Consider the following 56,887-nt stretch of genomic DNA (forward strand, 5'->3'; position numbering starts at 1 on the left):
CGCGTCGCCGGCGCCACTGCCCGCCGCGGCGCCGGCGACGGGCCTGCCCTCGCTGCCCGTCGATGGCTCCCCTGCCGTTGGAAGCGATGAGCCCTGGCGCCAGCCCTTCGTCATCCCGTCCTGGGCACGGCCGGCGGAGCTGCCCGCGCTGCAGGCGCCAGCGACGGCGCCCGTCAAGGAGGTGCTGCTTGAGCAGGCGCCCTCCCGCGTGGCACCGCCCCTTCCCTTCAAGGCTCTGGGGCGCTATGAGGACGAACGCGGCCCGGTGGCCCTGCTGCTCCATTTCGACCAGAGCCTGTTTGCCCGGCCCGGCGACAAGGTCGCCGAGGCCTACCTGCTCGAGGCGATCCAGGACCACATGGCCGTCTTCCTCCATGTGCCTACGCAGACGCGTCAATCTCTCGACATCTCCAGTTCTCCATGACCAAGTTCCCTGATGCAAGGCGCCTGCGTGCGCGCCCTGGGTGCCGATGGCTCGGCCTGACCCTGCTGCTGGCCCTGGCCGGTTGTGCGGGGGACGCGGCCTTCCGTGAAGGCCAGGCCCTCATGGCCCAGGGCCAGCAGGAGGCAGGCTTGGCCAAGCTCCAGCAGGCGGTGCAGGAAGCGCCCAGGAACGCCGAGTTCCGCATGGAACTGCTGACACGGCGCGAGGCCGTCGTGCGCCGTGCCCTGATGGATGCCTCGGGCGAGGCCAGGGCTGGACGACTCAGCGAGGCGGAGAAGCACTACCAGAAGGCCCTGGGCCTGGACCCCGAGAATGCCGTGGCACGCCAGGGCATGCAGGACATCCTCCGGGATCGCCGCCACCTCCAGGTGCTGGCCGTGGTCGAGCGCGAGCTCAAGGCGGGCGCCACCGAGTCTCTGCCCCTGACAGCGGCCAAGCTGCGCCAGGTGCTGCTGGAGAATCCCCGCAGCACTGCCGCCCAGTACTGGCAGGCCCGCGTGGAGGCGCTGGAGCAGCAGCAGCTCGGGCCGGACAAACGCCTGGCGGCAGCCTACCGCAAGCCCGTGTCCCTCGAGTTCCGCGATGCGCCGCTGAAGTCCGTCCTGGAGGTGCTGGCCAAGGTGGCCGGGCTGAACTTCTTCTACGACCGTGACGTGCGGCCCGACCTCCGCGCCACGGTGATCGCCAAGCAGACCACGGTGGAGGACGCCCTGCGCCTGCTGCTCACCACCAACCAGCTGGAGCAGCGCGTGCTGAACGCCAACTCCCTGCTGATCTATCCTTCGACGCCGCAGAAGCTCAAGGAGTACCAGGCCCTGTCGGTGCGGACCTTCTTTCTGGCCAATGGCGACGTCAAGGCGGTTTCCAACCTGCTCAAGACCATCGTTAAGGCCAAGGACATGGTGGTGGACGAGCGACTCGGGACCATCGTCATGCGAGACACGCCCGAAGCGCTGAGGCTGGCGGAGCGCATCGTGGCCCTGCACGATGTGGCCGACCCCGAGGTGATGCTTGACGTCGAAATCATGGAGGTCAAGCGCTCCAGGCTCATGGAGCTGGGTGTGCAGTGGCCGGGTCAGCTGAGCCTGGCACCGCTGACCACGGGCACCGATGCCCTGACCCTGAGCCAACTGGCCCACCTGCGCCCCTCTACCGTCAAGGCCACGGTGGGGCCGGTGGCCATCAACGCGCGCAAGGAAGACCAGGACGCCAACATCCTCGCCAATCCGCGCATCCGCGTCCGCAACAAGGAGAAGGCCAGGATCCAGATCGGCGACAAGGTGCCGGTGATCACCACGACTTCGACCTCGACGGGCTTTGTGTCCGAATCGGTGAGCTATGTGGACGTGGGGCTGAAGCTGGAGGTCGAGCCCCAGATCCGCCTGGACCAGGAGGTGGCCATCAAGGTGAACCTGGAAGTCTCCAACCTGGTCCGCGAGATCGTCAGCAAGACGGGCACGCTGTCCTACCAGATAGGGCAGCGCGCGGCCTCCACGACCCTGCAGCTGCGCGACGGCGAGACCCAGGTGCTGGCCGGGCTGATCAATTCCGAGGAGCGCGTCGGGGCCAACAAGGTGCCGGGGCTGGGCGAGCTGCCCATCGCGGGCCGCCTGTTCGGCAGCAGCAAGGACGACACGCAGCGCAGCGAGATCCTGCTGTCCATCACCCCGCGCATTCTGCGCTCCCTGCAGCGTCCGAGTGCGCAGCAGGCCGAGCTGCTGTCAGGCACGGAAGCGGCCATCGGCATGCCCGAGCTCAAGCTGGATGCCGTGCCCGAGGCCAAGGAGAAGCCGGAAGGCACCGCGGCGCCGGCCGCTGCTGTGACCCGACCGCCGGAAAGCGCAGGCGCCGAGCGCGCGGGCCCAGGCGTGGCTCTGAAGTGGCAGGGGCCGGCTGCCGTCCGCGTCGGCGAACAGTTCACGCTGACCTTGCACATCAGCTCGGAGCAGGCCCTGCTGGGGCTTCCGCTGGTGCTGGGCTTTGACCCCAAGATCGTGCAGCCGGTGTCGGTCCAGGAGGGCAGTTTCTTCAAGCAGGGCGGGGGCAGCACGGCCTTCAGCCACCGGCTGGACGTGGCGCAGGGCAAGGTGTTTGCGGCCATCACTCGCGACGGTGCCAACGGCGTCAATGGCCAGGGCGGCGTGGTGCAGGTCGCCTTCCGCGCCCTGGCCGCCGCGACGGGTACGGGTATCGCGCTCAGCGCGGCGACGCCCACGCCGGAGCAGGGGCTGGCGCGCCCGCTGCCGCTGGTCCACAGCCTCGTCGTCACGCCATGACGACCCGCCCCTGCGCCCGCCGCACCGCCCGTGGCTTCACCTTCGTCGAGCTGCTGGTGTGCCTGGCCATCCTGTCGGTGCTGGCCCTGGTCTCCGTACCCATGGCGCAGGTGGCCGCTCAGCGTCACAAGGAGCAGGAGCTGCGTCACGCGCTGATGGAGATCCGTTCAGCGCTGGACGCCTACAAGCGGGCCGCCGAGCAGGGGCGCATCGCACTGACGGTCGGTGACTCGGGCTATCCCAAGTCGCTGCAGGTGCTGGTCGATGGCGTCGAGGACCAGCGCAGTCCCGTCAAGAAAAAAATTCACTTCCTGCGGCGCTTGCCCAGGGATCCATTCGCTGCCGAAGGCGTGCCAGCCCCGGACAGCTGGGCCTTGCGCAGCTTCGCATCCCCGGCGGACGATCCCAGGCCGGGCGACGATGTCTACGACGTCCTGTCGAAATCCGAACGCAAGGGCCTCAACGGGGTCCCCTATCGCCTATGGTAGCCAGCCGCCGCCCCCTGACGCGCGCCTTCACCTTGATCGAGATGCTGCTGGTCATGGTGGTCCTGGCCATGCTGCTGACGCTCTCCGTGCCGCGCTACTTCAGCTCGCTGGACAAGAGCCGGGACGTCGTGCTGGCCGAGAACCTGCGGGTGACGCGCATCGGCATCGACCGCTTCTTCGCGGACAGGGGGCGCTATCCGGAGTCGCTGGAGGAACTGGTCGAGGCGAAATATCTCTCGGCCCTGCCCTGGGACCCTGTGCTGGAGAGTCAGACGAACTGGGTTCTGGTGGCGCCGCCCAGCGGCGAGTCCGGGCGCGTGGCGGATCTGCGCAGCGCAGCGCCCGGCAGCGGCAAGTCAGGCAAGCCCTATGCGGACTACTAGGCGACACTGTCGGCGCATGGCCGGCTTCGCGTATGTCTGGCTGCTGCTGGGCATCGCGGCCCTGGGCCTGGGCCTGGTGCAGGTGGTGGAGGTGGCGTCGCAGGCGACCCAGCGCGCCCGCGAGCGCGAACTCCTTTTCATCGGCCAGCAGTTCCGCCAGGCCTTCGAGAGCTACCAGCAGGCCTCGCCGGATCCCAAGGCCAGGGAGCTGCCGCAGTCCCTTGACGCGCTGCTGGCGGATCGCAGGACGGGCCAGCTGCGGCGGCATCTGCGCCGCATCTACGTGGATCCCATGACTGGCAAGGCCGAATGGGGGCTGGTGCGCGCGGGCGCCTTCGTGGCTGGGGTGCATTCCCTCTCCAACCAGCGTCCGATCAAGCAGGACAACTTCGAGCCCGACGATGCCGCGCTGGCCGGCAAGCAGCGCTATGCGCAATGGGTGTTTGGCGTGCCAGTGCTGGCTGCGGCGGCATCGGCGGTGGCGCCTGGTGCCTCGGCGGTGCAACTCTCTCGATAGCAGGGAAACTTCATATGCAGGGACGGTGGATGACTTCTCGTGGGGCAGGCCTTGCCACGGCCTTCCTGCTTCTGACCAGGGCGGCAGGCGCGATGGACATGACCGGGCTCGACGTGCTGGCCGGCATTCCCCAGGCCACGGGGGCCTGTCCCAAGCCGCCTGTAGAGGCTTCGTCCAAGGCTGAACGACCGCAGGTAAGGGCACGGCCGCTGAAGCAGGAGGATTGCCTGATCGACGTGGCCGAGCTGTCCCGGTTCGGCGGCGAACTCATGCTGGCGGATGTCCGCCTCCCTGCGGAGTTCGAGCGAGGGCATGCCGCCGGCGCGATAAGTGTCAGCCCGGAAGCCCTGCTGTCCAAGCCCTACTGGCGCGCGAAGTCCGTGCTCCTCCTGGGCCGTGGCAAGGGCGAACCGGAGCTGGTGGACCTGTGCTTCGCCCTGCGGGCGCAAGGCTACCGCAAGGTGGCTGTCGCTGACGGAGGCGTCATCGCCTGGGTGCAGCAGGGCATGGGCTGGTCCGGCCTGCCCCTGGACCTGCGCGAAGCGCAAGACCTGACCCCGGAGGAGTTCCTGCTGGAGATGCAGGATCCCCGGCAGCGTCTGTACTTCAGCCCAGAGATGGTTGGCCTGCGCCGCCGCTATCCCGATGCAGAGCCCCTGGCGACGGCAGGCGTTGTGGCTGGGGCTGCGTCCGGCCCAAGACGCCAGGGCGGCAGGGCGGCCGGGGCTCAGCCCGATCGCGTGCGCTCCCGATTCATCGTGGCCTCGGACCGCGATAGCGCTCAGGCGCAGCTCGATGTGCTGCAGGCGGGCCAGGGCGGGCGCCTGGGCTTGATCTACACCGGGGGCGAGGCCGCGTTGGCCGCGGCCGCCCGGCAGGCCGCTCGCCTGGACGGCCTGCAAAGACTGGGGCCCAAGCGCCTGGGCTGCGGCCTGTGAGGCGGCGCGCCGCCCTGCGGGGTCTGACGGCCGGCCTCGCTGCTGCGCTACCCACTCTGGCATCGGCCGGTGAAGTGCCGCTGCGGCGACTCCGCTTTGTCTGGGAGCTGTTCAATCCCGGTAGCCAGTGGCTCAGGAATGAAGAATTCGCCTGCGCCCTGCCGGCGTCGCTGCCAGGCGGGCAGCAGCTGGTTTCTGCGCAAGGTTCACATCCACTGCGCTGGAATCCGGACTGCCTGGGTCAGAACACCGCGCTGATCAGCTTGTCGGAAGTCGCCCCGAACCAGCGTGTCAGGGTCCATGTCGATATGCGCGTGGCACTGCTGCCGTCGATGAAGCCCGCCTCGGGCAGGGGCTGCGACAACTGGCAGGGGCCCGGGCCCTACCTGGACCTGGGCGAGGCTCCCATCACCGAGCTTGCGGCCGAACTGAAGCTGGGGTCAGGTCTTGATACTGCCCGATCCATCTTTGAATGGCTGCTCGCGCACATCCGCTACACGGCCTACAGCCCGAGCGACAAGGGCGCTCTTCAGGCCCTGCGCATGCGCCAGGGCGATTGCACCGAGTTCGCCCATCTGGCGACGGCGCTGGCCCGGGCCGCAGGTCTGCCGGCCCGGACGGTGGGGGGCTACGTGCTGGATCACGACGCCATCGTGAAGCCTGGCGACTACCACGACTGGGCAGAGCTGTGGGTGGACGGGCGCTGGCTCATCCTTGACGCGCAGCGCCGCGAGTTCGATGCGGATGCGCAGGCCTATATCCGCTTCCGCTACTACTCGAAGCACGGCGACGGCACGTTGGGCAGCCACCACCGCTGGCGGACGCTGGGACAGCTGCAGGTCGCCTGGCAGTGACGCCATGAAAAAGGCGCGAGCCCCGAAGGATCTCGCGCCTTGAAAGCTGCCGGCACCGGGCGGTGCCGCAGCGTGCGGCTTACCAACCGATATCGCGCAGCAGGTGGAAGGTCAGGTCCTTCGGCGACTGCAGGATGGTCGTCAGGTCGGCGCTGATGAAGGGCTCCATCAGCTGGTTAGGGAAAGCGCTGGTGTCGTAATGGGACACCGAGGAACCCGGGGCGAAGGGATTGGGCGTGTAGAGGTAGGGGCGACCCATCAGGTCGGCGCCGGCGTACTGGCTCATGTCCAGACTCAGGGTGATGTACAGGCCGGAGCGCGTGCGGGTGCGGGCCTTCATCGCGTCCTTCAGGGCCAGGCCGTCCACCTTGCTGATGCGGGCGGAGGGGATGGTGATGGTGTCGTCGGCACCGCCCAGGCCCGGGGGCGGGTTGTCGGCTGCGTTGTCCACCACCAGCACGGCCTTGGCGCCAGCCAGCTGGGCGTTCTTGACCTTCACGGTGAAGGAGCAGGTGCCGCGATCCACCAGGGCGATCTTGCCGGCCACTGCCAGCTTGTTGGCTGCGCTCAGCGGATTGCAGGCCAGACCGGTGACACCGTCGGCCTGATCGACCACGGGCATCACTTCGGCGCTCAGGCCGGTGGCCGTGATCTGCGGGCCGAAGGCGGCGGTGCCGATGGCCAGGGCGCGCGACAGGCTGGACGGCGCGGTGATCTTGGCGGAGGGCGTGCCCAGGGCCAGGACTTCAGGCACCTTGGACTTGACGTCGGTACCGTTCCACACCAGGCGGCGGCCGTTGGTGGCGGAGGTGACGCGCTCGGCGTTCGTCATCTGCGTCCACAGCTTGCCGGTCACGTTGTCCAGCAGGTAGTGGTCCCAGGCCGAGGGGTAACCCATCAGCTGGGAGCCGGTGTTGCCGCGGGTGAAGGTGGCGAAGCCCAGGCCGTGGCCCAGCTCGTGCAGCAGCGTGGCGACGAAGTTGATCTTGCCGCCGGTATTGCCGTCCAGGCCCAGGTAGAAGCCGGAACCGCTCAGGCAGTCGGGCTTGCCCAGGTTGATGTTGAACTGGGTCTTGATATCGACGTTGCCGTAGCCGCTGCCGTCATCGGGCTGGCCTTCGGACTGGTTGACGCCCGAGATCTTGTTGGCCAGGGCCTGCGGATACCAGGTGTTGGCCTTGGGGGCACCGGCGAAGTCGCGCCAGATGTTCCAGGCGCTGGCGCTGCCCAGCACGGCCGAGCCGGCCGAGCAGGTCAGGGGTTCCCAGCCAGCGCTGACGGTGATGACCACGTCGCTGCTCAGCTGCTTTTCCCAGATGTCGGCGACGTAGCGGTAGACGTTCCAGCGCTGCTCGCCCAGCGTGGTGCCGGGGTTGCCGCCCACGGGGGCGACGGGCGTGGGGTCGTTGAAGCCCACGCCGACGGGATCACGGTTCTGGATCTGGATGGTGGCGGCCTGGGCGGCACCGAAGGCCAGCAGCAGGGAAGCCGCCAGCGGCTTGATGAAGTGCTTGCTCATGACGGGATTCACTCCTTGTTGGCGGACTTGGCCACTTGGCCCTTGACGATGGCCTCGGCCTGGTCCTGGCCCTGCACGCAGGTGCTGGACAGGCTGCCGTCGGCATTGCGGGTCACGACGGAGTAGCTGACGTTCTCGGGGCCGGGACGGAAGCCGTAGGCGCCGCGCGAGTTCATGCGCTCGGCCTGGACGGGGGCCACGGACAGGGCACGCAGGCGCGAGGACTTGGCGGCCTGGGCCTTGGCCTGCAGCGCGGCCAGCTCGTCGGCGGTCGGGGCGCGCAGCTCGCCGGTCACGGCGTCGCGCACGGCGATCATGCCGTCGGCGCCTTCGGTGACGCTGGTGCTGGCGGCCGCCTTGGCTTCAGCCTTGGCGTGCTCGTCGCAGTTGGTGCAGGCCAGGGCGGCGCCGCTGAGCAGCAGGCCGCTGGCGAGAGCGATCAGGGATTGGCTCTTCATGGTGTGTTCTCCTCTTGTGGGGACTCAGGCCTTGCGACGACGCTGGGCCACGGCGGCACCCACCAGGCCCAGGGCGATCAGGGCGTAGCTGGCGGGTTCGGGGACGGTGCTGACGTCAAGCGTGTCGAGGGCGATGGCATCGGCCGTGTCGTAGCTACCCTTGTAGACAAAGGCCAGGCGGCCCGAGGCGCTGCCGCCCAGGCCGTCGAAGGTGGCGGTGTAGCGGGTCCAGCCAAAGGGGGCGCCATTGACGTCGCCAGCCGGGTTGATGGACACCAGCAGGTGCGTGAAGCCGCTGGTGGCGCTGGAACTGCCATTGGTGCTCAGCATCACGTCCAGTTGATCGATGAAACCATCGGCCATGGCATTGGCGTAGAAGCTCAGCTGGAAGGACTGGGACAGCGAGAAGGTCTTGGTGATCAGCCAGTTCTCGATGGCGCCGCCAGCCGGCTTGGCGCTGTTGTACGTGGCCGTCGCGTAGCTGGTCGGGCCACCTGCCTGCGGAGCGAAGACGCCGTCGGCTCCCTGCAGCCAGTTGCTGCCAGGGTTCGTGCTCTTGTTGGTGAACACCCAACCCTGGGCAGCCAGGCCGCCGACATTGTCAAAGCCCTCGGACAGCAGCGTGCTGGCCTGGGCGCTGGCCATGGCGGCCGACAGGGCCAGGACCGAAAGAAGTTGCTTGCGCATGTGAAAGACCCTCCAAATACGGACTCGAGATGGACTGGGGTGCGTGCGGCGCTCAAAACTGCTCGGCCGGGGCTGTCCAGACCGTGCGGATTCTCACGACCTGTCCTTCGAAGTGGGGATGCTGTAAGCCCTAGTGACACCAAGTTGCGGGGTGGTGAAAGCCCGTAAAGGAAAAACAGGATGGCAGCAGGCCGCTGTCCCAGGCGCAGCCTGGGCGTGACGCCGCTGGCCGCCCAGTCACCCCGCCGAGGAGGGCAGGGCGAGGTGCTGAGCCGGCGTCGCTACAGTGCAGCCTGATCCATCGCCACGGCCTCGTGCCTCCAGGGCTTACTGATGTCCCCGGCCTTCTCGATCCACCTGGACCTGCTGCGTCTGGCAGCGGCCCTGCTGGTCTTCGTCCACCACGCGTCGTATGCGCGTTTTCACGGTCGCTGGCTGCAGGGCCTGGCGGGCTACGGGCATGAGGCGGTGGTGGTGTTCTTCGTGCTGTCCGGCTACGTGATCGCCTACAACCACGAGCACAAGGACCTCGACTGGCGGCGCTACGCGGTCCAGCGCCTGAGTCGGCTGTGGTCAGTCGCTCTGCCGGCGATCGCCCTGACCCTGCTGCTGGATGCCTGGGGGCGCCCGCTGCAGCCCACGCTTCACGACACCCAGCCAGGCGGGTGGGGCCGGGTGCTGGCCTCGGTCCTCTTCGTCAACGAATTCTGGATCGAGGGGTGGGCGGCGGGCAGCAATATCCCCCTTTGGTCCCTGTCCTACGAGGCTGGCTACTACCTGCTCTTCGGCGTGCTCAGTTTTTCGCCGGCGCGCTGGCGCTGGCCGCTGACCCTGGCCTGCGCGCTGCTGATCGGTCCACGCCTGTTGCTGCTGCTGCCGGCCTGGTGGCTGGGCGTGTGGGTCCATCGCAGCCGGCGGGTGCAGGCGATGGGCGCCTCCGAGGGGGCGCTCCTGGCGGCCATCGGCCTCGCCTGGGCGCTGGCGCTGGCGGTGGGCAAGGTGGGCAACCGGTTCATCACCTGGCGCCTGATGGACCTGCTGTCGCAGCCGCTGTCGCAGCTGATAGGGAATTCGGACGCCTTCATCTCGGACAACCTCATCGCCCTGGGCGTGGCCGCGCATGTGGCCGGCATGTCGGCCTGGCTGCGCGGGCGCCAGGCACCCGCCGCACTGGCGCGCTGGGCGGCGCGGCTGTCCCGGGCCACCTTCCCCATCTACCTCTTTCACTACCCGCTGCTGCAGTTCTTCGCTGCGCTGACGACGGTCTGGCCCTTGCTGGCATGGGGTGGCGTGGCGGTCCTGAGCCTGATCCTGTCGGCCGCCTTCACCGGCCCCTGCGAGCAGCTGCGTCAGGTGCTGAGGCGCTGGCTGTCCCGGCGCCTGCAGACCGCAGGCCGGCCCTGGCCCTAAGATGGCGTGCCATGAGACGCACGACTTTCCTGCAGCTTCTGCGGGCCGGCCTGCTGGCCGGCCTGGCCACGGCCGCGACGGCACAGGAGGCGCCGCGGCAGCCCCCGGGCTGCGACCCCGATGTAGAGCAGGCCCTGGCCCTGGCCAATGCCTTGCGCCAGGAGGCACGCCACTGTGGCGCCCGGGCCTTCGAGGCCGCCCGCCCGCTGCGCTGGAGCGGGGCCCTGCAGACCTCGGCCCGGCGCTTCGCGGCCGAGCTGGCGGCCCGCGGCGAGCTGAGCCACCAGGGGCTGAGCAGCCCCACACTGAGGGAGCGCGTGCGTGACACCGGCTATGTGCTGCGCGCCGTCGGTGAGAACCTGGCCGCGGGCCCCCTGGGCCTGGACGAGGCCTTCAGCCTCTGGACCGCCAGCGAGGAGCACTGCGCCAACCTCATGCGCGCGGACTTCGAAGAGCTGGGCCTGGCCTGCGTCAGCGCCTCGGGGCGCTATGAACGGTTCTGGGTGCTGCACCTGGCGGCACCTGCCCGGCGCTTCTGAGCGGCAGGGCCGGGCGGCCCTGCCTCGCTGATCCTCAGATCCAGCCCAGGTCGATCGCCCGCAGCACGGCCTGAGTGCGGTCGCGCACGCCCATCTTGGAGAACACGGCCGAGCAGTGGTTCTTGATCACGCCCTCGCTATTGCCCAGCAGGGCGGCGATCTCGGTGTTGCTGCGGCCGCTGGCCACCAGGCGCAGCACCTGCAGCTCCTTGGGCGAGAGCGGATCCGGTTGGGGCGTGGCGCTGAAGGCGCGCTCGACACTGGGGCGCTCCATGCGCTCGGTGAGCGAGGGGCGCAGGGCCGTGCCGCCGGCGGCCACATCCTTGAGAGCCTGGACCAGGGTGTCGGGGCTGATGGCCTTGAGCAGGAAGCCCTTGGCGCCAGCGCGCACGGCCTCGTCGAAGGCCTCGGCGTCGTCGAAGGTGGTCAGCAGCACCACGGGGATCTTCCACGCGCGGGCCGCCAGGGCGCGGATCAGACCGGTGCCGTCCAGGCGCGGCATGCGCATGTCGGAGAGGATGACATCGGGCTGGTCCTCGGCCAACTTCTCCAGTGCCTCGGCACCGTCGGCGGCCTCGCCGATCAGCAGCACCTCCTCATGCAGGGCCAGCAGACCCTTGAGGCCCTCGCGCACCAGTTGCTGGTCTTCCACCAGCAGGACCTTGATCTTCTCGCTCATGGATTTCTCCTCTCGTCGTGATTCCCGGGGCTCAGCTCTTGCGTGGCACCCGCCATTCGATCATGAATCCGGGGCCGTTTTTCAGGATCTTGAAGCGCCCTCCCAGCTCGGCCATGCGTTCCTGCATGCCCTTGAGGCCATTGCCCTCGCGCAGCTTCGGCGCGCCGGGGCCGTCGTCCTCCACGGTGACGCAGACTTCGGCCGCGTCGCCTTCGCCCAGGCAGCTCAGGCGGATGCCGATGTGCTGGGCCCGGCCGTGGCGCACGCTGTTGGTGACGGCCTCCTGCACGCAACGCAGCAGGGCATGGGCGGTGCGCGGGCTCAGGTCTTGCGCGACCTCGTCCAGCTCCAGGCTGATGTCGGTGCTGGCAATGCCCTTGGCGAGCGCCTGCAGGGCCTCGCGCAGGTCGATGCGGTTGCTGGCGCGCTCGGCCGAGACGGCGGCGCGCACGTCGGCCAGCAGGTGGGCGGCGCCTTCTCGGGCGCGCGCCACGGCCTGCGAGGCGCCGTCGGGGTCCTGTCGCTTGAGCAGGGCCTCTGAGAGCTGCAGCTGCAGGTTCAGCGCGGTCAGGTGGTGGCCCATCACGTCGTGCAGCTCGCGGGCCATCATCATGCGTTCGGCGTAGCGCAGTTGCTCGGCCTGCAGGGCCTCGCCCGAGGTCTTCTCGGCCAGCATGACCTGCAGCCAGCGGCGCTTGTCGACCTCGTTGGCCAGCAGGCGGCCGATGCCGAAGGCCATGGCATAGAGGCCCACGAAGGCGCCCAACTGGGCCATCAGCAGGGCCCACATCGAGGCATTGGGCTGGCGCTGCTCCTGCCATTCGGTCTCGGAGGGCAGCAGCGCGTAGAGCAGCAGGCGGATCACGACCTGGCTTACCGCGAAGAAGAAGGCCGCGCGCAAGCGCAGCCGCACTGAGGCCAGCACCGTCACCAGAAAGGGGAGGGCCGGGGTGATGCACCAGGCCAGCAGATCCAGCGCGACGATGCGCTGCAGGGCGCGCGGGCGCGGCCGGTCCAGGCTGCTCTCCTGTGCCGCCTGCCAGAAGAGATAGATGAAGGCGCAGAAGAGCAGGAAGCACGCGATCACCAGCACTGGGTCCTGCGGATTGCCCAGGCTGCGGCGGTAGAGCTGGGCCAGCAGGCCGTCGTAGGGTTCGGAGTTGCCGCCACGCAGGGCCGTCACCAGGCTGCCGAACTCCATCAGGAAGTAGGCCAGGGTGGCGATGCGCAGCACCACCGAGGGGCGTGCGATGCGGGCGAGGAAGCGGTCGAAGTTCAAGATGGCGGCGTGAGGAGTCGCCAGCGTGCCACAGCGCCTGGCTTTGATCACGTGCCGGGCGTCATGGCCCGGGCATTCACCGATCAGGGATCAGGGGATGGCTTCGGCGATCACGCCGCCGCCCAGGCAGACCTCGCCATCGTAGAGCACCGCGCTCTGGCCCGGCGTCACCGCCCACTGCGCCTGCGGGAAGTCCAGGCGGAACTGGCCGGTGCCCGGATGCTCGGGTGTGAAGGCGCAGGGCGCATCGGCCTGGCGGTAGCGCGTCTTGGCGCCAAAGCCTCCGAAGGCTGGCGCGGGGCCGCACCAGGAGAGGTCGTCGGCGATGAGGCTGCGGTACTGCAGCAGCGGGTGGTCATGGCCCTGCACCACCACGAGGGTGTTGCTGTCCAGGTCCTTGCGGGCGACGAACCAGGGCGCATGCTCGCCGCCGCCGCGCGGCGCGCCCTTCTCCTTGATGCCGCCGATGCCCAGACCCTGGCGCTGGCCCAGCGTGTAGAAGGACAGGCCCACGTGCTCGCCCAGCTTGCGGCCGCGCTCGTCCTTGATGGGGCCGGGCTGGTGGGAGAGGTAGCGGTTGAGGAACTCGCGGAAGGGTCGTTCGCCGATGAAGCAGATGCCGGTGGAGTCCTTCTTCTTCGCATTGGGCAGGCCGATCTCCTCGGCGATGCGGCGCACCTCGGTCTTGGGCAGCTCGCCCACTGGGAACAGGGTCTTGGCCAGTTGGTGCTGTTGCAGCCGGTGCAGGAAGTAGCTCTGGTCCTTCAGCGGGTCCAGCCCCTTCAGGAGCTGCACGTGCTCGCCGACCTGGCGCACCCGCGCGTAGTGCCCCGTGGCGATCTTCTCGGCACCGCGCGCCATGGCGTGGTCCAGGAAGGCCTTGAACTTGATCTCGGCATTGCACAGCACGTCGGGATTGGGCGTGCGGCCGGCCTGGTACTCGCGCAGGAAGGCGGCGAAGACGCGGTCCTTGTAGTCGGCGGCGAAGTTGACGTGCTCGATCTCGATGCCGATGACATCGGCCACCGAGGCGGCGTCCAGGAAGTCCTGGCGCGAGGAGCAGTACTCGCTGTCGTCGTCGTCTTCCCAGTTCTTCATGAAGATGCCGATCACCTCGTGGCCGGCCTTCTTCAGCAGGTAGGCGGAGACGGCGGAATCGACGCCGCCGGACAGACCGATGACGATGCGCTGTCGGGCGGACGAGGGAGACGTGGGGGGCAGGGACGAACTCATGCCCCGATTGTCCCAAATGCCGGCGCGGCTGCATGGGGGCGGGGCAATGCTGGGCCTGCGGTCAGCCCGGGACGGCGGCCAGCGACTGCGGCAGGCGCTCGAAGCTGGCCTGGTCCACCGGGCGGCTGAAGAGGAAGCCCTGGAAGCGGTGGCAGCCCATCTTCAGCAGGGCGTCGCGCTGCTCGTGCGTCTCCACGCCTTCGGCGATCACCTGCAGGCCGAAGGTCTGGCCCAGGGCCACGATGGTGCGGGCGATCACGGCGCCGTTGGAGTCGAGCAGCATGTCGCTGACGAAGCTGCGGTCGATCTTGAGCTCGGCCAGCGGCAGCCGGCGCAGGTAGTTCAGCGAGGAGTAGCCGGTGCCGAAGTCGTCCAGCGAGAAGCCCACGCCGACCGCGCCCAGCGCGCTCATCTTGGCGATGGTGTCCTCGACGTTCTCGGCCAGCAGGGACTCGGTGAGCTCCAGCCGCAGTCGGCGCGGATCGGCCCCGTGGCGCCGCAGGGTGCCCAGCACGCCGTCCACGAAATGGGTGTCCCGCAGCTGCAGCGCGCTGACGTTGACGGACAGCTTCAGCGCGTTGCAGGCCGGGTGCTGCGCCCAGGAGGCCAGGGTGCGGCAGGCGGCGTCCAGCACCCACTGGCCCAGCTCCAGCACGAAGCCGCACTGCTCGGCGGCGGGAATGAAGACGCTCGGCGGCACCAGGCCGCGCTGCGGATGCTGCCAGCGCAGCAGCGCCTCGGCCCCGAGGATGCGGCCCTGTTCATCGACCTGGGGCTGGAAATGCAGCAGCAGCTGGCGCCGCGCGATGGACTGGCGCAGGTCCGCCTCCAGGGCCGCGCGCGTGGCCAGCACGGACTGCAGCTCGGCGTCGAAGAAGCGGAAGGTGTTCTTGCCCTGGGCCTTGGCCTGGTACATCGCCGTGTCGGCATGCGCCATCAGCTCGCTGGCGCCCAGCAGGTTGTCGCCGAAAAGCGTGATGCCGATGCTGGGGCTGCTGTGCTGCTCGCGCTCCAGCAGCTGGAAGGGTTTTTCGAAGCTCAGCAGGATCTTTCGCGCGACCGTCTCGGCGTGTGCGGCTGCGGCCTCGCGGGTCTCGCCCAGGCTCTCCAGCATGATCACGAACTCGTCGCCGCCCAGGCGCGCCACGGTGTCGCCCTCGCGCACTGCGCCGCTGAGCCGGCGCGCCACCTGCACGAGCACGCGGTCGCCGAAGTCATGGCCCCAGGTGTCGTTGAGCAGCTTGAATTCGTCGAGGTCGATGAAGAGCAGGGCGCCGAGCTGGCTGCGTCGTGCCGCGCTGAGCACGGCGCGCTCCAGCCGGTCCAGCAGCAGGCGGCGGTTGGGCAGATCGGTCAGTTGGTCGAAGAAGGCCAGGCGCTGGATCTCGGCCTCGGCGGCGCGGCGCTGGGTGATGTCGCGCACCATGCCGATGTAGATGCGCTCGCCCTCGCGTTCGATCTCGTTGACGGCCAGGCTCATGGGGAAGCGCTCGCCGTTCTTGCGCAGGCCCTCGACCTCGCGGCCGCGACCGATGACCTGGCGCACGCCGGTGCGTGCGTAGTGGTCCAGGTAGCCGTCGTGCTCCTCGGCATAGGGCGGGGGCATCAGCATCTTGATGTTGCGCCCTAGCACCTCGCTGGCCTCGTAGCCGAAGATCTTGCTGGCGGAGCGGTTGAAGGTCTGGGCGATGCCCTGGCGGTCGATGGTGATGATGCCGTCGATCACGTTGTTCAGGATGGCCTGGGTCTGCTGCGCGGCATCGAGCAGGGCATCGCGGGCGCTCACCTCCTGGGTGATGTTGCGCGAGAGCACGATCAGGCGGGGCTTCGCCCCGGCCTCGTGCTGGCAGCGCGTGGCATGCAGCTCGAAGTGGTGCCGGCCCACGGGCAGGTCCAGCACGATGCGCCGGCCGCTGGAGGTGCCATGCTCCAGCGCCTCGTGGAGGGTCTGCAGCACCGTGGCTGCCGCCTCGGGCGCCAGGACCTCCGTCACGCACCGGCCGATGAAGTGGCTGGGCGGCGCTGCCAGCAGCTCGCTGGGCGGGGAGTGGTAGCTGAGGTAGCGGCCGTCGATATCGAGCTCGAAGACCAGGTCGGGCACTGTCCTTAGCGTGGCCTGCAGCTTTTCCTTGACCTGCTCCAGCTCCCTGTAGGGGCGCTGCACGGCCTCCATGAACACCGCCTGGTGCAGGAACAGGTAGCCGATCACCTTGTAGACATGGCCGGCGAGATTGAGCACGTCGGTCACGCTGGCATAGAGCGTGAAGAAGAGCTCGCTCATGGCCATGCACAGCACGGCGCCCAGCAGCGCTGCGGCATTGAAGGGCGTGGGCTCGCGCATGCGCCGCAGCAGCAGCAGGGCCGTCAGCATCAGCAAGCCCACCAGAACGTACTCGGCGGACACCTTCAGCGGGGTCAGGCCTTGCCCGGGCACGAAGGTGCGCGGAAGGCTGTCCGGGTGCATCAGCACGGCCCAGTGGACCAGGATCACCAGGGCCGCGATGCCCAGCAGCAGGGCATGGCGGCTTCTGCGCTGCAGGGCGGTCTGCCAGGGCGCCGCCACCATCCACATCAGGCTCAGGCAGGCCAGCAGGCGGGCCGCCAGCCAGAAGTTGATGGCCTTCTCCGGGCCCGAGGGCGTCACGTAGTCCGGCATGCCCGCGTAGGACATCAGGTGTGAGAAGTCCAGCAGGCCGACCCCGGCGAAGGCACAGGCCAGCACGCAGACATTGCCCGGCACCTGGCCCAGGCGGCTGCCCCAGGCCAGGCTGAAGATCAGGCCGGCGACGACGATGGAGAGAGTCTCCAGCAGCGCATGCAGCGGCGCATGCGAGGCCAGGCCGCGCAGCGAGGGCGGCACCGGCAGGGCCCAGCAGGCGATCAGTCCGGCCAGCAGCAACCCGATGCGCGGGAGGAGTTTGCGCAGGTCGGCCCGGTGGCTGCGGTCGAGTCGTTCGATGACTTGCAAGGCGGCGGGGCCAGGTGAGCGAAGCGGCAGGCCGCCTGCGCACCAGAGCCGGGGTGGAGGGTCGCGACGATGCTAGCACCGGGCCTGCGCGTCGCCTGTGCATTGCTGCGCAGGGCGTCCGGATATGTCGCATCCGCGTCTTGACTTATGTCAAGCAATGAGCGGACGGGCCTATTCAGGGCCGGATGGGCCCGGCCGCTGCATAACGATCGGGCTGCCAGAGGCTGTCGGCGCAGTGGATCAGGTCCAGCGGATGGCGCTGGCCGCGCAGGTGGTCCTGCACGCACTGCCAGACCAGGGCCGATCGCGTGCGTCCCTCGCGCTCTGCCTGGGCGATCTCCCTGGGACTCAGCCACAGCCAGCGCAGGATGCCTTCATCCAGGGCCAGGCCGGGCAACGGCTCGCCCACCACGCCGTTGTAGGCCACGCGCAGGTAGGTGACGTCCTCGCCGGTGGCGGGGCGCTGGAAGCGGGCCATGTAGAGACCCAGCAGCGATTGCGGCGTGAAGGCGTGGGCGGTCTCCTCGCGCACCTCGCGCACGACCGCCTCCAGTGGCGACTCTCCCTGCTCCAGGTGGCCCGCGGGCTGGTTGATGCGCAGGCCCTCGGGGGTCCTCTCCTCGACCATCAGGTAGCGGCCCTGGCGCTCAATCAGGGCCGCGACGGTGACGCTGGGCTTGAAACGCAGGGGAGGTGCTGGGGTGTTCATCCCTGCATTGTGGTGCGGAAGCCGCAGCAAGCCCGGCTTTGCGTCTCGCGAAAGGGAGAGCTCTCCAGGCCCGGTCCGGCGCCGGTCCATGGGGGAGGACCGGCTCGCGTGGCGGCGGCGGGGGGCATCCTGGGGCAAACCCGCGCTCGCGGCCGGCTTGGCGCGTCATGAAGCCCATGTAAGCTCGCCGCAAGTCTTGCAGATCCCGTTCCCGATCCGCAGGTCGGGCGCCCCCTGGGTGGCCGGCCTCGCGTTCCCACAGGAGAAGTCCGATGCTGATAGCAGTGCCGCAGGAAACCGCGGCGGGGGAGTCCCGTGTCGCGGCCACGCCGGAGACCGTGAAGAAGCTGGTGGCCCAGGGCCATCGTGTGCAGGTGCAGCGGGGCGCCGGCCTGCGAGCCAGCGTGACGGATGAGGCCTATGCCGCGGCCGGCGCGGAGCTGGTCTCGCGCGAGCAGGCCTTCTCGGCCGACATGCTGCTCAAGGTGCGCGCGCCCGGCCCCGATGAGCTGGCCCTGGTCAAGCCGGGCACTGTGCTGGTGGGCATGCTCAACCCCTTCGATCGCGAGGGCCTGCAGCGCCTTGCGGACGCCCGCCTCACCGCCTTCGCCCTGGAAGCTGCGCCGCGCACCACGCGGGCCCAGAGCATGGACGTGCTCTCCAGCCAGGCCAATGTGGCGGGCTACAAGGCGGTAATGATCGCGGCGGACCGCTACCAGCGCTTCTTCCCCATGCTCATGACGGCGGCCGGCACGGTCAAGGCCGCGCGCGTGGTGGTGCTGGGCGTGGGCGTGGCGGGCCTGCAGGCCATCGCCACGGCCAAGCGCCTGGGCGCGGTGATCGAGGCCTCCGACGTGCGGCCCTCGGTGAAGGAGCAGGTCGAATCCCTGGGCGCCAAGTTCATCGACGTGCCCTATGAGACCGCCGAGGAGAAGGAAGCGGCTGAAGGCGTGGGCGGCTATGCCCGCCCCATGCCAGCGAGCTGGTTGGAGCGCCAGAAGCTGGAGGTGGCCAAGCGCGTGGCGCAGGCTGACGTGGTCATCACCACGGCCCTGATCCCCGGCCGCGCCGCGCCCGTGCTCGTGAGCGAGGACATGGTCAAGTCCATGAAGGCCGGCTCGGTGATCGTGGACCTCGCGGCACCGGCCGGCGGCAACTGCCCGCTGACCGAGCCCGGGCAGACCGTGGTCAAGCATGGCGTCACGCTCGTGGGCGAGACCAATCTGCCCTCCCTGGTCGCGGCCGATGCCTCGGCGCTCTATGCCCGCAACGTGCTGGACTTCCTCAAGCTGGTCTGCACCAAGGAGGCCGGGTTCCAGATCCCGGCGGACGACGACATCGTCACGGCCTGCCTTGTCGCGCAGGACGGCCAGGTCAAACGCAACTGATCCGGAAGGAGCCGAGGCCATGGAAGCCATCGACCACACCATCATCAACCTCATCATCTTCGTGCTGGCCATCTATGTGGGCTACCACGTGGTCTGGACCGTCACGCCGGCCCTGCACACGCCGCTGATGGCCGTCACCAACGCCATCTCGGCCATCGTCATCGTTGGGGCCATGCTGGCCGCGGCGCTGACCACCACGGACATGGGCAAGGTGCTGGGCACCCTGGCCGTGGCGCTGGCGGCGGTCAATGTCTTCGGCGGCTTCCTGGTGACGCGAAGGATGCTGGAGATGTTCAAGAAAAAATCGCCCGCCAAGAAGGAGGCCAAGTGATGAGCCATTCCAGCGTTTTTTCGACGCCGGCTAACTTGCCCGTGGGCCAGTCAAGCGAAGCGGCCGCAGTCAAGAAGGAGCGCAAGGCGCCTGCGGTGAAGGAGGGCCAGGCATGAGCATGAACCTCGTCACACTGCTGTACCTGCTGGCCAGCGTCTGCTTCATCCAGGCCTTGAAGGGCCTCTCCCATCCGACCACCTCCATCCGTGGCAATGTCTTCGGCATGGTGGGCATGGCCATCGCCGCGGGCACGACGGCGGCCCTCATCGTCAAGCTGGCCAACGGCGATGCCTTCGGGCTCAGCTACGTGCTGGTGGGCCTGCTGATCGGCGGCGGCACGGGCGCCTTCATGGCGCAGCGGGTCGAGATGACCAAGATGCCCGAGCTCGTGGCCTTCATGCACAGCATGATCGGCCTGGCCGCGGTGTGCATCGCCGCGGCGGCCGTGCTGGAGCCGGCGGCCTTCAGCATCGCCGACGCTGCGGGGCGCATCCCCGGCGGCAATCGCATCGAGCTGGGCCTGGGGGCCTTCATCGGCGCCATTACCTTCAGCGGCTCCGTGATTGCCTTCGGCAAGCTCAGCGGCAAGTACAAGTTCCGGCTCTTCCAGGGCGCGCCGGTGACCTTCCCCGGCCAGCATTGGCTCAACCTGGTCCTGGGCCTGGCCTCGCTGTTCTTCATCTTCGGCTTCTGGCATTCCCAGAGCTGGATGGACTTCGGCCTGGTGCTGGCCCTGGGCTTCGTGCTGGGCGTGCTGCTGATCATTCCCATCGGCGGGGCGGACATGCCGGTGGTGGTGTCCATGCTCAACAGCTACTCGGGCTGGGCCGCCGCGGGCATCGGCTTCTCGCTCAACAACAGCATGCTGATCATCGCCGGTTCGCTGGTGGGCAGCTCGGGGGCCATCCTGAGCTACATCATGTGCAAGGCGATGAACCGCTCCTTCTTCAACGTGATCCTGGGAGGCTTCGGCGGCGATGCCTCGGCTGCGGCAGCAGGCGGCGCGGTGCAGCGTTCGGTCAAGAGCGGCAGCGCAGACGACGCCGCCTTCATCATGGGCAATGCCGAGAGCGTCATCATCGTCCCCGGCTATGGCCTGGCTGTGGCCCGCGCCCAGCACGCGGTGAAGGAGCTGGCGGCCAAGCTCACGGAGAAGGGTGTCAGCGTCAAATACGCCATCCACCCGGTGGCGGGCCGCATGCCCGGCCATATGAACGTGCTGCTGGCCGAGGCCGAGGTGCCCTATGACCAGGTCTTCGAGATGGAGGACATCAACGCCGAGTTCGGGCAGGCCGATGTCGCCATCATCCTGGGCGCCAACGACGTGGTGAACCCGGCCGCCCACCAGAAGGGCAGCCCCATCTACGGCATGCCCATTTTGGAGGCCTACAAGGCCAAGACCATCATCGTCAACAAGCGTTCCATGGCCGCGGGCTACGCGGGGCTGGACAATGAGCTCTTCTACATGGACAAGACGCTCATGGTGTTCGGCGACGCGAAGAAGGTCGTTGAGGACATGGTGAAGGCGATCGAATAGCGACGATGGAACCGAGTCATGGCTGAGCCCGTCACCCCGCCGCGCGCGGTGACGCGGACAAGCCGCCTGCGCGCGCTGCTGCTGGGCGTGCTGATGCCCTTGCTGGCCCTGGCCGGCCTGCACTGGCTGTCCCTGCGCCTGGGGCCCCTGAACATGCCGCAGGTCATGCGTCTGGTGGACGGCCAGTGGATGGAGGACAAGCTGGGCTCGCCGCCCCTGCTGGTCGGTCAGCAGATGCCCGAGAAGGCCGAGGCCGTACAGCTGCCGGACGTGCGCACCGAGGGCAGCGAGGCGGGCTGGTACCTGCTGGACTTCAAGCTGGCCGAGGCTGTGCATGAGCCCTGGCTGCTGGCCTTCACGCACAACCCCGACCTCAACCTCTACCTGGACGGCAAGCTGCTGGCGCGTTCGCAGCAGGGCCTGGAGCTGGAACCGATGTACCGCGGGCTGCGCCTGGGCAGCAGCGGCGTCCTGATCAACGTGCCGCCGGCCATGCTGGAAGCCGGCGAGCATCGCGTGGCCCTGCACCTGGGTGCCACGGGGGAGCAGATGGGCACGCTGTCCGTCGTACAGATGGGCCCGGCGACCCAGATGCGCCAGCTGCAGAAGGCGCGCGACTTCTGGCAGAGTGCCCGCCTGCTGACGGCGCTGAGCGCGGCCCTGCTGGGGCTCTTCCTGCTGCTGGTCTGGCTGGCCCTGCGCCAGGAGTGGGTCTACGGCCTGACAGGCGTCTACGCCCTCAGCGCGGCCCTGCTGCTGCTGCCCTATCTCAGCGTGGCGCCCGTTCCCCTGCCCTGGTGGCGCATGATCCTGGACGCCGCGGACATCATGGCCCGCGGCCTCATGCTGCTGCTGGTGGTGCAGTGGTTCGCGCCGGGCGACTCCTGGGGACGGCGACTGGCACTGGCCTTCATGGCGATCGCCCTGCCCCTCGACCTCTGGGCGGCCTACCACGGCTCGGTCTGGGACGCCTTCGAGAACCTCTGGCCTTGGTGGGCCCTGGGCAGCCGGGGCATCGTGATGGTCGGTGCCTGGGGCGTGGTGCTGCGGGCCGCGCTGCGCAGCGGGCAGGTCGCGCACAGCCTGGCTGCCGCCAGCCTGGGCCTGGCCTTCTTCTGCTGGGCCTATGTGGGCTACTTCGCGCTGATCGACGAAGGCAGCTTCCCGCTGGTCGATATCAACGTGGCCGGCTATGCGGCTGTGGTGGGCATGGCGGGCTATGTGCTGCAGCGGCGTTTCGTGGCCTCGCTGCGCGCCCAGGCTCGCTCTCGCCATGCGCTGGAGGAGGCCCTGGCTGAGCGCAGCCGCGAGCTCGAGGCCCGTTACCAGGATCTGCAGCGCAGCGAGCAGCTGCGCGTGGCGGCCCAGGAGCGCGAGCGCCTGCTGCAGGAGATGCACGACGGCCTGGGCTCGCAGCTGCTGATGGCCAAGCTGGGCGCGCGCCAGGGCATGGACACCGACACCCTGGTGGCCCTGCTGGACGACTGCATCGCCGAGATGCGCCTGACCATCGACGCGATGACGGTGGACGACGGCGATCTCGGTCTGCTGCTGGCCAACGTCCGCCACCGTCTGCAGGACCGCCTGCGATCGGCCGGCCTGCAGCTGGAATGGCAGCTGCAGGACACGCCGCACCTGCCGCGCCTGATGGGCGCGCAGGGCCGGGATCTCGTGCGCATCGTGCAGGAGGCGCTGAGCAATGTGCTGCACCACGCGCAGGCGGGGCGGGTGCGCTTCGCCACGCGCGTGGTGGATGACGGCGCCGCCGTGCTGCTGAGCATCAGTGACGATGGCCTGGGCCTGCGCGGCAACCGCCGCGAGGGCCAGGGGCTCAAGGGCATGCGCAAGCGCGCCGAACGCATCGGTGCGCAGATCAGCTGGCGCGAGGTGGACCCGGGCAGCGAGCGGCCGGGTTGCGAGCTGCAGTTGCGCATCCCCGTTGTCCCGCGCTGATCGATGCGCGGCCCTGGGCCGGGGAGGGCGGCGGCTCAGACCATCGGATCAGGCCACCATCGGCGGTGGCGGCGGCGTGATCTGATGCTGCCAGCGGCGCTGGATGTCTGCCAGCTTGGGCGCCAGCGTCAGGAAGAGCCCGGCCAGGCGCGGGTCGAAGTGCCGGCCCTGCTGCTCGGCGATCCAGTCCATGGCCTGCGCCGGCGCCCAGGCGTCCTTGTAGGCGCGCTTCATGGTCAGGGCATCGTAGACATCGGCGATGGCCACGATGCGGGCCGACTCGGGAATGGCCGAGCCCGCGATGCCGTACGGGTAGCCACTGCCGTCCCAGCGCTCGTGGTGATGCAGAGCGATCTCGGCCGCCATCTGGAAGACCGGTGCCGCGCTCTTGGAGAGGATCTCGTGCCCGATCAGCGGATGGCGGCGCATCAGCACCCATTCGTCCTCGTCCAGCGGGCCGGGTTTGCCCAGGATGCGGTCCGGAACGCCGATCTTGCCGGTGTCATGCAGCGGCGCGGCCAGCTCGATCAGGCGACAGCTCTCCACGCTCCAGCCCGCGGCGCGCGCCAGTTCGGCGGAATAGGCCGCCATGCGCCAGACGTGGGCGCCGGTGTCGTTGTCATTGAAGTGGCCGGCCTCGCTGAGCATGTAGATCGCGTCGCGGTGGCTGCGCTCCAGGCGGCTGTGCCGCACCAGGGACAGGTGCGTCTGCACGCGGGCCCGCACGACCAGGGGCGAGATGGGCTTGACGATGAAGTCCACCGCGCCGGCCTCGAAGCCGCGAGCCTCGTCGCCTACGTCCGAGAGGCTGGTGACGAAGATCACCGGCAGGGACTCGGTCGCCGGATTGGCTTTAATGGCGCGGCAGACCTCGTAGCCGTCGATGCCGGGCATGCGGATGTCCAGCAGCACCAGGGCCGGCTTGTGCTTGGCAATGGCCTCCAGCGCGCTGCCGCCATCGCGGGCATAGATCAGCTTGTGTACTGCGCCCAGGGCCAGGCGCATGGCGTCCAGGTTGATGGGTTCGTCATCGACGACCAGGATGGGGCCTTGGGCCATGTTCAGCTCTCCCTTTCCAGAACGGGGCCGCGGCTGGCGGCATCGAAGATGAGTCGGGCGCCACGGAAGTCGTAGCTCGCCAGGCAGCGGTCCAGCGCGGCCAGCAGTTCGGGGTTCAACTGGCCCTGGCATTGCGACAGGGCCTGGGCGAAGCGGTCGTAGTCGTCGCTGTCCAGGGCCTCGCGCAGGCTGCCGGGGTCAGGGCTTGCGTTCGGCGCGGGCCGGGGCACCGCCTGCGGCGCGCCAGAAGGCGGGGCGGGCGCGGCTTCCGCCATCAGCTCCTCGATATGCAGGAAGGCCTGGCTGATGGCCTGCTGCAGGGCCTGTAGCGCCGCTGTGCCGCCGTCGCCGTTGCCGTTGCCATGGTCCGAGTCCGAGTCCGGGTCCGGGTCCGTGCTGGCGGCCTCCAGCCGCGCTGCCGCCGCGGCAAGCTGCTCCAGTCCCAGCAGGGCTGCGGCACCGCGCAGCTTGTGGGCAAGGGCGGCGCGGGCCTCGGTGTCGTCCCGCAGTGCTTCGGGACTGTGCCGATAGGTGGCCGAGAAGCGCAGCAGGGCGGCCATCCAGGCCTTCTCGTCACCGAAGGACTGCAGGCCGCGCGCGCGATTCAGCGGCAATGGGGCTGCATCCGGAGGGGCGGTCCCGATCGCAGGGCTGCTTGAGGACGGGGTCTTCAGCACATCGACGAGGGCTTTGACCAACTCGTCGGCCGTGTAGGGCTTGGCGACGAAGCCATTGACGCCGGCGGCCAGAGCCCGCTCGCGCTGCTCTTTGAAGGCGCCGGCGCTGAGGGCCAGCACTGGCAGTCCCGCATGGCGCGGATTGCGGCGCAGGGCGCGCGTGGCGGCATAGCCGTCGAGCACGGGCATCTGCATGTCCATCAGCACCGCGTCCACCTGCCCGTGGCCTTCCAGATGCTGCAATGCTGCCCGCCCGTCCTCGGCTTCCAGCACGGTGGCTCCTTCGCGCTTGAGCATGCGGGTGGCGACCTCGCGGTTGATGTCGCTGTCATCGACCACCAGCACGTGCCAGCCCTGCAGGCGGGGCTGGCCGGCTTCGCTGCCCGGTTGGTGCTCGATCTGGCCGCGGTGCCCCTGGGCCGCGAGCACGGCGTCGTAGAGGCTGGAGGCGGTGACGGGCTTGGTCAGCACGGCGTCAACCAGGGACTCGGTGTCCTGGCCGCGCAGCTCGTTGCGGTCGTAGGCGGTGACCATCACGATGATGGGCCACTGCCCCGACGCCTGGTGGCGCTCGCGGATGCGGCGCGCTGTCTCCAGTCCGTCAAGGCCAGGCATGCGCCAGTCCAGCACCAGCACGTCGTAGAGGCCGTCCACTGCCTGCGCCAGGCTGGCCAGGGCCGCTTCTCCGGAATCGACGGTCTGGGCGCGCCAGCCCAGGCCCTGCGCGGTCTGGCGCAGTACCTGGCGGGCGAGATCATGGTCATCGGCGATGAGCACCGACAGCGCGCCGGCTCTCGTGCGAACGGGGAGGTCGGTGCTGGCGGCCGGCAGGCGCAGCTCGAAACTGAATTCGCTGCCCCGGCCAGGTTCGCTGTCCACCGTCAGCACGCCTCCCATCAGGGCGACCAGGCGTGAGCTGATGGCCAGGCCCAGGCCGGTGCCGCCATAGCTTCGGGTGGTGGAGTTGTCAGCCTGGTTGAAGGCCTCGAAGATCACGGCCTGCTTGTCCCGTGGAATGCCGATGCCGGTGTCGCGCACGCTGAAGCGCAGGTGGCGCGGTCCGCTGTCGGTCTCGTCCAGGCGCTGCACGCTGAGCATCACCTCGCCGCTGTGGGTGAACTTGAGCGCATTGCTGAGCAGGTTGGTCAGGACCTGGCCCAGGCGCAGGGCATCGCCCACCAGGTACTCCGCGCCTTCCGGCGCATGGCCGATCAGCAGCTCCACCGGTTTGGCGCCCAGCACGGGCGCCATGATGGAGGCCAGGTTGTCCAGCACATCGGTGAGGCGGAAGGGCGCCTGCTCCAGCTCCAGGCGCTCGGCCTCGATCTTGCTGAAGTCCAGCACATCGTTGACGATGGCCAGCAGGCCCTGGCCGGCACCATGGATCTTGCCCGCCATCTCGCCTGCCTCGCCGACGAGCTGCTGCTGCCGCAGCAGGTAGGCCAGGCCCAGGATGGCGTTGAGCGGCGTGCGGATCTCGTGGCTCATATTGGACAGGAAGGCCGACTTCGCCAGATTGGCCTGCTCGGCGGCCACCACCGCATCCTGCAGCTGCGCGGTGCGCTTGAGCACCAGGCTTTCCAGATCGGCATTGAGCTCCTGCACGCGCAGCTTGGCCTCGACCTCGGCACTGATGTCCAGGTTGGTGCCCACCACCTGCACGGGCAGGCCCTGGCGGTCACGCTCCAGGATGGCGGCGGCCTTGATCCAGCGCACGCCGCCCTGTTCCAGCTGCACGCGGAAGACGGGGGCATAGCTGCCCTCGCCGCGGACCAGACGCTGCAGCTGGCGCTCCGCTTCCTCGATGTCCTCGGGGTGCACATGGGTGCGCCAGTAGTCGTAGAACAGGCCGTGCTGGCGCTGCTCGGGCGGCAGGCCGTAGAGCTCGCACATGCGCTCGTCCCAAAAGAGCTGGTTGTCGCCAAGCTGCCAGATCCAGATGCCGATGCCCGCGGCATCCACGGCCAGCTTGAAGCGCGCATCGTGTCGCCGCTCGTCGGTGATGTCGCGGGTCGTCTTGGCAGCGCCGACGACCTGGCCGTTGTCATCGCGCACCGGGGACACGGTCACGGAGACATCGATCAAGCGGCCGTCGCGACGGCGCCGGACGGTGTCGAACTGCCGCACCACCTCGCCGCGGCCCATGGTCGCCAGGATGCGGCGCTGCTCGTCCTGCAGATCGTCCGGGACGACGAGGTCGGCCACCCGCCGACCCAGCGCCTGCTCGGGGCTGTAGCCGAAGATGCGTTCGGCGGCCGGGTTCCAGCTGGTCACGCGGCCGTCGAGGTCCGTGCCTACGATGGCGTCGCTGGAGCTCTCGACGATGGCGGCCAACCGCCCTAGGCCCGCCTGGCCCTGGCGGCGGCGCTCCAGGGCCAACTGGCCCACGTAAAGCAGCAAGGCCAGCAGGACGAAGGTCGTCAACACCAGGAAGGCGGCCCCGCCGGGGCTCAGGGTGTCCTCGAGCGGCAGGAAGTCCGCGCCGGCCCGTGCCTCGACGCGCCAGGGGCGCCCGTAGACCGACAAGATGCGGTCCATGTGGGCCGCGCTCTCGGGCACCTCGGCAAAGCGGGCGGAGATGTACAGCGGCGGCAGGCCGGGCGCCTGGGCGGCATCGGAGACTCGCAGCAGCATGCCCTGGGGCATCGCGCCCAGATTCTGCAGGATCTCGTCCATGGCCAGCGGGCTGTAGACCAGGCCGTAGGCCGCCTTGCGTCGCTCGGTCACGGTGCTCAGCGGCAGGCCTGGGCCGTAGATGGGCAGGAGGAAGAGCATGCCCTGGTTGGGCTTGCCCGTCGCCTGGGTCAGCGTGATGGGCTGCGACAGGATGGCCGAGCCGGTGTCGATGGCCATCTGGCCGGCGGCGCGGCGGTGGGGCTCGGACATGATGTCCAGGCCGATGGCGGCCTCGTTGCCCTCGATAGGTTCGAGGTACTGGATGACCTGCCGGTCCTGGTCCCACGGCTGGATCTGCCGGATCCGGAAGTCCGGCCAGCCGTCCGCCCGGGCAACGTCCAGGAAGGCCTCTTCAGCACCCACGGGCACGCGCCGGATCAGGCCGAAGCCGCGCGCGCCCGGGAATTCGCGGGCGAGGTCCCGGGAGGCCATGTAGGCACGGAATCGCGGGCGGTCGATGAGCTCGGGCCCGGTGGCAATGACGGCGCCACGCGCGCCACGCAGGCCGTACTCGTAGGTGCGCATGCGCTCCTGCAGTGCGCTCAGCACCACTTCGGTGGCGGCGTCAAAGCGCTGTGCGACATACGCCCGCTGATTCTGGGCCAGGCGATACTGGACCCAGGCAGCGACCAGGGCTCCCAAGGCCAACAAAAGCAAGGGGCCGGCGAGGCCGGCATGCCAACGCTTCATCGCTCAGTCCTGCTGCTACAGGCGGTCCTGCGCTGCCCAGTGCACAGGACAGGACCACCTGGGAACCAAGTTGCTCGGATTGGCCGCTTCCTCTCCCTGTGACCTCTGGCGCGCTTGCTGCTAAGGCCAGCGCTGCTCGGGTCCGGACCATCCGAGACTGCAGAGTAGCGTGGCCGGAAGGCCTTGTCTCGCCGGGCTTGTGACTTTTTTGCAGCTGATACCAGGATCCTTGACAGCCCTGGACCGTGCGATCTGGGGGTTTCTCTCTAGTTTCGCTATCGAATCCCCTGATCGCGCGCCCTGCCGCCTCGGGGAGAATCGGCGCCACGATATGGAGACAACAATGGAGAAACCCTGGCTGAAAAGCTATCCGGCAGGCGTTCCGGCTGAGATCCATGCGGAGCAGTACGCTTCCCTGGTCGAGCTGATGGACGCGGCGTTCAAGAAGTACCCGGACCGGCCAGCCTACAAGCTGATGGGGCGGACCCTCAGCTTCGCCCAGATCGACGAGGCCTCGCGCGCCCTGGCCGCCTACCTGCAAGGCCTGGGCCTGGAGAAGGGCGACCGCGTCGCCATCATGATGCCCAACATCCCGCAGTACCCGGTGGCCGTGGCCGCCGTGCTGCGTGCCGGCTTCGTGGTGGTCAACGTCAATCCGCTGTACACCCCGCGCGAGCTGGAGCACCAGCTCAAGGATGCCGGCGCCCGCGCCATCATCATCATCGAGAACTTCGCCGCCACCCTGCAGCAGGTCATCAACAACGTGCCGACCAAGCACGTGGTGCTGGCCTCCATGGGCGACATGCTGGGCTTCCCCAAGGGCCTGATCGTCAACTATGTGGTGCGCAAGGTGAAGAAGCTGGTGCCGGCCTTCGAGCTGCCCCAGGCCGTGCGCTTCAACGATACCCTCGGCCGTGGCCGCGGCCTGGGCTACAAGACGCCCAAGGTCGCGTCCTCGGACATCGCCGTGCTGCAGTACACCGGCGGCACCACCGGCGTCAGCAAGGGCGCCGTGCTGCTGCACCGCAACCTCGTGGCCAATGTGATGCAGTGCGAGGCCTGGTATCTGCCGGCCCTGGCGAAGGTGCCGCAGGGCGAGCAGGTGGTGTCCATCTGTGCGCTGCCGCTCTATCACATCTTCGGCTTCACCACGAACATGATGCTGTCCATGCACATGGGCGGCTGCAATGTGCTGATTCCCAATCCGCGTGACCTGCCTGGCGTGTTCAAGGAGTTGTCCCAACACCGCTTCCACAGCATGCCGGCGGTCAACACGCTGTTCATGGCCATGGCCAACCACAAGGACTTCGGCACGGTGGACTGGAGCCATCTGGTGATCTCCGTGGGCGGCGGCATGGCCGTGCAGCAGGCCACGGCCAAGCTGTGGCTGGAGAAGACCGGCTGCCCCATCTGCGAGGGCTACGGCCTCTCGGAGACCTCGCCGGTGGCCAGCTGCAACCCGACGGACTCCAAGTCCTACACCGGCACCATCGGCCTGCCCGTGCCCGGCACCGAGATGAAGCTGCTGGACGATGACGGCCACGAGGTGCCTCCCGGCGGCACCGGCGAGATCGCCATCAAGGGCCCGCAGGTGATGGCCGGCTACTGGCAGCGCCCGGACGAGACGGCCAAGGTCATGACCGCCGACGGCTTCTTCCGCACCGGCGATGTCGGCCAGATGGACGAGCGCGGCTACTTCAAGATCGTGGACCGCAAGAAGGACATGATCCTGGTCAGCGGCTTCAACGTCTACCCGAACGAGGTCGAGGACGTCATCACCCAGATGCCGGGCGTGCTCGAGTGCGCCGCCGTGGGCGTGCCGGACGACAAGGCGGGCGAGGCGGTCAAGGTGGTGGTGGTGCGCAAGGACCCGAACGTCACCGAGGCCGACGTCCGCGCCTTCTGCGAGGCCAACCTCACGGGCTACAAGCGCCCCAAGATCGTCGAATTCCGGACGGATCTGCCCAAGACCCCGGTCGGAAAGATCCTGCGTCGCGAATTGCGGGACAAAAAGTAGCACTTTCCCGACGGTGGGTCTTCTGGGCAGCGCGTAAGCTCCCGCCCAGGAGACTTTTGCCGTGTTGGACCAGAGCTATCAGAAAACCGACGCCGGCCGCGCTGAAATGAAGGTGCGCCAGCTCGTCAACTCCCGTGCCACCCGCAACCTGCTGCTGGTGATTGATGCCAGCAAGTCCGCCCGCCAGTGGCTGGGCTTGGTGCAGGGCAGCGCCGAGGCCGATGTCCAGCAGTTGCTGGACCTTGGCCTGATCCGGGCCGCAGGCGCGGCGCCCGCCTCGGCACCGGCTGCCGAGGGAGCCTTTGCCCCGGCCTTTGGCGCGCCCCCTGCCGCCCCGGCGCCGGCTCCAGTCCTTGCACCCGCTGTGGCTGCAGGCGGCCAGCCCCAGCTGGACTACGAGCAGCTCTATGCCTACCTCACCCGCCACGCCAAGCAGTACCTGGGCCTGATGAAGGGCTACAAGGTGGTGCTGGAAGTGGAGCGCTGCAGCGGCCTGCCCGAGCTGCAGGACTATGCCCGCCGCTTCGTCGAGATGGTCCGCGAGGCCCAGGGCGACGACCTCGCCGAGCAGGTCAAGCGCGCCATGGGCATGCCCTGAGCCTCGCCCGGGGCGCCTCGGCTTCTTTGGCACACTGGCGGGTTCCGGCGACCTTTCCCTGAATCCCGTCCATGCCTCCACGCTTCTTTGTCGATACCCCCCTGGCCGGTCCGGCCGAGCTGAGCCTGCCCGCCACCGCCGCCCGCCACGTGCAGGTGCTGCGCCTGCAGCCCGGCAGCCCCCTGACCCTGTTCGACGGCTCCGGCGACGAGTGGCAGGCCGAGGTCACCGCCATGGGCCGCAGCGAGGTTCGCGTGCAGCTGCACGCCCGCCAGCCGGTCAACCGCGAGCTGGCCACGGCCCTGACCCTGTGCGTGGTGATGCCCGCCAATGACCGCATGGACGGCCTCGTCGAGAAGGCCACTGAGCTGGGCGCCGTGGCCATCCAGCCCCTGATGAGCGAGCGTTCGGTGCTGCGCCTGCAGGGCGAGCGTGCCCAGAAGAAGCAGGCGCACTGGCAGGGCGTGGCCATCGCCGCGGCCGAGCAGTGCGGACGGGCCCGCGTCACGCAGATCCAGCCGGTCCAGACCCTGGCCGCCTGGCTGGCGGGCCTGGACGCGACGGCGCCCACCCGCCGCTGGCTGCTGAGCCCCACCGCCGCCCGGCCCTTGCACGAGCGCGCCGCTGGCGAGCCCCAGCCCACCCTGGTCCTCAGCGGTCCTGAAGGCGGCCTGAGCCCCGCCGAGGAGCAGGCCGCCCGCGATCGCGGCTTCGAGGCCCTGCAGCTGGGGCCGCGCATCCTGCGTGCGGACACCGCCCCCCTGGCCGTGCTGGGCTGGGTGGCTTTGCAGCAGGCCTGAGGCGTCACGGCACACGGGGGGTGTTAGCCTCCCGGCCACGCTCCCCCCGAAAGCCGCCATGAACCCCGCGCTGATGCTGCTGACCCTGTGCCAGGGTCTGTTTCTGACCAACAACGTCACCTTCATCGCCATCAACGGTCTGGTGGGCCTGGCCCTGGCGCCCGTGCCCTGGATGGCCACGCTGCCGGTGTGCAGCTATGTGGCGGGCGGGGCCCTGTTCGCGCCTCTGGTGGCGCGCCATCAGCGGGCCTGGGGGCGGCGCCGAGGCTTCCAGGTGGCGGCCCTCGTGGCGGTCATGAGCTGCTCGCTGGCGGCCTTTGCCGTCACCGAGCGCAGCTTCTGGCTGGTGGTGCTGGCCACGCTGCTGGCGGGTTACTACAACGCCAGCGCGGGCCTGTATCGCTTCGTGTCGACCGAGCTGGTGAAGCCCGCGCGCCGCGAGACCGCCATCTCCTGGGTGCTGGCCGGCGGTCTGCTGGGCGCGGTGGCCGGGCCGGCGCTGGCCAAGCTCAGCCGCGACCTGCTGGTGCAGCCCTTTGCCGGCGCCTACCTGGCCCTGGTGGGCGTGGCGCTGCTGAGCCTGCTGGTGGTCTCGCTGATTCCCTTCCCGCCCCTGGCCGAGTCGCAGCCCGGCGCGGCCACGGGCCGCTCCTGGCCGCAGCTGATGCGGGAGGAGCCCTTCTTCCTCGTGGCCATCGCGGCCTGCGCCCTGGGCTATGGGGTGATGAACCTGCTGATGGCCGCCACGCCCATTGCCATGAAGCAGTGCAGCCTGCCCTTCGACAACGCCACCTTCGTGCTGCAGTGGCATGTGCTGGGCATGTTCGCGCCCAGCTTCTTCACCGGCCACCTGATCCAGCGCGTGGGCGTGCTGCCGGTGATGGCGACGGGGCTGTTGCTCAATCTGGTCTGCGTGGGCTTCGCCCTGACCGGGCAAGACCTGACCCATTTCCTGGGCGCTCTGCTGGCCCTGGGCGTGGGCTGGAACTTCCTCTTCGTGGGCGGCACCACCCTCTTCACCCGGGCCTACCGCCCCGAGGAGAAGACCCGGGCGCAGGCCACCATGGAGGTCTGCATCAACAGCACCATGACGCTCACCGCCTTCAGCTCCGGCGCCCTGGTGACGGCCGGGGGCTGGCAGCGCATGGCCCTGGGTTCCCTGCTGCCGCTGGCCCTCATCGGCCTGGCGCTGGCGGTGGGCGCGCGCCGCCTCATTCAGCAGCGCGCGGCTTCTCCCGTGCCGAACCCTTGATCAGGTCGAAGCGGAACAGCCGGCATTCGATGGGGCCGTTCCACATGGGCACGCGGCGGTTTTCCTTGAGCCGCATCTTCGTGGGCAGCTTCATGTCCGGGCACAGCAGCCAGGCGGTCCAGCCGGCGGGGTTCTCGGTGTAGCTGCGCTTCCAGTGGGCGGCCAGGCGGGGGAAGAAGTCATCGTCCGCATCACGCTGCTCCGATCCGCTCGCTTCCCGGACCGCGGCGGCCTTGCCCCGCACCTCGATCCGCTCGCCGTAGGGCGGGTTCATCATGATGGTGCCGGGCATGCCCTCGGGCAGCTTGGGTGCGGCGCGCTCCAGGGCGTCGCCGCCATTGAACTGGATGTACTGGGCCACGCCAGCGCGCTCCGCGTTGCGGCGGGCGAAATCGACCATGCGGAAGGCGACGTCGCTGGCGAAGATGGGCACGGCCGGCGGGTGCACGCGGGCCTGGGCCGCCTGCTTCATCTCGGCCCAACGCCCGCGCAGGGGCTGGAAGGGCAGCTGGCGCTCGAAGGCGAAGCGGCGTTGGGTGCCCGGCGCGATGCCGCAGGCGATCTGCGCGGCCTCGACGGGGATGGTGCCCGAGCCGCAGCAGGGGTCGTGCAGGGCCCCGCCGGTCTCGGGCGTGCCCCGCCAGCCGGCCGCGGCCAGCATGGCGGCGGCCAGGGTCTCCTTCAGCGGGGCGTCGCCCTTGTCCACGCGCCAGCCGCGCTTGAAGAGGGGCTCGCCGGAGGTGTCCACGTACAGCGCGGCGCGTTCCTCGCCCAGGTGCAGGACCACGGGCAGGTCCGGCGCGCGGGTGTCCACGCTGGGGCGCTCGCCGGTGGCGTCGCGCAGGGCGTCGCAGATGGCGTCCTTGATGCGCAGGGTCGCGAAGTTCAGGCTGCGCAGGGGCGAGCGCTGGGCCGTGGTGTCCACGCGGATGGTGTGCTGCGGGCCGATCCAGCGCTCCCAGTCCACGCGGCGGGCCAGCACATAGAGGTCGTCCTCGTGGCGGTAGCCGCCCTCGATGAGCTCCACCAGCACGCGCTGGGCGAGGCGGCTTTCGAGGTTGATCTGCATGACATCTTCCGGTGTGCCCTGCACCGAGCAGCCGCCACGCAGGGCGTGGATACGGCCGCGCGGCAGGATGCGGTGCAGCTCTTCCTCCAGCAGGGGCTCGACCCCACCGGGGCAGGAGACGAAGAGGTACAGCGTTTCAGGGCGGGACATGGCGGGACTTGGGGCGTGCAAAGCGTCTATTGTCCCAGTTTGATCAGCCGGCCGGCCTGCCGGGCGTCCTAACTGGGCCGACGGCCTCATCTCCAGGCAATGGCCGGAGACCGGGCCGGATCGGGCGTGCCGCTGACTCAGGGGGGGGGACTGATGGGCTGACACGCATTGACGCTATCCTCCCGGCTTTCTTCGATGTCTGGATCGGCCTCGCCTGCGGCGACGGTCCGGTCCCGGACTCTTCTTGCGGAGTTGATGTGATGAATGCAGTCGCGGCGCGCCTGACCGAGTTGTTGCGTGATGTTTTTGACAACGACGATATTGAACTGACAGACGACATGACGGCGGCCGATGTCGATGGCTGGGACAGCATGGGCAATGTGCGCCTGTTCCTGGCGATCGAGCAGGAGTTCGGGATGCGATTTGCCGCCAGCGAGATCAGCGCCATCAAGAACGTCGGCGAGCTGGTGGCTGCCATCGAGCGCAAGGGTCGTTGAGGCCCTGCCGAAGCGGGCTGGCGCGCCTGACCTCAGGCCTTGCGGCGCGCTGGCAGCAATGAATCGAGAATGCAATGAACCTGCAAGACTTGCCCTGGCTCCCCGAAGCCGCGACCGAATTCCGGGCTGAGCTGCGCCAGCTGCGCGACATGGCCGAACTGCCAATGCAGGCGCTGCGCCGGCTCGCCGCCGGACGCCTGAACATGACGCAGCTGCATGCGTTGACGCGCCTGCTTGCCGATCCTCTGAAGGTGAAGGGGGCCGCGCCCATCACCGTGGGCCTGCTGTCCAATGCCAGCACGGAGCTGATCGCGTCGGCACTGCCTGCCACCGGGCTGCGTCACGACCTGCTGCTGGACCTGCAGGTGCCGGCCTACGGGCAGTTCATGCAGGAGGCCCTGGATCCGGCGTCGCAGACCCGCACCCGGTGCAATGATTTCGTCGTCCTGGCCCTCGACTATCGGGCGTTCCAGTGGCGGCCCTGCCCGGGCAATGCAGCGCTGGCCGAGCAGCAGGTCGAGGAAGCGATGCAGATGCTGGCCGGCCTGGTGGCCGGGCTGCGCAGCGGGCATGCGTCCTGCAGTGTCGTGGTGCAGACCCTGGCCGCGCCGGCTGAAAGCCTGTTCGGCAGCCTGGAAGGGCAGCTGCCGGGGACCCAGCGCTGGTTGATCGAAGCCTTCAACCAGCGCCTGCGGGCACGACGGGCCTCGGGCGAACTGCTGTTCGACGTGGCAGCGCTGGCCGGCCAAGTGGGTCTGAGCCATTGGCATGATCCGACGCAATGGGCCATCGGCAAGTTTGCCTTCGCCCATGCCATGGTGCCGCTGTATGCCGAGCACCTGGCTCGACTGCTGATGGCTGCCAGGGGCAAGGCCCGGAAATGCCTGGTCCTGGACCTGGACAACACGCTGTGGGGCGGCGTCATCGGCGATGACGGACTGGCGGGCATCGTGCTGGGCCAGGGGCATCCGGTCGGAGAAGCGCACCTGCAGGTCCAGGCCACGGCGCTGGCGCTGCGTGAACGCGGCATCGTGCTGGCGGTGTCCTCCAAGAACGAGGAGTCCATCGCGAGGCAGGTGTTCCGTGAGCATCCCGACATGCTGCTGCGCGAGGAGCACATTGCCGTCTTCCAGGCGAACTGGAAAGACAAGGCCAGCAATCTGCGGGCGATCGCCCAGGCGTTGAACATCGGCGTGGACGCGCTGGTGTTCCTGGACGACAACCCCGCCGAGCGCCAGCAGGTCAGGTTGGAATTGCCGCAGGTCGCTGTGCCGGAACTGCCACCCTCGCCGGAGTTCTTCGCCGGTACCCTGCTCGCAGGCGGCTATTTCGAGGCCCTGCAGTTCACCGCCGAGGACGGGCAGCGTGCCGCCCAATACCAGGCCAACGCGGCACGCAGCGCCGAACTCGGCGCCAGCAGCGACCTGGGGGCCTATCTGCAGTCCCTGCAGATGCAGGCGCATTTCGGCGTGTTCGACGCGCTGGGCCGAGCGCGCATCAGTCAGCTGATCAACAAGACCAACCAGTTCAACCTGACCACCCGACGCTACAGCGAGGCCGAGGTGGAGTCCTTTGAGCGCAATCCCGAAGTCCTGGGCCTGCAGATCCGTCTGGTGGATCGCTACGGTGACAACGGCATGATCAGCGTCGTTATCTGCAGGCCCTTGGGCGGCACCGACTGGGTGATCGACACCTGGCTGATGAGTTGCCGGGTGCTCAACCGCGGCCTGGAACGGCAGGTGCTCAACGAGCTGGTGCAGTGCGCGGCAAGCCGGGGCATCCAGCGGCTGGTGGGCGAGTACATCCCGACCGAAAAGAACGCCATGGTGGCCGAACACTATCCGCGCCTGGGATTCACGGCCTTGCCTGCGGAAGCGGGCGCGCAGCGCTGGGCGCTGGACGTGGCGGGCTACCAGCCGGAGGCCCAGCCCATTGCCGTGAGCTGGTCGGCAACGGCGACCTGACCCCGCGGCGGCGCGGAACTGTTCATGCTCTTCAATTCCTACAGCTTCATCTTCCTTTTCCTGCCGGCCATCTGCCTGGGCTACCAGCTGCTGGGCCGGCTGCGATCCCGCCAGGCCAGTCTCAGCTGGATCGTGCTGTGCTCGATCCTGTTCTACGGCATCTGGAATCCCTACAACCTGGCGGTCATCCTGCCTTCGATCACGGTCAACTACGGGCTTGCCTTGCTCATTCGTCGCAGCAATGCGCGCGGGGAGTCTGGCCAGCGCGCCGCCAGCTGGCTTCTGACCACGGGCATCCTGTTCAACCTGGTGGTCCTGGGCTACTTCAAGTACAAGAACTTCTTCCTGGACAGCCTGAATCTGGCTGTCGGGACGCAGTTCGAATTGACGGCGGTGATGCTGCCCCTGGGCATTTCCTTCATCACCTTCCAGAAGATCGCTTTCCTGCTGGACGTCCGGGCGGAGACGGTCAAGGACTTCGACCTGTACGACTTCCTGGTCTTCGTGTTCTTCTTCCCCCAGCTGATTGCCGGCCCCATCGTGCACTACCGAGAGATGATGCCGCAGTTCGAGCAGCTGAATTACCGCTTCTGCGGCCGTGACGTGGCGGTCGGGCTGTCGCTGTTCGCGATGGGTCTGTTCAAGAAGGTGGTGCTCGCCGACGGCGTGGCGGTCCACGTCGGGCCGGCCTTCAGTGCGGCCGAGCAGGGGCAGTCGCTGGACTTCTTCGCGGCCTGGATGGGGGCCCTGGCCTACACCTTCCAGATCTACTTCGACTTCTCCGGCTATTCCGACATGGCAATCGGCCTGGCCCGGCTGTTCGGGATCCGTCTGCCGGTCAACTTCAACTCGCCGCTGAAGGCGTCCAGCATCATCGACTTCTGGGCTCGTTGGCACATCACGCTGACGCGCTTCCTGACGGCCTACATCTACACGCCCGTGGTGATGGCGCTGACCCGGCGTCGCATGCAGGCAGGCCGGCCTGTGCTGGGGCGCGGCCCCGCGCACCCGGGAGCCTTCGCGGTGCTGACGGTGTTTCCCACGATCCTGACCATGTTCGTCTCGGGCTTCTGGCATGGGGCCGGTTTCACCTTCGTCATCTGGGGGCTGCTGCATGGCGCCTACTTGTGCATCAACCATGCCTGGCGCCAGTGGCGTCCGAAGTGGGACAAGCAGCGCTATGAGCGGGTGATGAAACCGCTGGGCTTTGTGCTGACCTTTACCGCGGTGGTCGTGGGCATGGTGTGGTTCCGCGCGCGCAATGTGAGCGGAGCCCTGGAAATGCTGCAGGCCATGGCGGGCTGGCACGGCGCGAGCCTGCCGGATGCCCTGATGGCGCGGCTGGGCGCTGCCGCGGGCTGGCTCGAGCATCTGGGCATCCATGGAGGCATGAGCTCCGGATCCGAGTTCGTCGCCTGCGCCGCCTGGCTGCTCTTGCTGTTCCTGGTCGCACTCCTGGCACCCAACTCGCTGGAGCTGCTGCGGCATTTCGAGCCAGCGCTGCATTACGTGCCGCCCAAACCGGCCAAGCCCGCGCGCGGCGTGGCCGCCGAGCTGCCGAAGCGTGCCTTGCCCGCCCTGCAGTTCAACTTGCCATGGGCGGCGCTGACGGCCCTGGCCTTCGTGCTGGGCGCCTTCGGCCTGAATCGCGTCAGCGAGTTCCTCTACTGGCAGTTCTGAGCATGAGCCCACGCCGCTACCTCTTGGCGCTTGCCTGCATGGCAGGCCTGATCGCCGCACTGTTCGCGGGCTTCAATGCCTGGGTCAATCCTTATCTGCTGTTCGACACCGCCCGCATTCCCGGCTTCAACGCGAAGAAGCCGGCCGTCGAGACCCGCGAGCGGCTGATGAAGAGCTACGAGGCCTTGCGCCGGCCCGCCCGCACCTTGGTCATCGGCAGCTCGCGAACGGACCTGGGCCTGGATCCCGCCGCCCCCGCCTGGCCCGAGGGGCTGCGTCCTGTCTACAACCTCAGCCTCGTCGGGTCGGGGACCGAAACGGGCTTGCGCTTCGCGCAGCACATGGTGGCCGGCCGGCCGGCGTCGGCGCCCGTGGCGGACACCCTGCTCGTCGGCCTGGACTTCGAGAACTTCCTTGCAGTGCCCAAGGCCGCGGGCGGCCCGTCCGCGGCGACCCTGGAACTGGAGGCGCGCCTGCTAGTGCGGCCCGACGGGCAGGTCAACGATCAGCGCATGCAGCAGGTGCTGCTGGATCATGTGGCCGGCCTCCTGTCGCTGGATGCATTGATCGACAGCACGCACACTGTGCTGGCCAATCGCAGAGGGCCACAGCCTGACCTCGAGGGCAACGGACATCTGTCGGAGGGGCGGTTCCAGCAATGGGCGCAGGCGGACGGCTTCGCCACCCTGTTCAGGCAGAAGAATGTGCAGGCCATGCAGACGCTGGCGCACCGCGAACTGGCAGGGGTCGATGGGGCGCCGCTGGCCGAGCCCTCGAAGATCAGGCCGCTGATCGAGTTCGCAACCCGGCACCGGATGAAGCTGGTGCTTGCACTGCAGCCTTCGCACGCCAGCCGCCTGGACCTGCTGGCGCACATGGGCCACTGGCCGGCGTACGAGCACTGGAAGCGGGCACTCTGCGCGGAAGTCAGCGCGGCGCGCGACAGCGGCAGGGATGTGAGCCTGTGGGACTTCGGCGGCTACGAGATGCCGATGCGGGAGCCCGTGCCGGCGCCTGGCGACCGGCAAAGCCGGATGCGCTGGTTCTGGGATCCGGTGCATTACAGCGCCGCGCTGGGCGATCAGATGATCCGCACGATGTTCAGCCAGGACGGCGCCGCAGGCGACGCCAACGCGCCCATTGGCGTGCTCCTGACGCCGCAGAACCTCGATGCGCGTCTGCAGCAGGTGCGCGCCGACCAGCAGCGCTATCGCACGGAGCAGCCGGCCGCCGCGGCCGCCACCCGCCAACTGGTCTGCTCCACCAGCAAGCGCTGCTAGCGGTCGATGGGCGCTCAGGCGAAGGGATTCAGCCCCGCCCGCCCGCCGGCCACTCGACGACCAGGCGCTCGAATTCCTGCAGCGCCAGGGGGCGTGCAAACAGATAGCCCTGGAAGGCATGGCAGCCCTGCTGCTGCAGGGCCTCGCGCTGAGCCTCGGTCTCCACGCCCTCGGCGATCACGTCCAGGCCCAGGCTCTCGCCCAGCTGGATCACCGCCCGCGCGATGGCCATGGCATTGGGCTCGCTGACGAGATCGCGCACGAAGCTCTGGTCGATCTTGAGCTGGTCCAGCGGCAGGCGCTTCAGGTAGGCCAGCGAGGAGTAGCCGGTGCCGAAGTCGTCCAGCGAGAAATGCAGGCCCAGGCCGCGCAGGGCCACCATCAGGGCGATGACCTTCTCCACGTTCTCGACCAGGGCGCTCTCGGTGAGCTCCAGCTTGAGCCGGTCGGTGGGCGCGCCGCTGCGCGCCAGCAACTGCTGCATGAAGCCGAGGAAGCCCTTCTGGCGGAACTGGTGGGCGCTGACGTTGACGGCCAGCGTGAGCCCCGCCATGTGCGGCTCGCGTGCCCACAGGCCCAGTTGCGCGCAGGCCTGCTGCAACACCCATTCGCCCAACTGTGCGATCAGGCCGGTGTGCTCGGCCAGCGGAATGAAGCGCGCAGGCGAGACCCAGCCTTGCGACGGATGGTTCCAGCGCAGCAGGGCCTCGGCGCCGACGACGCGGCCCTCTTCATTGACCTGGGCCTGGTAGAAGAGCTCCAGCTGCTGGCAGTCGATGGCCTGGCGGAGGTCGGCCTCCAGGGCTGTCAGCTCGGCCATCGCCGCCTGTGTGGCGGGGTCGAAGAAGCACAGGCGGTTGCGTCCGGCGGCCTTGGCCTGGTACATGGCGTGGTCGGCATGCTTGAGCAGGTCCTCGCTGCTGCCGGTGTCGCCGCCCCAGATCACGATGCCGATGCTGGGCGTGCTGTGGTGCTGGTGCCCATCCAGCTGATGAGGCTGGCTCAGCACGCGCAGCAACTTCTCGGCCGCCGCCTCGGCATGCAGGCCTGCCACCTGGGCGTTCTGGCCCAGGTCGTGCAGCACGACCACGAACTCGTCCCCACCCCATCGTGCGATGGTGTCCTCGCTGCGCAGGGCCGCTTGCAGCCGGCGCGCCACGCCCACGAGCACGCGGTCGCCCATGCCATGGCCCAGGGTGTCGTTGAGGGCCTTGAAGTTGTCCAGGTCGATGAAGAGTACCGCACCATGGCGGTGGTTGCGGCGGTTGATGGCGAGGGCCTGGTTGAGGCGGTCCAGCAGCAGGCGGCGGTTGGGCAGGCCGGTGAGGGAGTCGTAGAAGGCCAGCTGCTCGATCTCGGCCTCGGCCTTCTTGCGCTCGGTGATGTCGCGGGTGAGGCCGATGAAGAGCGGCTCGCCGTCCTGCAGGATCTCGGACACCGCGAGGCTCATGGGGAAGACGCTGCCGTCCTTGCGCCGCCCGCTGACATCCCGTCCGATCCCGATCACATGCGGCACCCGCGTCTCCAGGTAACGGCGCACATGGCCTGCGTGATGCGGGCGCTCGGTCTCGGGCATCAGCAGCTCCACCCGCTGGCCCACCAGCTCCCCCTCGCTGTAGCCGAACATGCGGCAAGCAGCCGGATTGATGGCGTCGATGCGGCCCCTGGCATCCATGGTGATCATGCCATCGACCATGTTGTCCAGGATGGCCTGGGTGTGCTGGGCTTGCGCCTGCAGCAGGGCCTCAGCCCGCTTGGCGGCGCTGATGTCCATGTGCGTACCGACCATGCGGGTGGGGCGGTGCTCGGCATCGCGCGCCATGATGCGGCCGTTGGCGTGGATCCAGACCCAATGCCCGTCGCGGTGGCGCAGCCGGTAGTCCTGGGTGTAGTGGGTCAGCTCACCGCAGAGGTAGCGCTGCAGATGCATCCGGACGACGGGGCCATCGTCCGGATGCAGGCGGTCCTCCCAGGCGCTCACATGACCTTCGATCTCATGCGGCACGTGGCCCAACATCGCGCACCAGCGCTTGTCGAAGCGGGTCTCGTTGGTGAGCAGGTTCCAGTCCCACAGGCCCAGGGCTGCACCCTCCAGGGCCAGCGCGGTGCGAGCGGCGCTGTCGCGCTCGACGCGGCGTTGCTGGCGGCGCAGCTGCTCCACTATGTGACGGCGCCGCTGGTACAGGTACAAACCCAGGGGCGCAAGAAGCGTGAGCGCCGACCCACCCAGCAGGGTGCTGAACAGCTGGCGCCGCCAGAGCCCCTCCACGCTGGCCATGGAGCGGCCGACGGCCACGTACAGCCGCTGGTCCAGCCAGAGGCTGTCCGGCGCCACTGTGCGGGCGGCGACAAGACGCACGTCGTGACTCAAGCGGGATTCCTGCAGGTGCAGGCTGCTGGGTTGCTGGCTGCGCAGGTGCTGCTCGAGCACCGACCCGGGCCGCTCCAGCACGTTGCGATGGATCCAGGCCTCTACATGCGGCTGGACCGCGAACATGGCGCCGCTCTCGTGCGCGATGGCTGCCCAGGTGTCCTCGGAGGGCTGGACCGTGGCCAGGACCAGGGAGAAGTAGTCAGGATCCAGGCTGGCGACCAGCACACCCTGGTAGTGGCCTTCAGCGTCGTGCAGGGTGCGCGCCAGCGCCACGCTGCGGTCGTCCAGCAGGGTCTGGAAAGGCGGGGTGATGTGGAGCAGGCCCTCCTGGGGATGCTGTCGGCTCTGGAGGAAGTAGGGGCGGTCAGCGACGTCGCGGCCCAGCAGCTCAGGCATGGAGGAGACCTGCACGCGGCCGCTGGCATCGACAACCATCAGCAGCCGCACACCGGGCATGGCCCGCGTCAGGGTCTGCAGCATGGACTCGCCGTCGGCCTGCTTGTGCTCCTTGCGCCAGTGGTCGTATTCGGCATCCACGGTCTGCAGCGCGGCCTGGATGGCGATCAGCTGCTGGGAGACGATGCCGTCCAGTGTCTGGACCAGGCTCTGGAGCTTCTCGCCCTCGTGCGCACGCGCCACCTGGCGCTCGTTGCGCAGCCACAGGCCCAGCAGCAGCCACAGGCCCAGCAGCGCGAGGCACAGCCAGAGCCAGGCCAGCCAGGGCTTTTGGCGGATGCTGCCCGATTCGTCGGCCGAGCGCGCCGCGTCCTCAGGCGCCGGCCCGTCGGCCGATATCGCAGCGGAGGAAGTGGAGGACAGCATGGCCATGGCGCAAAACCACGGCACCTTAACGACTGCGAGCGGGTGCAGGCTTGATGTTGGTCAAGTTCTGCCTCCACCGCCGCTTCGTCAACGGTGGAGGCGCTGTCCGTGCGAGTGGTGCGCGCTCAGGGGTGCGCGGCCATCACCTGGGCCACGGCGGCCGTCAGGCGCTTGCCATAGGGCACATGCAGGAACTCGTTAGGACCGTGGGCGTTGCTCTTGGGGCCCAGCACGCCGCAGACCATCATCTGCGCCTTGGGGAAGCCCTTCTGCAGCATGCCCATCAGCGGGATCGTGCCGCCCTGGCCGACGTAGCCCACCTCGGTGTTGAAGTGGGTCATGCTGGCCTCGGCCACGGCCTTGGCGAGCCAGGGCTGAAGGTCCGGCGTGTTCCAGCCGGTGGCGCCGTAGGCCCCAGCGCGGCCGTCGGGAACGAAGCTGACGCGGGCGTTGTAGGGCGCGTTGTCCTCCAGCAGGGCCTTGAGCTTGAGTGCGGCCTCATTGCCGTCGATCAGCGGAGGCAGGCGCAGCGAGAGCTTGAAGGCGGTGAAGGGGCGCAGCACATTGCCGGCATTGCTGATGGGCGGCATGCCGTCCACGCCGGTCACCGACAGCGTCGGGCGCCAGGTGCGGTTGAGCAGCACTTCCAGGGGCTCGGTGGTGACGGGCAGCACCGGACCGCCATCCGCGCCGCAGGCCCAGGGCATGCGCTTGTAGACCTCGGCGCCGAGGATGTCGGCCGTGGTCTGCGCCTGGGCGATGCGGTCCGCGGGGATGTCGCAATGGAAGTCGGCGGGCAGCAGGCGGCCGGTCTTGGCGTCCTCCAGGCGGTCCAGCAGCTGGCGCATGATGCGGAAGCTGCTGGGCGCGACGCCGGAGTTGTCGCCGCTGTGGATACCTTCGGTCAGCACTTCCACCTTCAGCGTGCCGGTCACGTTGCCGCGCAGGCTGGTGGTGAGCCAGAGGCGGTCGTAGTCGCCCGCGCCGCTGTCCAGGCAGACCACCAGGCTGACGTTGCCCAGGCGTTCCTTGAGCAGGTCGATGTAGGCGGGCAGGTCGTAGGAGCCAGATTCCTCGCAGGTCTCGATCAGGCCCACGCAGCGCGGGCGCGGGATGCCCTGGCGGTCCAGGGCCATGATGGCGGTCAGCGAGGCGTAGATGGCATAGCCGTCATCGGCGCCGCCGCGGCCGTAGAGCTTGCCGTCCTCGTACTTGGGTGTCCAGGGGCCGAGGTCGGAGCGCCAGCCGCTGAACTCGGGCTGCTTGTCCAGATGGCCGTAGAGCAGCACCGTGTCCTCGCAGCCGGCCTTGGTGGCCGGCACTTCGAAGAAGATCACCGGCGTGCGGTCGGGGATGCGGATGACCTCCAGCTTGAGCCCCGCCACCTTCTTGCTCTCCACCCAACTGGCCGCGTTGCGCAGCACGGTCTCGATGTGACCGTGGGCCGCCCAGTCCGCATCGAACATGGGGCTCTTGGCCGGGATGGCGATGTAGTCAGTCAGGGCGGGAACGATTTCCTCGTCCCAGACCTGGGCGGCAAACTGTCCCAGGCTGCTGGCTTCGTCGGCCTGCAGGGGCTGGTGGGGGTCACGTGCGTTCATGGCGGTCTCCTGGCGGCTGGTGGCCGCGAGCGCGCAATTTTAAGACCCAGACACCTGCAGAAATACGCCGCTTGAAAGCGCCCGTAGGTACACGCTGTCGCGGGGCGTGCGAACCGCGGCAGCGTGCTGCGCCTGGCGCCTCCCGTCGAAGAGAGGCAGAACAAGCCTTTCCTCCGCCGGTCGCCTGATGGAGCCTTGGATGTTGGACGCCAATCTGCAGGACTTGTTGAATGCTGGAGATGTCGAGGACTACAGGGCCTGCGTCGTCAGGTTCACCCAGAGCATGGACTTTGGGACGATGGACGCCATGACGGTTCTTGACGACAGTGCCGGCAATCCTGAATTCACCCGCATTGAGAACATCAATAACCCGAGCTGGGTCAGTATCGACCCTGCATATGGAAGGCGAGATCCGGCAATGCAGCACCTCAAGCGAAGCAGTTACCCCATCGCCTGGGGTTCCACGAAGTACCGTGATCCCGCTGTTGTGGAGGGCTATGAGGTGGTTGCCAGCATGGGTTTGCGTTCCGGGATCAGCGATTGCATCGCACTGCCCTGATGGACGGCACTTCGTCCTGAGCGTCCACTCGGACAAAGACCTCGCCCCAGCATGTCCACAGTTCACGCGGGCGTTGCCCCAGCTAGAGTGGTACGCCGTCTACGCCTTGGATGCCGCTTTCAGGCTCCTGATGCCAGCTGAACGCTCCAATGTGGGCGAGTTGGCCGCTCGCGAGATTGAAGCCCTGCGCTATGCGTCTGAGGGATGGAGCAGTCGCATGTTGGCGAGCCGCTTCAATTTGGGCGAACCCATTTGTGAGCGCTGGCTAAGCGGCATCGCAGCGAAGCTTGACTGTGGAAATGTCATGCATGCTGCCCTGAAGGCTCGGCGCATCGGCATTTTCCAATAGGTCTGTGCGCCTGGATCGCGCACAGGTCTTGCGAATTTTCGCCTAGCGCTGCTCCATCCACACCCTCAACCTCTCAAACACCTGCTGCTGCTCCGGCTCGTTGAAGATCTCGTGGAAGAGCTTCTCGAAGCACTGGCTCTGCACAACGGCCTTGGGCGCGGCGGCGGCGAAGCGACTGGATCCGGTGGGGGAGACGCAGCGGTCGGCGCCGGCCCACATCAGCAAGGTGGGCAGGGTCCAGTCGGCGGCGCGGGCCAGCACGGCCTCGCCGCCGCGGGCGATCATGGCGGCCAGGGTCGGCGTGATGCGGTCGTGCACCAGCGGGTCTTGTTGGTAGGCGCTGACCACGTCCTGGCTGCGCGAGATCCAGGCCGGCTTGAGGCCGTTGCCCACGGCCAGGTGCGGCACCAGGGGCAGGGTGGCGGTCAGCAGGCCCCGCTGGAAGGCGCTCATGTCCACCGCCAGGGCCGGGGAGCTGAGCACCAGGCCGTCCAGGGGCCGGAACCAGGGCGGGGGCGAGCCCGCGCCGGGCAGGCCGCCGGCCGCGAAGCGCGCGGCGATCAGGCCGCCCATGCTGTGGCCCAGCATGATGAGCGGGCCGTCTCCCAGGGTGGAATCGGCCCGTACTTCATCGATCACCAGGGCCAGGTCTTGCTCGAAGCGGCGGTCATGCGGCAGGTCGCCGCGGGCGCCGCCGGAGGCGCCATGCCCGCGCTGGTCGTGTCCGACCACATGCCAACCCCAGTGGTTCAGATGGGCCGCCACATGCTCGTAGCGGCCCACATGCTCGCCCAGGCCGTGAACGATCAGTACCGTGCCTCGGGCCGGTCCCATGCCGGTTTTGTTCCATTGCCGCCAGTGCAGGGGCACGCCATCATCAGTCTTCAGGGTTCGCATGCGGCGAAGTGTAGGCAGGGCAGGGGGTGGCTCTTCCTGGGGCAAGCCCTGGGAAACGTGCGCTTTGACCTAGGGGCATCTCTCCATCTTGTCACTTGTGCGATGGCCGTGCGCCGGCGGGGCGCTAGGCTTGGCGGCTTCATCGAGCTTGCAAGGATCCCCATGAGCGCAGCCCACTACTTTGACCTGGACCTGCAGGAGGGCGGCGTGGCCCTGCTGACCCTCAATCAGCCTGAGCGCATGAACACCATGGCGCCGGACTTCTTTCCAGCCTTGCGCGACGCCGTGCAGCGCCTGCATGACGAGGGTCAGACCCGGGTGCTGGTGATCGCCTCCACCGGCAAGCACTTCAGCGCCGGCATGGCGCTGCAGACCTTCGCGGGGCAGGGTGGCCTGCTGGACACCAGCGATGCGCGCGCCCGCCTCTCCTTCCAGGAGTCCCTGCGCCGCCTGATGGCCTGCTTCACGGTGCTGGACGAGGCGCGCTTCCCCGTGATCTGCGCGGTGCAGGGCGGCTGCATCGGCGGTGCCTTCGACCTGGCCGCGGCCTGCGACATCCGCCTGTGCACCGCCGACGCCTTCTTCAGCATTCAGGAAACCACCATCGGCATGGCGGCCGACCTGGGCATCCTGCAACGTCTGCAGGGCCTGATTCCGGCCGGCATGGCCCGCCAGATGGCCTATACCGGCGAGCGGCTCGGCGCCGAGCGCGCGCTGCAGCTGGGCCTGGTCAACGCCATCGCGCCGGACGCGCCCGCGCTGCTGGAGCAGGCCCTCGCCCTGGCGCGGCAGATCGCGCTGAAGTCGCCCTTGGCCATCGCTGGCAGCAAGCTGGCGCTGAACCATGCGCGGGACCACGGCGTGTCGGCCTCGCTGCAGCAGATGAGCCTGCTGCAAAGCGCCCTCTTCGACACCGGCGAGATGGGTCGCGCCATCATGGCCTGGCAAGCCAAGCGAGAGGACGCGGGCTTTGCGGCGCTGAAACCTGTCTTCCGGCTGCCGGGCGACTGAGCGGCCAAGCCGGTCAGCCGGCGCTCCCCTCGGACTGCCGGTCCAGCCGGTAGCCGAAACCGTAGACAGGGACGATCTGCCAGCCGTGCTGGCCGTTGAGCTGCAGCTTCTTGCGCAGGCGGCTCACGTGGGTGTCCACGGTGCGGGTGTCTACGTCGGCGTGGATGCCCCAGATGCTGTTGAGCAGGTGGTCGCGGCTCAGCAGCTTGCCGGGGTTCTGCATCATGTAGACGGCGAGGTCGAACTCCTTCTGCGACAGGGTGATGGCCTCGCCCTGCACGGTGAGGCGCTGGCGGCTGATGTCGGCCTCGTAGTCGCCCAGGCGCAGCACGGGCATCTCGCGCAGGTTCACGCGCCGGGCGACGTTGGCCAGCCGGGCCCGCAGCTCCAGGGGCTTGGGTGGCTTGACGATGTAGTCGTCGGCTCCGGCCTGCAGCCCCTGGCAGACGGTGGCTTCGTCGTCCCGGACGGTGACCACCACGACCGGCACTTCCCAGCCCAGGTTGCCGCGGATCCAGCCGAGGGCATCCAGCCCGGTCCCGTCCGGCAGCTGCCAGTCCACGAGGATGGCGTCGAAGCGTTCACGCTCCAGCAACTGCTTCAGGCTTGCCACGCTGCCGGCCTGCTTGCTGGTATGCCCTGCTTCGGCCAGCCAGAGGGCAAGCAGGGCGCTCTGGTCCTCGTCGTCCTCGGCGATCGCGACATGCATGCCCGCGCTCCTGTGGTGGGGGATGGTGGCATCCTACGTCGCACTGCCGGATCGCGTCGCCTCCATCGTCGGCGGAACGAGAACCCTGACACGATCGCCGGCGCTCGGCGGAACCAGTACACAGTGACGCCACACTTGCCTTGCAGTAGACGATAGGCTGGCACCACCGGGCTGGAGGCGGGCGTGGGCCCGCCCTGGCGCGCAGCGGGAGGCAGGCATGCGGGACGAGGGCTCTTCTCGGGAGGGGTGGTGGACACGTCGGCGCTGAGCCGTCCGGCGCGTGGGGTGCCGCTGCGTCGCTGGCTGTCTGCGGTGCTGCCTGCCTCGCTGACGGGGCGCGTCGTACTGCTGTTCAGCGCCACCGTCATCCTGCCGCTGTGCCTGGGGCTGGCCTTGTTCCTGCATCGCGAGTTCACCACCGGCATTGAGGATGCCATGGGCACGGGGCAGGTTCTCACGGAGGCCGTGCTCCCGGCGATCAATGACAGCCTGGTGGTGGGTGACTACGACACCGTGCGCCGCAGCCTGGACCGGCTGGTGCGCAACACGCCCTACGAGTCCGCCCAGTTCATCGACATGGACGGGGGACGGCTGGAAGTCCGGGCCCCCAGCCGTCCGAGGGGCCTCTTGCCCCCGGCCTTTTTTGTGGGCTGGATTCAGGACCGGACGGGCGAAGTCAACATCGTGTGCAAGGTCGGGGGCAAGGACTACGGCGTGCTGCGCCTGCGTTTCGCCGCGGCCAGCCTGGCACAGGAGCGCTGGACCCTCACCCTGGTGTCTCTCGGGCTGGGCGCGCTGACCCTGCTCCTGGCGACCGCCGTGATGCGGCTGAGCCTGCGGCGCTGGCTGGAACCGCTGGCCCGGCTGCGGGCCGGGGCCCTGGGGGCTGCGGTGGCTGGCACACCGGGAGCGCCGATCGAGATCAGCTCCGCCGTCGATGCCTTCGTCCAGCGCGAGCAGGTTTTGCACCGGCAGCGCATCACGGCGGAGGCCACGCTGGCCGCGGTGCAGGATGGCGTGATCACGCTGGCTGTGGATGGCGAGGTGCTGAACGTCAACCGCGCGGCCGCCGCCATGCTGGGTCAGCCGGGCGCGTTGTGGTGCGGGCGCAGCGTCTGGCAGGCGCTGCCGCAGCTGGTTCGGGTCGGCGGCGGGGCGCCGCCGACGCTGGCACCCTGCCAGTGGTCGGCCATCGTCGCGCTGCCCGACGGGTCCGGTGCTGCGCGCACCCTGGACCTGGCCCTGGGTCCGATCTCCGATGCGCAAGGCCAGGTGATTGGCCATGTGCTGAGCCTGCGCGATGTGTCGGAGCGGGAGGCCTACGAGCAGCGCCTGCACGCCGAGCTGGAGATGCGCCGCGCCGCTGCCGAGGCCCTGCACAGCACGCTCAGGCGCCTGCTTCAGGGGCGCGACATGGGGGAGGCGCTGGCCCTGGCGCCCTCGGACCTGGAAGGCGTGGCCCGCCTGGTGGCGGACCTGGTGCAGCAGCGCGAGGAAGACCAGCAGGCCTTGCGCTTCCAGAAGCGGGCCCAGGACGCCCATGCGGCCATCACGATCGCCGACGCCGACGGCCGCATCATCTACGCCAACGACAAGATGCTGGAGCTCACCGGCTTCGCGCTGCATGAGCTGCTGGGTGAGCGCCACCATGTGCTGAGCTCGGGCGTGCACCCGCCAGCCTTCTTCGCCGAGCTGTGGCAGACCATCGCCGCCGGCCTGGTGTGGCACGGGGAGATCATCGACCGCAGCAAGTCCGGTGAACGGCTCTGGCTGGACACCACCATCGTGCCCGCGCTGGATGCCGACGGACGGGTGCAGCGCTACATCGCCATCCGCACCGACGTCAGCCGGTTGCGCCGCATCGAGCAGGCCCTGGCTGAGGCCCAGGCCCGGGAGCTGGACACCGCCCGCCTGATCCAGACCTCTCTCCTGATCGGTGATGTGCCTGCGCAGCTCCAGAGCGTGGCCATCGCCTGCTACAACCGTGCGTCGCGCGGCATCGACGGCGACTTCTACGCCATCACCCCGCTCAGCGAGGACTGCTTCGAGCTCCTGGTGGGCGACGTCATGGGCAAGGGCGTGCCCGCGGCGCTGGTCGGCGCGGCCGTGCGCACCCATTACAGCCGGGTGGTGAGCGAGCTCATGGCGGCTAGCCTGCTCCACCAGGCGCCCCGCCTGCCCACGCCGGCGGACATCCTCAACGCCCTGCAGGCCCAGCTGGCGCCCCGCCTGATGGAGCTCGAGACTTTCGTGACCGTCGCGCTGTACCGGGTGGACCTGCGCGCGGGCCGGATCGACTTCGTCAATGGCGGGCACACACCGCTGCTCCTGATCACACCCGAGGGCGAGGTGCTCCGGCTCCTGGGCGACAACGCACCCCTGGGCGTGCTGCCCGACGAGCACTACACCCAGGCCCAGGTTGAGCTGTCGCCGGGGGCCACGCTCCTGGTCTACTCCGATGGCATCACCGAGGCCAAGTCCTCGGCCGGTGCCGAGTTCGGCGAGGAGCGGTTGCGCGAGCTCATGGCCGAGGCGGCACGCCTGGCCGTGCCGGCCGATGTCAGCCTTCAGCTGCTGAGGCGCCGCCTGGCGGACTTTGCCGACCCCCTGGCGCTGCAGGACGACGAAACGGCCGTTCTCGTCCGCCTGCCCGGTGCTGAGCAAAGCGCCACCCGCCATGTGCGCCTTCCCTGGCGCCGAGAAGCCCTGACCGTGCTGCGCGAGGCCCTGAAGGCGGTCGGTCAGGATCAGGGCATGCCCGAGGAGGTCTTGGACCGCATGGTGCTGGCCAGCTTCGAGGCGGCTGCGAACATCGTTCGCCATGCCCAGGCTCCCTTTGCCGACGCCTGCCTGCACTGCGAGATCACCCCGGGCAGGCGCCAGGTGGAGGTGTCGCTGTGGAACGTGGGTGATCCTTTTGATCCGCCTGACGTGCTAACGCCGGACTTTAGCGGTCATTCGGAGGGCGGATTCGGCCTCTACATCATCCGCAGCCTCAGCAGTGCCACGCATTTCCATCATCCGCTGGCCGATCTCAACCAGACGGTGCTCCGGTTTGAGTGGTGATCGGGAGGCTTGAGGCCAGCGGCGGCGGCCGTGCCGAAGCGCAGAGATGCGCAGCGGCCCCGGGGGGGCAGCGGCAGGTGCTGCCGGCGCGGGCCTTGGCCATCCGCATGGCGCGGTCGGCCTGATCCAGCAGTGACACCAGCTGGGCAGGCTGGCCGGGGATCCAGCAGGCTTCGCCCACGCTGCAGCGCAGGGCGTAGGGCTTGCCGCTGTCGCGGTTGTGCCTGTCCAGGGCGGCCAGCAGCCGCACGGCGGGTGAGGCAGCGAACAAGGCCGGGTCGTTCAAGGCGATGGCGGCGAATTCGTCCCCGCCCAGGCGGGCAACGACATCGCTGGCACGGAAGGTGCCGCGCAGCAGTTCGGCGAAGTCCTGCAGGGCCCGGTCCCCCTCGGCGTGGCCATGCTGGTCATTGATCGGCTTGAAGCCGTCCAGGTCGAAGTAGTAGAGGCTCAGCGGCAGGCCCGCCTGGGCGCACAAGCGCAGGGCGAAGTCGGCCCCTTGCTGGAAGCCATCGCGGCTGCACAGGCCGGTCAGGCTGTCATGTCGGGTCCGCCAGCACAGCTCGAGTTCGGTCGCGACCGTTTGGCCCAACTGGGTCAGCAGCGCCAGATCGTCCTCGCTGAAGGCGTGAGGCCGGCGGTCCGCCAGCACCAGGCGCCCGATGCTGCGTCCCCTTGCGTCCAGCAGGGGGTGGTGAAGCAGGAAGGGGAACTGCAGCAGGGCCAGGGAACGGGCCACAGGATCGTCTGTGGCGTGGCCCGGGATGCCGAACTCCAGCAGCCGCTCATGGCGCTCATCGACGATCCAGGCCAGCGGGACGCCGAACAGGCGGCAGGCCAGGCTGCTGATGCGTTCAAAGCGGCCAAGCTGCTCGTCGTCCAAAGGCGGCGGGCGTGTGTCCATGGCTAACCTCACGAAGTGGACAGGCCCGAGCGGCGATCCTGCGGCCGGGGCGGCACCTGACCCTGCGAGCACAGGATCTGAAGGCGGGCCAGCCAGTGGGACTGGTGGGCGCAGTAGATGTCAGCGGCCGCCTCCGCCTCAGAGCGGCAGGCCGGGTCTTCAAACCACGCCGGGGCGTGAAGCAACCCGATGGGCAGCTCCGACAGGGTGCGCTGCCAGGCCGGGTCGATGGCGCACCAGGTGGCGGCCTGACGGGGGCGTGCGCCAAACCAGGCACGATGACCGCGCATCACCTCCAGCAGGCCGATCCAGTGGCACAGCAGGCGGGCGGGCAGGGAGGCCCGCTGGCGGGGCAGGCGCAGCACCGTGCTGCGCGGCTTGCCCCGCACGTTGGCCGGCTCCAGCACGACGGTCTGGCGTGTCCAAGGCGCCTGGCGGCGCACAAGCGCATGGCCCAGCAGGGCCGGCAGGGCCACGGGCGCGGACAGGGCCGCCATCACACCGGCCAGCACGCGGCCGCTTGGCGAGCTCCCGGCGGGAGGCTGGGCCGGAGCGAGGGGCATCAGCAGGGCGTCCTGGGTGGCCAGCACGGTTCGGATGCGCAGGCCGATGTGGCGGAGCTGATTGCCCCGCACCACCGACCACTCCAGGTCCAAGCTGCGGCCCACATAGGTGCCGGCCAGGATCAGGCTCTGGCGGACGGTGCTGCCCTCCGAGACCACCACGTCTTCGAACAGATAGGTCCGCGGACCCAGCACCGCGCCTGCCTCGACCAGGCAGCCCGGGCCAACCAGCACCGGGCCTTCGATGCGGGCGCTGTCGTGCACATGGGCGGACGGATGCATGGCGCCCCAGGGCATGGCACGCCAGCTGGCCGGCACGCCCAGGTGCGGGCGGCCTTGACTGGCCAGCGACTGCAGCTGCAGAAGGCCCAGACCGTCCAGGCGGCTGATGACGAGCTGGGGGTTCAGGCGCAGGCGGCGCGCCGTTTGACGCTCCAGGTGGCGGGCCAGGTCCTCGCGGGTCCAGTGAGATTCGCAGCCCAGTCGCGTGGCGCCCGGCCCGCTGGCCCAGCCACTCCAGCGTGTGCTGTGGGCCTGGTTCACCAGCACGGCGACGCGGTCGCTTTCCAGCAGCCGTTCCAGGCTGTGGGCATCGATCCAGCTGTCGCAGTGGCCAATGAGCACCCGGTGTGTTTCCTGCAGGGCCGCCTGGGACAACACGCCGTAGGGCTGCTGCGGATCCTTGACCACGTGCATCCGGATCTGCACACCCCAGCGCGCGCCCTCGCCGAGGCGGGCGCGCAGGGCCTCTGGGCTGTCGCAGGCCACCACGTCGATGTACTTCACGTTGGCCCGGGCCAGCAGCTCGATCTGGCGTTCGATGAGCGTGGCGTGCCCCACCGGCAGGAGCGCCGTGGGCGTGGGGCCGGACAAGGGCAGGTCCGGCGCAGCCAGCGGCGTGGCGAACAGCACCGCGCGGACCAGGCCCGCGGAGCCTGCGGTGCTGGACAGCGGGGCGGGATCATCGATTTGTGCCCGCCGCCAGCCCAGGGCCTGGGCCAGCACGCGGCCCAGGAAGGTCAGGTTGCCCACCAGGTAGCGGCGCCACATGCGGCCGGGCTCCTGCCAAAGGCGGTACAGCCATTCGCAACCCAGTTCGCGCAGCCACTCGGGCGCCCGGGGAATGCGGCCGCTGACGAAATCGAACAGGCCGCCCACGCCCAGGGCCACGCGCACGCCCAGCAGGGTGCCGTAGCGATCCACAAAGGTCTCCTGCAGGGGCACGCCGCGAGCGACGAGCAGCAGCTCGGCGCCGCTGGCGCAGATGTCGGCCGCCACCGCGCCCTCATCAGCGGCGGTGAAGTAGCCGTCGCGCGCGCCCACCACCTGCAGGCCCGGCCAGCGGTCCTCCAAATCGCCCGCCACCTGCTGGGCGATGCCGGGCGCGCCGCCCAGCAGGTAGAGCCGGGCATGGCGGTGGTTCAGTCGCGCCATGAGGCGGGGATAGAGGTCGGTACCGTTGACGTTCTGCTTCAGGGGGGTGCCCAGCAGCTGGCCGGCGATCTTGATGCCGATGCCGTCGGGCAGCACCAGGGCCGCGCGGCGCAGGGCACGGCGGTAGCCGCGGTCCCGGGCCGCAGTGTTCACGCAGGCCGCGTTGGCGAAGCAGACCAGCTCGCCGCGTCCGCTGTCCATCAGCTGCTCGATGCGAGTAAGGGCCTCGTGCATCGACAGGTTGTGGATGGCGACGTCGGCGACCTGCAGCAGATCCGGGAAACGGCTGGCCCGCGGCGGTAGTAGCCGGACCAGCACCGCCCGTATCAGCAGCCCGGCGTGGCGGCGCAGGCTGCGTTGCTGCCAGTCGGCCTGGTCCAGCGAGGACTCGTCGCTGAAGTCGATGGCCGCGCGTCGGCAGATCTGCCAGCGGTTGACCAGGCCCGGCCGCACCGGTGGCGCCATTGGGAGGGTCTGCTCATCCACCGGCAGAGGGCGCGGGCCGACCCAGGACAGGTCGCCCAGCAGCACGTTCCACACGGACGGCCAGTGCGCGGCGCCGAGGCGTCGGGCGAAGCGCCCCCAGAAGCCGCCGGAGAGCCGCAGCCCATACCGGTAGAAGCAGTGTCCCTGGCGCCCTACGGTGGCCTCGCGCTCCCAGAGGCCGAGCTTCCAGCTGAGCAAGAGCGGCAGCCCCAGCGGGACCATTGCCAGGACGGCCAGGGCCAGATCGAAGGCCCGCAGGCGGGCCTCCAGGCCCGGTGTGCTGAGGGCGGCGGGGCGGGGCGTCCGGGAAGGGTGGTTGGCTTCCATGGTGGGGCTCCTCAAGGTGGCTGCCAGGCTCGGGGTTCAGTAGGCGCCGCGCCCGCTGATGACGGCGGGCACGGTCCTGGCGAGCAGCTTCAGGTCCAGTCCGGGCGAGGCTTGACGGATGTACTCCAGGTCCAGCATCACCTGGGTCTCGAAGGGCAGCTCGCTGCGTCCGCTGACCTGCCAGAGACCGGTCAGGCCGGGCAGTGCATGCAGGCGGGCCCGGTCATCGAAGGCATAGCGATCCACCTCGCGCGCCAGGGCAGGCCGGGGCCCCACCAGGCTCATGTGGCCGCGCACCACGCTCCATAGCTGGGGCAGCTCGTCCAGGCTGCAGCGCCGGATCATGCGTCCCAGGGGCGTGATGCGCGGGTCGTTCTTCATCTTGAAGGTGATGCCCTGGGCGCCGTGCTGGTTCAGCGCGGCGATGGCAGCCTGGCGGGCCTCGGCATCGATGTACATCGAACGCAGCTTGGGGAAGGGGAAGGGGCGGCCGTCACGGCCGATGCGGGGCTGCCAGAAGAGCACCGGGCCGCCGTCCTGCAGCTTGATGCCCAGGGCCAGCAGCAGAAGAAGGGGCGACAGCAGCAGGAGCAGGCTGGCGGCCACCAGCACGTCCAGGATGCGCTTGACGCGAGACGGTCCGCGGGTCTGCAGGCGCCAGCGCAGGCGGGCCAGTCGGGCATGGCGGCGCCGGGCGGCGGGCGAGAGCAGGTCGCTGGGATTCATGAAGGTCTCCGGCGGATGGGGATGGGGCCATTACAGACAAAGACCGTCCCGAGGTTGTGACGCCTTTGTCAAAACGGCCGCCGCTTCCTGCTTGGCCGATCCGGCGGTGGGCAGTAGCATGAAGCCAGCCATGCAAGCCGGACCCTTCCCCTGCGAGATGCTCGACCTCCTGGTGGTGGATGACATCGAGTCATCCCGGCTGGTGTTGGGGCGGGCGCTTGAGCAACTGGGTCACCGCGTGAGACTGGCCGCGGATGGCGAGTCCGCGCTGCAGCTGATCCAACGCGACCCGCCGGATGTGGTCTTCCTGGACCTGCTGATGCCGGGCATGGATGGCTTCGAGGTCACGCGCCGCATCCGCGCCATCGAGCGGCAGGATCGCTGGATGCCTGTCATCGTGTGCTCCTCGATGCAGGGCGACGAGCATTTCGGCCAGGCCCTGCAGCATGGGGCTGACGACTACCTGGTGCGCCCGGTCAACCCCAAGCTGCTGGTGGCCAAGCTCAGCCACATGGCCTGGCTCCTGCATCTGCAGCAGGAGCTGCGCGCCACCGCCCAACGCCAGCGCGACATCCACGACCACATCAGCGACCCGGTCCTCACCCTGGATGCCCAGGGCCGCGTGCTGGACGCCAATCTGGCGGCTTGTCAACGCTTCAGCCTGGGTTCCCCGGCCGGACTGGTGGCTTGCCGCAGCGAGGATGTGATGGGCGCTCCCCTGGCTCGGCTGGTCGAGGGGGGCGAGATGGTGCTGCGGGATGCCCGGGGCGAGCAGTTTCCGGCGGAAGTGCGCAGCAGCACCTGGCAGGAAGGCGGCGGCACGCGCTACACCATGGTGCTGCGCGACCTGTCGGAGCAGCGGGCCTTGACGCGAGCCAAGGACGAGTTCATGGCGGCGGTGAGCCACGAGCTGCGGACACCGCTCACGGCCATCCATGGCGCCGTGTCCCTGCTGGAGGCCGGGCGCGGCGGGGAACTGGCGCCCAAGGCGCGGCAGCTAGTGGATATGGCCTCGCGCAATGCCCGGCGACTGAGTCGCCTGATCGACGATGTGTTCGACCTCACCCAGCTGGAAGGCGAGCGCATGGCCGTGCGCTGCGAGGCGCAGGAGGTCGGCCCGTTGCTGCAGGAGGCCCTCAGTGCCAACCAGGGCGTGGTGGTGGGGCAGGGCCTGAGTCTGGTGGGCCAGTGGCGGGAGTCGGACCTCGCGGCCCAGGTGTCGATCGACGCCGACCGGCTGGGCCAGGTCCTGGCCAATCTGATCTCCAATGCCGCGAAGTATTCCCCCCCGCAGGGCCAGATCAGGCTGGGCCTGGAAGTGGGACCCCAGCGCGTCCGCCTGAGCGTGAGCGACCAGGGGCCCGGCATTCCGCCGGAATTCCGGGCCAGGCTTTTCGAAAAGTTCAGTCGTGCCGAGCCCACGGCCAACAAGACCAAGCAGGGCCTGGGGCTGGGCCTGTACATCGCCCGGCTGCTGGTGGAACGCATGGGCGGGACCCTTTCCCTGGGCACGCCCAAGCATGGCTGTGAGATGTGGGTGGACCTGCCTCCGGTCGGGCAGGGCCTGCGGCAACCCTTGTGGCTGGTCGATGCCGACCCGGAGCGCGCCGCCCGCACCGCGCGCATGCTGGGCGCTGACTGGCGGGTGCAGCTGGCAGCGCAACCGGCCCGCTTGGACCGGTCTTCTGGCCTGCCGCAGGCCGTCCTGGTGGATCCGCAGGGGCAGGACGCCGCGGACGCCCTGTTCGAGCAGCTGCGTGTGCTCGCCCCCGGGGTGCCGGTGCTGGTGTTCAGCGATGCCGTTGACGAACGCTATGCCCATTCGGAGGGGCTGGCATTCCTGCCCCGGGAGGGCAGTACGGCAGGCGATCTGGAGCTGGCGCTGCGCCGCTTGCACCGGCATGAAACCATCTGGCAGGACCTGTGATGAAGACCTTGCGACGCATCCTGTGCGTGGAGGACGATCCTGATATCCGGGAGTTGATCGGCTTCAGTCTGCGGGATGTGGGTGACTTCGAGGTGCTGCTGTGCGAGGACGCCGACGCGGCCCTGGCCCAGG

General features: G+C 68.9%; 43 protein-coding genes and 1 pseudogene (1 of these 44 cut by a window edge). 26 read left to right on the forward strand and 18 right to left on the reverse strand.

Going from position 1 to position 56,887, the window contains the following annotated elements; all coding sequences use genetic code 11:
* The 7 genes and pseudogenes from H5407_RS17400 to H5407_RS17430 all read left to right on the forward strand — a co-directional run.
* A pseudogene (locus H5407_RS17400) lies at positions 1 to 424 on the forward strand (hypothetical protein); the annotation flags it as partial.
* A complete protein-coding gene (locus tag H5407_RS17405) occupies positions 421 to 2,721 on the forward strand; it encodes a cohesin domain-containing protein (RefSeq protein ID WP_183105752.1) in 2,301 nt (766 codons plus the stop codon). The pseudogene H5407_RS17400 and the gene H5407_RS17405, both read left to right, overlap by 4 nt.
* Positions 2,718 to 3,209: a type II secretion system protein gene (locus H5407_RS17410; protein WP_183105753.1), complete on the forward strand. Its 492-nt coding sequence runs from the start codon at positions 2,718 to 2,720 to the stop codon at positions 3,207 to 3,209. The genes H5407_RS17405 and H5407_RS17410 overlap by 4 nt, the downstream gene beginning before the upstream one ends.
* A complete protein-coding gene (locus H5407_RS17415) occupies positions 3,203 to 3,592 on the forward strand; it encodes a type II secretion system protein (protein WP_183105754.1) in 390 nt (129 codons plus the stop codon). The genes H5407_RS17410 and H5407_RS17415 overlap by 7 nt, the downstream gene beginning before the upstream one ends.
* Before the next feature lie 16 nt (positions 3,593 to 3,608).
* Positions 3,609 to 4,109 (forward strand): type II secretion system protein, encoded by a 501-nt coding sequence (locus H5407_RS17420; protein ID WP_183105755.1) that lies wholly within the window; start codon positions 3,609 to 3,611, stop codon positions 4,107 to 4,109.
* Positions 4,110 to 4,207: 98 nt separating this feature from the next.
* Positions 4,208 to 5,047: a rhodanese-like domain-containing protein gene (locus H5407_RS17425; RefSeq protein ID WP_183105756.1), complete on the forward strand. Its 840-nt coding sequence runs from the start codon at positions 4,208 to 4,210 to the stop codon at positions 5,045 to 5,047.
* 314 nt (positions 5,048 to 5,361) lie between these two features.
* Positions 5,362 to 5,901: a transglutaminase family protein gene (locus tag H5407_RS17430; protein ID WP_183105757.1), complete on the forward strand. Its 540-nt coding sequence runs from the start codon at positions 5,362 to 5,364 to the stop codon at positions 5,899 to 5,901.
* 79 nt (positions 5,902 to 5,980) lie between these two features.
* On the opposite strand, the gene H5407_RS17435 is transcribed toward H5407_RS17430, so the two are convergent.
* The 3 genes from H5407_RS17435 to H5407_RS17445 are packed head-to-tail and all read right to left on the reverse strand — an operon-like array spanning position 5,981 to position 8,565.
* Complete coding sequence (locus H5407_RS17435) at positions 5,981 to 7,420, reverse strand: PA domain-containing protein (protein WP_183105758.1); 1,440 nt, start codon at positions 7,418 to 7,420, stop codon at positions 5,981 to 5,983.
* 8 nt (positions 7,421 to 7,428) lie between these two features.
* Positions 7,429 to 7,878, reverse strand: a complete 450-nt coding sequence (locus tag H5407_RS17440) for a post-PEP-CTERM-1 domain-containing protein (protein WP_183105759.1) — start codon at positions 7,876 to 7,878, stop codon at positions 7,429 to 7,431.
* A 24-nt stretch (positions 7,879 to 7,902) separates the two neighbouring features.
* Positions 7,903 to 8,565: a choice-of-anchor J family PEP-CTERM protein gene (locus H5407_RS17445; protein WP_183105760.1), complete on the reverse strand. Its 663-nt coding sequence runs from the start codon at positions 8,563 to 8,565 to the stop codon at positions 7,903 to 7,905.
* A gap of 333 nt (positions 8,566 to 8,898) precedes the next feature.
* Here H5407_RS17445 and H5407_RS17450 point away from each other — a divergent pair, with 333 nt between their 5' ends.
* Positions 8,899 to 9,975 (forward strand): acyltransferase, encoded by a 1,077-nt coding sequence (locus H5407_RS17450; protein ID WP_183105761.1) that lies wholly within the window; start codon positions 8,899 to 8,901, stop codon positions 9,973 to 9,975.
* 11 nt (positions 9,976 to 9,986) lie between these two features.
* Positions 9,987 to 10,514: a CAP domain-containing protein gene (locus tag H5407_RS17455; protein WP_183105762.1), complete on the forward strand. Its 528-nt coding sequence runs from the start codon at positions 9,987 to 9,989 to the stop codon at positions 10,512 to 10,514.
* A gap of 34 nt (positions 10,515 to 10,548) precedes the next feature.
* Here the strand turns inward: H5407_RS17455 and H5407_RS17460 are convergent, their stop codons facing one another.
* From H5407_RS17460 to H5407_RS17480, 5 genes are all read right to left on the reverse strand, one after another.
* Complete coding sequence (locus H5407_RS17460; RefSeq protein ID WP_183105763.1) at positions 10,549 to 11,193, reverse strand: response regulator transcription factor; 645 nt, start codon at positions 11,191 to 11,193, stop codon at positions 10,549 to 10,551.
* A 31-nt stretch (positions 11,194 to 11,224) separates the two neighbouring features.
* On the reverse strand, positions 11,225 to 12,472 hold the full coding sequence (locus H5407_RS17465; protein ID WP_183105764.1) for a sensor histidine kinase: 1,248 nt from the start codon (positions 12,470 to 12,472) through the stop codon (positions 11,225 to 11,227).
* Positions 12,473 to 12,562: 90 nt separating this feature from the next.
* Positions 12,563 to 13,705 carry a tRNA 2-thiouridine(34) synthase MnmA gene (gene mnmA, locus H5407_RS17470; RefSeq protein ID WP_183105765.1) on the reverse strand — a complete coding sequence of 381 codons (1,143 nt, stop codon included), beginning with the start codon at positions 13,703 to 13,705 and terminating at the stop codon, positions 12,563 to 12,565.
* Positions 13,706 to 13,766: 61 nt separating this feature from the next.
* Positions 13,767 to 16,673 (reverse strand): EAL domain-containing protein, encoded by a 2,907-nt coding sequence (locus H5407_RS17475; RefSeq protein ID WP_183105766.1) that lies wholly within the window; start codon positions 16,671 to 16,673, stop codon positions 13,767 to 13,769.
* A 175-nt stretch (positions 16,674 to 16,848) separates the two neighbouring features.
* Positions 16,849 to 17,382: an NUDIX hydrolase gene (locus tag H5407_RS17480; protein ID WP_183105767.1), complete on the reverse strand. Its 534-nt coding sequence runs from the start codon at positions 17,380 to 17,382 to the stop codon at positions 16,849 to 16,851.
* Positions 17,383 to 17,654: 272 nt separating this feature from the next.
* Between H5407_RS17480 and H5407_RS17485 the strand changes: the two genes are divergently transcribed.
* The 4 genes from H5407_RS17485 (at position 17,655) to H5407_RS17500 (ending at position 22,591) form a co-directional block, all read left to right on the forward strand.
* Positions 17,655 to 18,770: a Re/Si-specific NAD(P)(+) transhydrogenase subunit alpha gene (locus tag H5407_RS17485; protein WP_183105768.1), complete on the forward strand. Its 1,116-nt coding sequence runs from the start codon at positions 17,655 to 17,657 to the stop codon at positions 18,768 to 18,770.
* Positions 18,771 to 18,789: 19 nt separating this feature from the next.
* A complete protein-coding gene (locus H5407_RS17490) occupies positions 18,790 to 19,101 on the forward strand; it encodes an NAD(P) transhydrogenase subunit alpha (protein ID WP_183105769.1) in 312 nt (103 codons plus the stop codon).
* Between the two features lie 112 nt (positions 19,102 to 19,213).
* Entirely contained in the window at positions 19,214 to 20,638 is a 1,425-nt protein-coding gene (locus H5407_RS17495) for an NAD(P)(+) transhydrogenase (Re/Si-specific) subunit beta (protein WP_183105770.1), read from the forward strand.
* A gap of 18 nt (positions 20,639 to 20,656) precedes the next feature.
* Positions 20,657 to 22,591 (forward strand): ATP-binding protein, encoded by a 1,935-nt coding sequence (locus H5407_RS17500; RefSeq protein ID WP_183105771.1) that lies wholly within the window; start codon positions 20,657 to 20,659, stop codon positions 22,589 to 22,591.
* Between the two features lie 48 nt (positions 22,592 to 22,639).
* On the opposite strand, the gene H5407_RS17505 is transcribed toward H5407_RS17500, so the two are convergent.
* Both H5407_RS17505 and H5407_RS17510 read right to left on the reverse strand, forming a co-directional pair.
* Positions 22,640 to 23,650 (reverse strand): HD domain-containing phosphohydrolase, encoded by a 1,011-nt coding sequence (locus tag H5407_RS17505; protein WP_183105772.1) that lies wholly within the window; start codon positions 23,648 to 23,650, stop codon positions 22,640 to 22,642.
* 2 nt (positions 23,651 to 23,652) lie between these two features.
* Positions 23,653 to 27,693 (reverse strand): CHASE domain-containing protein, encoded by a 4,041-nt coding sequence (locus tag H5407_RS17510; protein WP_183105773.1) that lies wholly within the window; start codon positions 27,691 to 27,693, stop codon positions 23,653 to 23,655.
* 343 nt (positions 27,694 to 28,036) lie between these two features.
* On the opposite strand from H5407_RS17510, the gene H5407_RS17515 reads away from it, so the two are divergent.
* From H5407_RS17515 to H5407_RS17530, 4 genes are all read left to right on the forward strand, one after another.
* On the forward strand, positions 28,037 to 29,710 hold the full coding sequence (locus H5407_RS17515; RefSeq protein ID WP_183105774.1) for a long-chain-fatty-acid--CoA ligase: 1,674 nt from the start codon (positions 28,037 to 28,039) through the stop codon (positions 29,708 to 29,710).
* A gap of 61 nt (positions 29,711 to 29,771) precedes the next feature.
* Complete coding sequence (locus tag H5407_RS17520; protein WP_183105775.1) at positions 29,772 to 30,308, forward strand: hypothetical protein; 537 nt, start codon at positions 29,772 to 29,774, stop codon at positions 30,306 to 30,308.
* A gap of 71 nt (positions 30,309 to 30,379) precedes the next feature.
* Entirely contained in the window at positions 30,380 to 31,108 is a 729-nt protein-coding gene (locus H5407_RS17525; protein WP_183105776.1) for a 16S rRNA (uracil(1498)-N(3))-methyltransferase, read from the forward strand.
* 58 nt (positions 31,109 to 31,166) lie between these two features.
* Positions 31,167 to 32,360, forward strand: coding sequence for an MFS transporter (locus H5407_RS17530; protein WP_183105777.1), 1,194 nt, complete (start codon positions 31,167 to 31,169; stop codon positions 32,358 to 32,360).
* On the opposite strand, the gene H5407_RS17535 is transcribed toward H5407_RS17530, so the two are convergent.
* The gene (locus H5407_RS17535) at positions 32,320 to 33,579 is read right to left on the reverse strand and encodes a class I SAM-dependent RNA methyltransferase (protein WP_183105778.1); all 1,260 of its coding nucleotides are present in this window, start codon (positions 33,577 to 33,579) and stop codon (positions 32,320 to 32,322) included. The genes H5407_RS17530 and H5407_RS17535 overlap by 41 nt on opposite strands.
* Before the next feature lie 260 nt (positions 33,580 to 33,839).
* On the opposite strand from H5407_RS17535, the gene H5407_RS17540 reads away from it, so the two are divergent.
* The 4 genes from H5407_RS17540 (at position 33,840) to H5407_RS17555 (ending at position 39,000) form a co-directional block, all read left to right on the forward strand.
* Entirely contained in the window at positions 33,840 to 34,076 is a 237-nt protein-coding gene (locus tag H5407_RS17540) for an acyl carrier protein (protein WP_183105779.1), read from the forward strand.
* Between the two features lie 74 nt (positions 34,077 to 34,150).
* On the forward strand, positions 34,151 to 36,040 hold the full coding sequence (locus H5407_RS17545) for an HAD family hydrolase (RefSeq protein WP_183105780.1): 1,890 nt from the start codon (positions 34,151 to 34,153) through the stop codon (positions 36,038 to 36,040).
* Positions 36,041 to 36,064: 24 nt separating this feature from the next.
* Positions 36,065 to 37,720 carry an MBOAT family protein gene (locus H5407_RS17550; RefSeq protein ID WP_183105781.1) on the forward strand — a complete coding sequence of 552 codons (1,656 nt, stop codon included), beginning with the start codon at positions 36,065 to 36,067 and terminating at the stop codon, positions 37,718 to 37,720.
* 2 nt (positions 37,721 to 37,722) lie between these two features.
* Positions 37,723 to 39,000, forward strand: a complete 1,278-nt coding sequence (locus tag H5407_RS17555) for a hypothetical protein (protein ID WP_183105782.1) — start codon at positions 37,723 to 37,725, stop codon at positions 38,998 to 39,000.
* Positions 39,001 to 39,028: 28 nt separating this feature from the next.
* Here H5407_RS17555 and H5407_RS17560 read toward each other — a convergent pair whose 3' ends face one another.
* Together H5407_RS17560 and H5407_RS17565 are read right to left on the reverse strand one after the other, a co-directional pair.
* Positions 39,029 to 42,202: an EAL domain-containing protein gene (locus tag H5407_RS17560; RefSeq protein WP_183105783.1), complete on the reverse strand. Its 3,174-nt coding sequence runs from the start codon at positions 42,200 to 42,202 to the stop codon at positions 39,029 to 39,031.
* Between the two features lie 119 nt (positions 42,203 to 42,321).
* The gene (locus H5407_RS17565; protein ID WP_183105784.1) at positions 42,322 to 43,797 is read right to left on the reverse strand and encodes a M20 family metallopeptidase; all 1,476 of its coding nucleotides are present in this window, start codon (positions 43,795 to 43,797) and stop codon (positions 42,322 to 42,324) included.
* 199 nt (positions 43,798 to 43,996) lie between these two features.
* Here H5407_RS17565 and H5407_RS17570 point away from each other — a divergent pair, with 199 nt between their 5' ends.
* Positions 43,997 to 44,356, forward strand: a complete 360-nt coding sequence (locus H5407_RS17570; RefSeq protein ID WP_183105785.1) for an autoinducer binding domain-containing protein — start codon at positions 43,997 to 43,999, stop codon at positions 44,354 to 44,356.
* A gap of 391 nt (positions 44,357 to 44,747) precedes the next feature.
* Here the strand turns inward: H5407_RS17570 and H5407_RS17575 are convergent, their stop codons facing one another.
* Positions 44,748 to 45,602 carry an alpha/beta hydrolase gene (locus H5407_RS17575; RefSeq protein WP_183105786.1) on the reverse strand — a complete coding sequence of 285 codons (855 nt, stop codon included), beginning with the start codon at positions 45,600 to 45,602 and terminating at the stop codon, positions 44,748 to 44,750.
* 162 nt (positions 45,603 to 45,764) lie between these two features.
* On the opposite strand from H5407_RS17575, the gene H5407_RS17580 reads away from it, so the two are divergent.
* The gene (locus tag H5407_RS17580) at positions 45,765 to 46,613 is read left to right on the forward strand and encodes an enoyl-CoA hydratase-related protein (protein ID WP_183105787.1); all 849 of its coding nucleotides are present in this window, start codon (positions 45,765 to 45,767) and stop codon (positions 46,611 to 46,613) included.
* A gap of 13 nt (positions 46,614 to 46,626) precedes the next feature.
* Here H5407_RS17580 and H5407_RS17585 read toward each other — a convergent pair whose 3' ends face one another.
* Positions 46,627 to 47,322: a response regulator transcription factor gene (locus tag H5407_RS17585; RefSeq protein ID WP_183105788.1), complete on the reverse strand. Its 696-nt coding sequence runs from the start codon at positions 47,320 to 47,322 to the stop codon at positions 46,627 to 46,629.
* 249 nt (positions 47,323 to 47,571) lie between these two features.
* On the opposite strand from H5407_RS17585, the gene H5407_RS17590 reads away from it, so the two are divergent.
* The gene (locus H5407_RS17590) at positions 47,572 to 50,388 is read left to right on the forward strand and encodes a SpoIIE family protein phosphatase (RefSeq protein WP_183105789.1); all 2,817 of its coding nucleotides are present in this window, start codon (positions 47,572 to 47,574) and stop codon (positions 50,386 to 50,388) included.
* On the opposite strand, the gene H5407_RS17595 is transcribed toward H5407_RS17590, so the two are convergent.
* From H5407_RS17595 to H5407_RS17605, 3 genes are read right to left on the reverse strand one after another with little or no spacing between them, the layout of a single operon-like run.
* Entirely contained in the window at positions 50,357 to 51,292 is a 936-nt protein-coding gene (locus tag H5407_RS17595) for a sensor domain-containing diguanylate cyclase (RefSeq protein ID WP_183105790.1), read from the reverse strand. The genes H5407_RS17590 and H5407_RS17595 overlap by 32 nt on opposite strands.
* A gap of 8 nt (positions 51,293 to 51,300) precedes the next feature.
* The gene (locus H5407_RS17600; protein ID WP_183105791.1) at positions 51,301 to 54,102 is read right to left on the reverse strand and encodes a WecB/TagA/CpsF family glycosyltransferase; all 2,802 of its coding nucleotides are present in this window, start codon (positions 54,100 to 54,102) and stop codon (positions 51,301 to 51,303) included.
* Between the two features lie 36 nt (positions 54,103 to 54,138).
* Complete coding sequence (locus H5407_RS17605; protein WP_183105792.1) at positions 54,139 to 54,828, reverse strand: sugar transferase; 690 nt, start codon at positions 54,826 to 54,828, stop codon at positions 54,139 to 54,141.
* 130 nt (positions 54,829 to 54,958) lie between these two features.
* Here H5407_RS17605 and H5407_RS17610 point away from each other — a divergent pair, with 130 nt between their 5' ends.
* Complete coding sequence (locus H5407_RS17610; RefSeq protein ID WP_183105793.1) at positions 54,959 to 56,755, forward strand: ATP-binding protein; 1,797 nt, start codon at positions 54,959 to 54,961, stop codon at positions 56,753 to 56,755.
* On the forward strand, positions 56,755 to 56,887 hold the 5' end (the start) of the coding sequence (locus tag H5407_RS17615) for a response regulator (protein WP_183105794.1). Its footprint extends 260 nt past the window's final position; 133 of the gene's 393 nt are visible here — the first part of the coding sequence; its start codon is at positions 56,755 to 56,757; its stop codon lies off the right edge, out of view. The genes H5407_RS17610 and H5407_RS17615 overlap by 1 nt, the downstream gene beginning before the upstream one ends.

Source organism: Mitsuaria sp. WAJ17 (assembly GCF_014174515.1).
Classification (GTDB): Bacteria; Pseudomonadota; Gammaproteobacteria; order Burkholderiales; family Burkholderiaceae_C; genus Roseateles_B.

Excerpts from the sequence above, each read along its gene's own strand:
- H5407_RS17405 (WP_183105752.1), top strand. The coding sequence starts at position 421 with ATGACCAAGTTCCCTGATGCAAGGCGCCTGCGTGCGCGCCCTGGGTGC.
- H5407_RS17410 (WP_183105753.1), top strand. The coding sequence starts at position 2,718 with ATGACGACCCGCCCCTGCGCCCGCCGCACCGCCCGTGGCTTCACCTTC.
- H5407_RS17415 (WP_183105754.1), top strand. The coding sequence starts at position 3,203 with ATGGTAGCCAGCCGCCGCCCCCTGACGCGCGCCTTCACCTTGATCGAG.
- H5407_RS17420 (WP_183105755.1), top strand. The coding sequence starts at position 3,609 with ATGGCCGGCTTCGCGTATGTCTGGCTGCTGCTGGGCATCGCGGCCCTG.
- H5407_RS17425 (WP_183105756.1), top strand. The coding sequence starts at position 4,208 with ATGACCGGGCTCGACGTGCTGGCCGGCATTCCCCAGGCCACGGGGGCC.
- H5407_RS17435 (WP_183105758.1), bottom strand. The coding sequence starts at position 7,420 with ATGAGCAAGCACTTCATCAAGCCGCTGGCGGCTTCCCTGCTGCTGGCC.
- H5407_RS17440 (WP_183105759.1), bottom strand. The coding sequence starts at position 7,878 with ATGAAGAGCCAATCCCTGATCGCTCTCGCCAGCGGCCTGCTGCTCAGC.
- H5407_RS17445 (WP_183105760.1), bottom strand. The coding sequence starts at position 8,565 with ATGCGCAAGCAACTTCTTTCGGTCCTGGCCCTGTCGGCCGCCATGGCC.
- H5407_RS17450 (WP_183105761.1), top strand. The coding sequence starts at position 8,899 with ATGTCCCCGGCCTTCTCGATCCACCTGGACCTGCTGCGTCTGGCAGCG.
- H5407_RS17455 (WP_183105762.1), top strand. The coding sequence starts at position 9,987 with ATGAGACGCACGACTTTCCTGCAGCTTCTGCGGGCCGGCCTGCTGGCC.
- H5407_RS17460 (WP_183105763.1), bottom strand. The coding sequence starts at position 11,193 with ATGAGCGAGAAGATCAAGGTCCTGCTGGTGGAAGACCAGCAACTGGTG.
- mnmA (WP_183105765.1), bottom strand. The coding sequence starts at position 13,705 with ATGAGTTCGTCCCTGCCCCCCACGTCTCCCTCGTCCGCCCGACAGCGC.
- H5407_RS17480 (WP_183105767.1), bottom strand. The coding sequence starts at position 17,382 with ATGAACACCCCAGCACCTCCCCTGCGTTTCAAGCCCAGCGTCACCGTC.
- H5407_RS17485 (WP_183105768.1), top strand. The coding sequence starts at position 17,655 with ATGCTGATAGCAGTGCCGCAGGAAACCGCGGCGGGGGAGTCCCGTGTC.
- H5407_RS17490 (WP_183105769.1), top strand. The coding sequence starts at position 18,790 with ATGGAAGCCATCGACCACACCATCATCAACCTCATCATCTTCGTGCTG.
- H5407_RS17495 (WP_183105770.1), top strand. The coding sequence starts at position 19,214 with ATGAGCATGAACCTCGTCACACTGCTGTACCTGCTGGCCAGCGTCTGC.
- H5407_RS17500 (WP_183105771.1), top strand. The coding sequence starts at position 20,657 with ATGGCTGAGCCCGTCACCCCGCCGCGCGCGGTGACGCGGACAAGCCGC.
- H5407_RS17505 (WP_183105772.1), bottom strand. The coding sequence starts at position 23,650 with ATGGCCCAAGGCCCCATCCTGGTCGTCGATGACGAACCCATCAACCTG.
- H5407_RS17510 (WP_183105773.1), bottom strand. The coding sequence starts at position 27,693 with ATGAAGCGTTGGCATGCCGGCCTCGCCGGCCCCTTGCTTTTGTTGGCC.
- H5407_RS17515 (WP_183105774.1), top strand. The coding sequence starts at position 28,037 with ATGGAGAAACCCTGGCTGAAAAGCTATCCGGCAGGCGTTCCGGCTGAG.
- H5407_RS17525 (WP_183105776.1), top strand. The coding sequence starts at position 30,380 with ATGCCTCCACGCTTCTTTGTCGATACCCCCCTGGCCGGTCCGGCCGAG.
- H5407_RS17530 (WP_183105777.1), top strand. The coding sequence starts at position 31,167 with ATGAACCCCGCGCTGATGCTGCTGACCCTGTGCCAGGGTCTGTTTCTG.
- H5407_RS17535 (WP_183105778.1), bottom strand. The coding sequence starts at position 33,579 with ATGTCCCGCCCTGAAACGCTGTACCTCTTCGTCTCCTGCCCCGGTGGG.
- H5407_RS17540 (WP_183105779.1), top strand. The coding sequence starts at position 33,840 with ATGAATGCAGTCGCGGCGCGCCTGACCGAGTTGTTGCGTGATGTTTTT.
- H5407_RS17545 (WP_183105780.1), top strand. The coding sequence starts at position 34,151 with ATGAACCTGCAAGACTTGCCCTGGCTCCCCGAAGCCGCGACCGAATTC.
- H5407_RS17550 (WP_183105781.1), top strand. The coding sequence starts at position 36,065 with ATGCTCTTCAATTCCTACAGCTTCATCTTCCTTTTCCTGCCGGCCATC.
- H5407_RS17555 (WP_183105782.1), top strand. The coding sequence starts at position 37,723 with ATGAGCCCACGCCGCTACCTCTTGGCGCTTGCCTGCATGGCAGGCCTG.
- H5407_RS17560 (WP_183105783.1), bottom strand. The coding sequence starts at position 42,202 with ATGGCCATGCTGTCCTCCACTTCCTCCGCTGCGATATCGGCCGACGGG.
- H5407_RS17565 (WP_183105784.1), bottom strand. The coding sequence starts at position 43,797 with ATGAACGCACGTGACCCCCACCAGCCCCTGCAGGCCGACGAAGCCAGC.
- H5407_RS17570 (WP_183105785.1), top strand. The coding sequence starts at position 43,997 with ATGTTGGACGCCAATCTGCAGGACTTGTTGAATGCTGGAGATGTCGAG.
- H5407_RS17575 (WP_183105786.1), bottom strand. The coding sequence starts at position 45,602 with ATGCGAACCCTGAAGACTGATGATGGCGTGCCCCTGCACTGGCGGCAA.
- H5407_RS17580 (WP_183105787.1), top strand. The coding sequence starts at position 45,765 with ATGAGCGCAGCCCACTACTTTGACCTGGACCTGCAGGAGGGCGGCGTG.
- H5407_RS17585 (WP_183105788.1), bottom strand. The coding sequence starts at position 47,322 with ATGCATGTCGCGATCGCCGAGGACGACGAGGACCAGAGCGCCCTGCTT.
- H5407_RS17595 (WP_183105790.1), bottom strand. The coding sequence starts at position 51,292 with ATGGACACACGCCCGCCGCCTTTGGACGACGAGCAGCTTGGCCGCTTT.
- H5407_RS17600 (WP_183105791.1), bottom strand. The coding sequence starts at position 54,102 with ATGGAAGCCAACCACCCTTCCCGGACGCCCCGCCCCGCCGCCCTCAGC.
- H5407_RS17605 (WP_183105792.1), bottom strand. The coding sequence starts at position 54,828 with ATGAATCCCAGCGACCTGCTCTCGCCCGCCGCCCGGCGCCGCCATGCC.
- H5407_RS17610 (WP_183105793.1), top strand. The coding sequence starts at position 54,959 with ATGCAAGCCGGACCCTTCCCCTGCGAGATGCTCGACCTCCTGGTGGTG.